A 57671-nucleotide genomic window follows, 5' to 3' on the forward strand; every position below is an offset into this window, starting at 1 on the left:
AACGACTCGTAAATTTACGACGGTAATATTTTTCACGCTTAATGAGCGCCCAAAACCCTTCCATAGGGCCATTATCAATACAACGAGCGACACGGGACATGCTTTGTATCATACCCGCCTCTCTCAAACGCGCACAGAATTGCTTGCTTGTATATTGAAATCCGCGATCACTGTGAAACAACGGATGAGCATCCGGTTCATTTTGTATGGCCGCATCAAAAGTCTGGAGGACTACCGGCATATCGTTTCAATCACTAATTATGTAGGCGACAATTCGACGGTCATAAAGATCCAAAATGGCACTCAAATATACTTTCTTAATTTCCGGTCCTTCGTAATACTTGAATTCGGTCACATCGGTCAACCATTTTTCATTTGGTGCATCTGCACGAAAGTTCCGGTTGAGGTGATTTTCGGCGATATGATACGGATTTTGTGCACCTTTGGTGATGCTATTTGCACGATGCTTGATTCGGGATTGGATTTGTTGGCTACGACAGATCCGAAGGGCGCGGTTGTCACTGATGATAATGCCATGGTTACCTTCTAACTCGTCGCGTATCCGACGATAACCCATATCGTCATGTTCTTCATAGATCTGTTTTGCCACTTCAGCGATTTGGTTGTTGCGAATCTCCCTTGGACTATGCGGTTGCTTAAGCCAGCGGTAATAGGCGGAGCGTGTCACATGTAAGATTTCGCACATCGCTTGCACCGGATAACCTTTTTCTGTATGGAGTTGCTTGATGGTTTCGTACTCAGCTTGTTTTCTTATTTCCGCCAACGATTCCTCCTTTCTAATTCTTGGAATTTTTTTGTTACATCAAGTTCCATTTGTAGACGTTGGTTTTCGCGTTTTAAACGTGCTAATTCGTCTTGTAGTAATTCCTCGGGAGTCCGGCTGGGCATTGTCCCTTTTCTGCGCCCACGGCGGTCTTCCAACCCTGCTTCTCCCAATTCTTCATATCTCTTTACCCATTGATAGATGTTTTGATAGGAGACTTGGTGTTTTAAAGCCATAGCACCATAATCTTTCCCATTTTCTAAACAGTCCAACACGATTTTTAAACGCTCATCTGCGGTTGTCATCCGACCTTTGCTCATAGTACTTCCTCCACTTTTCGTTTTGAAGTCTTTATGAGTATTATAAACCTTTAACCAGTTCTGCAGTTGCTTCTTGTTCCGCAAACCATATTTTTTAGCGATTTCAATCAGGCTGCCTAGGCCGTTCAGATAGTCCGTGACAGCTGCCAACTTCAACTCCTTGGAGTAATGATTGTTCTTCTTTGCCGGTAGAAGGGCCGATGGGCCACCCGTTTCATAAAGTGTAATCCATCTCTGGATTGTCGATTTCGATACGGTTAGTTCTCTTGCAGCCTCAGAAATACTGATTTCATTATTAAGGCATCTCTCAACGATTCTACATCTCTCTTCCACAGAATATTTCATTTGACGTTTAGACATAACAAAAAACCCCCTATATAAGACTTGAATTAATTCATTGTCCTATATAGAGGGAGCATATCAGAACGGTTGTCTCTCAGTTTTTTATTTTTAACATATTATCCAATACTATCAGCCGTCAGGGCATGCTATGCCGCATGCGCAGCGAATCCGCATAATCATTTATTTTTCTCAGGCGATGGTTGATGCCTGATTTTGAAATGGCACCGCTCGGAATCATCTCCCCCAATTCCTTCAGGGTCACATCGGGGTTTTCCAACCGGATGATTGCGATTTCCCTCAGTTTGTCAGGCAATTTAGCCAATCCGACCACGGAATCGATGAACTCAATGTTCATAATCTGCCTCGAAGCCGCATCGATGGTCTTGTTCATATTGGCATTTTCGCAGTTCACCAATCGGTTGACCGAGTTGCGCATGTCACGGATGATGCGGACATCTTCAAACTTCATCATGGCATTGTGTGCGCCGATCAAAGCCAGGAAATCCGCGATCTTTTCCGCTTCCTTCAGATAGGTTATGAATCCATTGCGGCGATCGATCGTCCGCGCATTCAGATCGAAATGATTCATCATGTCGCAGATGTCTTGATTGTGATCTTCGTAATTGGAATAGATTTCCAGATGATAGCGACTGGTTTCCGGGCTGTTCACCGAACCGCCCGCCAAGAAAGCGCCCCTCAGATAGGATCTTTCCTTCTGATCATTCGTCTTGATGTCTTCGGAAACTTGCGTCGTGAATGACAGCCCGTCGAAGATACTCAGATCCATCAAGAGTTCCTTCACGCCTTGCTTCAGGCGCACAATGTAGACGTTGTTTTTCTTCAGCTTCATCTTTCTGCGCACCAATAGTTCACTTTCGAATGAATAATGGTCTTTCAGGAGCACATACATCCTTCTGGCGATGGCCGCATTTTCCGTCTGGACGTTCAAGACGAATGCTTGATTGTAGATGCTGACGGAGCCGCTCATCCGGATCAAAGCGGTCAATTCGGCTTTGGCATGTTCACGATGTACCTCCAATGTTGTCAGCTCTTTCTTTACTTCCGCTGCAAAGGACATATTTTTTCTCCTTTCCTCTTACTTCTTTCTACTAGAAAAAAGGATGATTAGATTGTTTTGATGCTGGAAATCAAATTCAACAATTCAGAAACGACTTTCTTGCCGTCATGGTAGACCCCGCCGTTTTTCAGATCCACGAAGTCGGCCGAAATGACGCGGCAATTTTCAGCCCGCAAGCCTTTGAAGTCATGTCTGACTTGATGCAAATATTCTGCGTCAGCCTGCTGATTCAAATATTCCTCCGGCACTTTTTCCGTATTCACCAAAACGGTGTCGATGAATTTTTCTTTTAGATGGTGGTGCAGGACGCGGACATGATCCGCATCGGAGAAATTCTCCGTCTCGCCCAGCTGCGTCATGATATTGCAGATGTAGACCTTCTCGGCCTTCGTTTCGATGACCGCCCTCCCCAAATCGGAGATCATCAGATTCGGCAAAATGCTTGTATAGAGGCTTCCCGGTCCGATGACCACCATATCGGCCTCCATGATGCTGTCGATCACATTGCGTGATGCTACGGCTTCTCTTGATTCATCAAAGGGTTTGACATACACGCGCTCGATTTTTTTGCGTGCGCCGGCAATCTGGGATTCCCCTTTGACGATGGAGCCGTCCCAAAATTCCGCATACAGCGTCAACGGTTCTTCTGCAGCCGCATAAATTTTCCCTTTTACACCCATCAATACGGACAATAGGCGGATAGCGTCAAAAATGCTCCCCTTCATTTCCGTCAAGGCGGCAATGATCAGATTGCCGATGGCATGGCCGGAAAAGAAAGAATCCTTTGAATCGAAGCGGTATTGGAAAATATCCTCTTGCAGCTTCGGCAAATCGGAAAGGGCGATCAGGCAATTGCGGATATCGCCGGGAGGCACAATGTTGACGTAGTCCCGGATGATGCCGCTGCTGCCTCCGTCATCCGCCACCGTAACGATGGCGGTGACGTCTGCATTGCAATCTTTTAATCCCTTCAGAATGACCGGCAGGCCGGTCCCACCGCCGAGTACGACGATTTTTTTTGTTCTGCTTGTATTTTGGCTCATGAACGGTTCACCGTCTCTTTGCGCTTGTTTCTATCGCGATGGCTTGTGTTCACCTGATAGCCGTCGCTCGATAATTGCAGGCCGGTCCGTTCCGCCAAGGCGACGGACCGGTGTTGCCCCCCAGTGCAGCCGATGGCGATCGTGACGCTGGTTTTGCCTTCTTTTTTGTATCCCGGAATGATGTATTCCAACAGATCGATGAATTTCTTGTAAAAAAGTTCCGTTTCTGGCTGCTTCATGACATAGTCATATACCGGCTTATCCAGTCCGGTCAATGGCCGTAATTCATCCACGTAATGCGGATTCGGCAGGAAGCGGACATCCATGACGATGTCGGCATCGATCGGCAGCCCATATTTGAATCCGAAAGAAATCACCTCTATATGGAAGACATCCTTATTATCGACTTTAAAGGCATCCAAAATGCGCTCCCTTAATTGTCGCGGCGTGGTTTCGCTAGTATCGATGATCAGCTGTGAGCGCGTACGGATGTCATTCAGCAATTCGCGTTCTTTTTGGATGCCTTCCAGGACGGTCCCGCCCGATTGCGTCAATGGATGGCTTCTTCTCGTCTCCTTGTACCTTGATACGAGCACATCATCCTTTGAATCCAAGAAGAGTACCCTGGTTGTGATGAAAGAAGTATTGTCCAAACTATCGACAGCAGACATTATTTCTTCAAAGAATGCGCGGGAACGCAAATCGATCACCAAACAGATACGGCTTATTTTTCCAGATTCTTTTACAAGCTCCCAAAATTTAGGCAATAAGCTTGGCGGCATGTTATCGATGCAAAAATAGCCCAAATCCTCAAAAGTCTGTAAAGCTACCGTTTTCCCGGCCCCGCTCATCCCTGTAATTACTACTAATTCAAGAGTGTCTGCCATTACAATTCCTCCAGTCGATCCTTGTTTGTCATTATTATAACATACCGGGTGTATCATGCGCTTGTTTTATAGAACTTTATCTATTTTTTAATTTTTATTTGTGACAATTCTGCAAAAATGGAAGCCATTCGTCACATTTTTTTTGTTTTGTGTTTGAAGATGCGCGCGGCTGCGACCGCGTTTTGCCAGCCCTCGTAGAGATCGTCCCGTTTTTCTGCATCCATCCGCGGAAGGAATTCGCGGTCGGGTTCCCAATTTTTCACGATGTCATCGGTGTCTTTCCAGAAGCCGACAGCCAAGCCCGCTAGATAGGCTGCCCCCAACGCCGTTGTTTCCATAATTTTTGAACGGGTCAGGGTCGTGTCCAATAGGTCACTTTGGAATTGCATCAGGAAATCGTTATGGGCGGCTCCCCCGTCTACGCGCATGTTCCGGATGAGCAAGCCGGAATCTTTTTGCATCGTGTCGACAACATCCTTCGTTTGATAAGCCAACGACTCAAGCGTTGCCCGAATCAGATGCGCCTTCGTGGTTCCCCTCGTCAAGCCGAAGAACGCACCGCGGACGTCCTGATCCCAATAGGGGGCGCCCAAGCCGACAAAGGCCGGAACCATGTAGACATTCTCGTTGGAATCCAACAGCTCCGCATATTCTTCCGATTCGGCTGCAGTCCGGATCAGCTGGGCCTCATCGCGCAGCCATTGCAACGCCGAACCGGCGACGAAGATGCTGCCCTCCAGCGCATAGTTCACCTTTCCGTTCAGGCCATAAGCGATTGTCGTCAGCAAACCGTTCTTTGATTTTACCGGAGTAGTCCCCGTATTCATGACGATGAATGCTCCTGTTCCATAGGTATTCTTCACCATCCCCTGCTCGAAGCCGGTCTGGCCGAAGAGCGCCGCCTGCTGATCGCCGGCGATGCCCGCAATCGGGATGCGCGATCCATAGAAATCGTTCTCCTCGGTGTACCCATATACTTCCGATGAAGAACGGACTTCCGGCAGCATCGAAGCCGGGATATCCAGCAAAGCCAATATTTCTTCGTCCCACTTCAGGTCATAGATATTGAACAGCATGGTCCGGCTGGCATTGGAAACATCGGTCACATGGACCTTTTTCCCGGTCAGCTTCCAGACGAGCCACGTATCGATGGTCCCGAACAACAGCTCGCCTCTTTCGGCTCTTTCCTTTATTCCTGTGACATTATCCAAAATCCATTTGATTTTTGTCGCCGAAAAATAGGCGTCGATGATCAATCCGGTCTTCTCTTGGATGAAACGGTTGTGACCGGCTGCGATTAGCTCATCCGCTAACGCTGAAGTCTGGCGGGATTGCCAGACGATCGCATTATAGACCGGCAAGCCAGTATCTTTATCCCAAATGACCGTCGTTTCGCGTTGATTGGTGATGCCGATGCTCGCAATCTCTGCCGGTTGGATGGCTCCTCTGATCAACGCATCCGCAATTGCGGACTGCACAGTGATCCAGATTTCACTAGGATCATGCTCCACCCAACCCGGTTCAGGATAGTACTGCGTGATTTCCCTCTGCGAAGAAGAAATGATTTTTCCTTTTTTGTCCCAAATGATGGCGCGCGTGCTCGTCGTGCCTTGGTCTATTGATAAAATATACGCTTTTCCCATTCTATTCCCTCCAAAATTCTGTCTATGACGATCCGCTGCATTGGTTTGAAACACCCCGAAAGAAAATGTTCACCTTTACGGATAGAACGCTTTCTTCTTGTTTATTCATCGTATCATTCTTTGCATTCACGGACCATGCTTTTGATTGCAAACAGCATCATTTTTCGTCTTATTCCCGCCGGTATATCAAAATATTGAACCACGCACATATCAACATCAAACTAATTTGGAATAGCGAATTTTGGGAAATAAAAATAAAGCAAAATAACCATTAACCCCTAAGGATTAGGCGCCTTTTTTTTCGACTTTTTTTCACAATCTTCCCGTTTTTTATTTGCAGATTATTGGTATTGCTGGATAATGTAACATAACGGCTTTGTGAAATCAAAATAAATTTAGAGGTGAAACCATGATAGAATTTAAAAAATTGACCAAGAAATTCCCAGGCGGCAAAATAGCTGTCGATTCCCTCACACTTACCTTTGAAGATGGAGAATTTATCGTATTCATCGGAACAAGCGGAAGCGGGAAAACGACTTCCATGCGGATGATCAACCGTATGATCGAACCGACATCCGGCGAAATACGAATAAACGGCAAAAATATCAAAGATCTGAATGCTGTTGAACTTCGTCGTAAAATCGGCTATGTCATCCAACAAATTGGCCTGATGCCGCATATGACCATTTTTGAAAACATCGTTATGGTACCAAAATTACTGAAATGGCCGGTTGACAAACAAAAGAAAATAGCCGAAGAACTGATCCAAAAAGTAGATTTGCCATTAGAATTCTTGGAACGCTATCCATCCGAACTTTCCGGAGGGCAACAACAGCGGATCGGCGTCATCCGTGCCTTGGCCGCCGATCAGGACATCATCTTAATGGATGAACCTTTTGGAGCTCTGGATCCGATCACGCGCGATTCCCTACAGGAGTTAGTGAAGGATCTGCAACGTGAACTCGGCAAGACCGTTGTTTTCGTAACACACGATATGGACGAAGCCTTGAAATTGGCTGACCGCATCGTCATTATGCAGGAAGGGAAAGTTGTGCAATTCGATACGCCTGATAACATCTTGATGAATCCGGCAAATGAATTTGTCGAGACTTTCATTGGAGAAGATCGTTTAAGCCAAGCAAGGACCCATTTCAGAACGGTGGAACAGATTATGCTTCGAAAGCCCGTCTCCGTTTCTCCCGAACAAAACTTGTCTGACGCCATCAAATTGATGCGCATCCATCGCGTCGACAGTTTGTTTGTCACAGATGCCGCAGGAACTTTGCAAGGGATGCTTACCCTCGAAGCCATCGAGCAAAACCGCCGTCGACCGGTACCGGTTGGCGAAGTCATGACGAAAGTTTCCTTTGTTCGTGAAGGTACGCTCGTAAGGGATGCCCTACAACGGATACTGAAACTGGGCTATAAAAATATCCCAGTCGTCGATGAGAAGAACCATCTGATTGGTTTAATTACCCGCACTTCCATCGTGGATATGGTTTATGACACAATCTGGGGAGACGTAGAAGCAGAAATTCCGGCTGAGGACGTCATCGAAACGACGGCTGACATCGAAATGGATAGGGGGTGATATGATGATGGATTTCTTGACAACAAACGGCTCTGAATTGCTGTTTAAAATAGGCGAGCATTTTTATATTTCCATCCTGGCTTTAACACTAGGCGTGCTTGTCGCTGTACCCTTGGGAATAATTTTGACACGTTTCAAACGCCATTCTGGCCCCATCATCAGCTTCGTCTCCATTCTGCAGACGATCCCCTCTTTGGCTTTGCTTGCATTGATGATTCCTCTTTTCGGAATCGGCAAACTTCCCGCAATCATCGCTTTGTTCATTTACTCCCTTCTGCCGATTCTCCGGAATACCTTCATCGGCGTTTCCAATGTGGCTGACACTATTGTGGACTCCGCAAAAGGAATGGGGATGACGGAAAATCAGATAATCATAAAAGTGAAGGTGCCATTGGCGGCTCCTGTCATCATGTCCGGAATCCGTTTAGCCGGTGTCTATGTCATCGCCTGGGCGACGCTTGCCTCTTATATTGGAGCCGGCGGTCTAGGAGATTATATTTTCAATGGACTGAATGTCTACGATCAGGAAATGATCTTCTGGGGAACCATACCGGTAACCTTATTGGCTTTATTGGCCGACTTCCTTTTAGGGAAGCTGGAAAAAGTCCTTTCTCCTCAGACAACGACTGCAAAAGGAGGAGAATGATGAAGAATCGTTTAACAAAATGGCTCTTGCTTCCGATAGCGACAATTCTGTTGGCCGCCTGCTCACTACCCGGGCTCGGCACATCCGTAAACAGCGATGGTATCGTCATTACCGGTGGAACTACCACCGAAATGCAATTACTGAGTTATATGGTCAAAGGGATGGTGGGCCACTACCTGCCGGACGCTCCAGTCGACATGGTCAATAATCTGGGGTCCTCGACTTTGAATCATCAAGCCTTGATGGGTGGCGATGCAAATGTATCGGCAGTCCGTTATACAGGCACTTCCCTGACCGGGGAATTGGCCATGGACCCGCTTACTGATCCTGATGCAGCCTATGATGCCGTCGTGAAAGGGTTTGATGAACAATTCGACCAAATTTGGTTCCCGTCCTACGGCTTTGCGAATACCTATGCGTTTTTGGTGACGCGCGCATTTGCGGAAGAGAACAATCTTCAGACGATAAGCGATTTATCCAACCTCGCTCCGACTTTGAATGCCGGCATCGATAATTCTTGGATGAAACGTGAAGGTGATGGCTATGAAGCCTTCAAAACAACCTACGGCTTTGATTTCCAACACGTCTACCCGATGCAGATCGGTCTCGTCTATGATGCGCTGCAAGCCGGCGAGATGAACATCGTATTAGGCTACTCAACCGACGGACGGATTGCCAGTTATGATCTAGTCGTCTTGGAGGATGATCTTCATTTATTCCCGCCTTACGATGCCAGTCCTGTTGCAACCAAAAAAATTCTGGAAGCTTACCCTGAATTGGAAACCATTCTGCTGAAACTGGAAAATACGGTGACCGATGAAATGATGCAAGCAATGAACTACGAAGTGGATAACGACTTAGTGGAAGCACAGACGGTTGCCCAAAACTTTCTGGCAGAGAACAACTTTTTTGAAGATAAACAGGTCACACCCTTGAAGGAGCGAAAATGATGAATTTAAGTGACATGAATGTACTGCAACAGTTGCTTTACTACTATAGGGAAAACGGCAACTACGTATTCGAACAATTCACGCGCCATTTCCTCATTTCCATCTATGGCGTCCTGTTCGCAGCAATCGTGGCCATCCCTATCGGCTTTTGGATTGCCCGCAACAAACGTTTGGCCGACTGGATCATCGGGATTGCGAACGTCATCCAGACCATCCCTTCATTGGCTTTGTTGTCCATCTTGATGCTGGCTCTTGGGCTCGGCTCGGATACGGTCATCGCGACCGTCTTCCTCTATTCCCTATTGCCGATCATCAAGAACACCTATACGGGTGTGCGCAATATCGATGCCTCTCTTTTGGATACCGGAAAAGGAATGGGCATGACCCGTATGCAGTTGACCTATATGGTCGAATTACCGCTTTCCCTATCGGTGATTATGGCCGGCTTGCGGAATGCTCTGGTTATTGCCATCGGAATTACCGCCATCGGCACCTTCATTGGTGCCGGCGGTCTAGGAGACATCATTTCCCGCGGCGTCAATGCCACCAATGGGACAGCCATCATTTTGGCGGGAGCGATCCCCACTGCATTGATGGCCGTCATAGCCGACTGGATGCTTGGCTTATTTGAAAAAAGATTGGATCCATCTCGTAAAACAAAAAAATCGCTTTGATCCTTGAAGCATCTACAGGACAGCGCTAGGATGGGGATAAGTTAATCCTAACCCGGCGCTGTTCCTTTGCACCTACGGATAATTCCTTTTAATGGTTTTCCATTTGTGATAGAATATACTGGACTCTAGACAGTTAGAGTAACAGCGAGAGATACTTAAGGAGTGGTATAAATGTGTGGTTTTGTTGGATATGTCCATGGATCGACTGCATGGAACCATCAGACTGTAATTGAAGGTATGATGAATAGAATCATCCACCGCGGACCAGACAGCGGCGGCGTGTATTCTGATGATAAGGTAACTTTAGGCTTCCGTCGTTTAAGTATCATTGATTTATCCGATAATGGAAAACAACCGATGTACAGCGAAGACGGAAATTTGATATTAGTATTTAATGGCGAAATCTTCAACTTCCAAGAGCTGCGTGAAGATTTGAAACAGAAAGGCTATCATTTCCATTCAAAAACGGACAGTGAAGTATTGATCTACGGCTACAAAGAATATGGCTATGACTTCGTTAAACAACTGCGCGGCATGTTTGCTTTTGCGATTTGGGATAAATTAAACGATACCATGTTCATTGCCCGTGATGGCTTCGGCATCAAACCGTTGTATTACACAACCAACACAACCGACGGCAGTCTGTTGTTCGGTTCCGAAATCAAGGCTTTCTTGTCCCATCCGGCATTCATCAAAGAAGTGAACCATGATGCATTGCGCCCGTATTTGACGTTGCAATACTCTTCCATGGACGAAACGTTCTTCAAGGGTGTCTATAAGTTGAAACCGGCTCACTATATGGTTTTAAAAGGGAACGATATCCATACCGTTGAGTATTGGGACAAAAAATTCCATGCGGAAAACGGCACGTTGGAAAGCTATGTGGAAGAAGTCAAGGCAGTCATGGCTGACTCCGTCCGCGCCCATAAAATCAGTGATGTGAAGACCGGCGCCTTCCTATCCGGAGGCGTCGACTCAAGTCTGGTTACAGCTTTGATGAAACCGGAAAAATCTTTCTCGGTCGGCTTCTCCGAATACGAAAAAATGTTCAATGAAACGAACCAGGCAGCGGACCTTTCCAAAATACTGGGCATCGAAAATGTGCGCAAATATATTTCACCGGAAGAGGCATTCAAGGCGCTTCCTACCATCCAATACCACATGGATGAACCGCAATCGAACCCTTCTTCTGTGCCATTGTATTTCTTGGCCGAATTGGCTAAAAAAGATGTGACGGTTGTCCTGTCGGGTGAAGGTGCGGATGAAATCTTCGGCGGCTATTCTTGGTACGAACCTTCCAAGAAAATGGATTCCTACGAAAAAATCCCTTACGGATTGAGAAGGGGCGTCAGCAAACTGGCGCACAAACTTCCGAAGAATACCTTGACGAACTTCTTGGTCAAAGGCGGCCAAAAAGTGGAAGAGCGTTTCATCGGACAAGCCATCGTCTGGGATGAGGAAGAGGCTGTGGATATTCTGAAACCGGAATACAAAAACGGCCCTACCATCCGTTCCATCACGAAACCGATCTACGCACAAGTGAAGGATGCCGATGACGTGACGAAGATGCAATATCTTGATTTGAATCTTTGGATGCCTGGCGATATCCTGTTGAAAGCCGACAAGATGAGCATGGCCCATTCATTGGAACTGCGCGTTCCTTTCTTGGACAAAGAAGTGATGGAATTGGCAAAACGTATTCCATCAGACTACCGTGTCAACGAAATCGATACGAAATATGTATTGCGGAGAGCAGCCGCTGACGTATTGCCGGAAGAATGGGCAAAACGTCCGAAACTGGGCTTCCCTACCCCAATCCGTCACTGGTTGCGTGAAGAAGGCTTCTATAACGAAGTCAGAAAAGCCTTCTCTTCCGACTACGCTGCCGAATTCTTCGATACGAAGAAACTGGTGCAAATCTTGGATGACAACTATACGAAGAAACTGGATTACGGCCGTCAAATCTGGACAGCCTATATCTTCCTGGTATGGTACAAACGCTTCTTCATCGATGAAACAGCTTTGGATGCGACAGCATTCGTAGCCTAACGAGCCATCTTAATGAGCCCCCGATACAATCGGGCGGCTCATTTTTTGCATCAGAATAAAAAGCCCTTTTCTGGGGTCGCTTATTGCTTTCTTATCCTTGCATGGAAGTGTTATCATGGAGTTACAAAAATGATGAAAGAAGGTATAATATATGGCTAGAGTTTTAGTTATTCGCGCGCATCCTTTTGACAGCACGGTTTCACGCTCCATGAAAGTATTGGATGCTTTCCTGGAGGAATACAAAGCGGTTAATCCTTACGACAGAATCAAGGATATGAATCTTTATGAAGTCGCCATCCCGGAAATCGATCGCGATCTGTTGACGGCTTGGAAAGAATTGTCGAAAGGAACTCTTTTCGATCAACTTACCTCCCGTCAGCAAGAAAAAGTGACCCTTTTCAACCACTATACGGATGATTTTTTGTCAATGGATAAAATTATCATCGCTAATCCGTTATGGAACATGCATGTTCCGGCCCGCCTGAAGACTTGGATCGACACGGTCACCGTAGCCGGCCAAACCTTCCGCTATACCGAATCTGGAGCAGTCGGTCTGGTCCCCGACAAGAAGCTGTTGCATATCCAGGCGAACGGCGGTGTTTTTGAAGGACGCGATCCGGCAAGCCAGTACATCAAGGGCATCTTCACCTTCTTAGGTATTGAAGATATCTCGCAATTATTTGTCGAGGGCATGGATACCTATCCTGACCGGGCGGATGAAATCGTTGCGGCCGCCATCGAAAAAGCAAAGGAATTAGCGAAAACATTCTGATAGCTTAAGCGAAAGGAATCTTTGAACGCGAAAAGGCAGCGCACAACCGTGATGATGGTTGTGTGCTGCCTTTTTCTTATTAAGTAATCGCGTGCCAAAAAGCTGACTCGGCGTGCGTTTACAAATCGCTACAATTGTCAGGAACGACAAGCTTCGTGTTCGGGTCTAACGTTCCGAGTCAAAACGCTTTTCGTCAGACCTTTTTGGATTATTCTGCCGTCAAAGTACGGATGCTTTTTTCGAAGGCTGCCACTTTTTCATCGACAGCGTCCTGGGAATCGGCTTTTGCACCGATGTAGAACTTGATCTTCGGTTCGGTTCCACTTGGACGGATAGCAATCCAACTGCCATCTATCAGGAAGTATTTCAACACGTCGGAGCTTGGCATATCGATGTTTTCCGTAGAGCCATCTTTGAATGTCTTCGTAGAGTTACCGAAGTCTTCGGTGATGTCAACAGCAATTCCAGCAAAATCTGCCGGCGTTTCTGTTCTGAATTTTGCCATCAAGGCTTTGATTTTTTCCGCACCAGTGATGCCGGACATCGTAACCGAGATGGTTTGTTCCTTATAGAAGCCATGTGTCTCGAAAAGTTCCACTAAGCCATCATATAGCGTTTGCCCTTTTTTCTTATAATAGGCAGCCACTTCGGCGATCAACACCAAAGCTTGGATGGCATCTTTGTCGCGGACGAAAGGCTTAGCCAAATAGCCGTAGCTTTCTTCGAAGCCGAAAAGGAATTCCTTGCTGTGGTCTTCTTCATATTGTTTGATTTTTTCAGCGATAAATTTGAATCCGGTCAACACATCCACCATATCCACACCGTAAGATTTCGCGATGGCAGTAGGCAACTCGCTGGATACGATCGATTTCAACGCTGTTCCGTTGGCTGGTAATGTTCCCGCTTCTTTTTTCGCATGCAACAGGTAATCCAGCATCAAGGAAGCGATTTGATTCCCGGTCAAGACGACATATTCGCCTTTCGCTTTTCTGACGGCTGCCCCCAGACGGTCGGCATCCGGATCGGTTGCAACCAAAATGTCCGCATCCAATTCTGTACCAAGTTTGATGGCATATTCGAATGCACCAGGTTCTTCAGGGTTTGGCGATTTTACGGTCGAGAAATTCGGATCGGCTACAGCTTGCTCCGGAACGACATAGATGCCTTCAAATCCGGCATTTTTCAAAGCGCGTTCTCCCAACATTTGGCCAGTACCATGCAGCGGTGTGAAAACCAATTTCATTTCCTTGCTCATTTCATGGACAAGCGCAGCATCAACGGTAACGGTTTTGACATTTTCCAAATAAGGAGTATCAATATCTTCACCAAGGATGGTAATCAAGCCTTTTGCTTTCAATTCTGATTCATCCCCGACTGCAATCGTCAAAGGGTTTTCGATTGCTCTTACGTATTCGGTCAGAGCGTCTGCATCGGCAGGAGGCATCTGGCCGCCATCTTCTCCGTATACTTTGTAGCCGTTGTAAGAAGCCGGGTTGTGGCTGGCTGTAATCATGATGCCGGTCAAGGCATTCAAATGTCTGACAGCAAAAGATAATTCCGGTGTTGGACGAAGGCTTTCAAAGACAAATGCAGGGATGCCATGAGCACCCAATGTTTTTGCCGCTTCCATCGCAAATTCAGGCGATTGGTGTCTTGAATCGTAAGCGATTGCAACTCCGCGTTTCTTTTCTTCTTCGCCTTTTGCTTCCATTAGGCGAGCCAATCCTTCCGTCGCTTGTCGAACGGTGTAGATGTTCATGCGGTTGATGCCGACTCCCAAAACGCCGCGCATACCCGCAGTCCCGAATTCAAGCGGTGCGAAAAATGCATCTTTCAGAGCATCTTCCTTTCCCTCCAGCGCTTGTAATTCCTCTTTTAATTTAGGTTCTAATAAGGCAAAATTGTTCCATTGTTCAATGGTTTCTTTATAAGACATTCTCATCTTCCCTTCCTCATTATTTTAATCATATTATAACATTCTTTATCATCAATTGAGTAGAAAATTAAAAGATACACAAAGAATTCAAATATAATAATACAGCCATTCTTTTTATGGGCCTGCAGGGACAATAAAAACTGCAGCGCCCTTTATCGGATTCTGCAGTTTGGATATTTTTTCAGCTATTATTCAATTGTTTCTGAAATTTTTTCGGTTGCTTGTGCTATTTCTTGCCTATCTTTCAACTCTTCGATATACGCGAAAGCTCGGTTGCCGGCTTCTCCACCGTCGCCGACTGCTGTAATGATTTGACGAAGCGCCTTCTTGCGCACATCCCCGATGGCATATATACCTGGTACGCTTGTTTCCATATGTTCGTTCGTAATGATCCAACCCTCTTCATCAGTAATGCCGAGGTCCAAGAACGCTTCCGATTGGGGAAGGATACCCACATAGATGAAGACGCCATCGATCGGTTTTTCCGTCAACTCATTCGTCTTCACGTTTTTGATGACGACCTTGTTTACCCTTTCCCCGTCGCCCTTGATTTCTTCCACGACGGAATCCCAGGTGATGTCTATTTTTTCATTCTTGAAAGCACGCTCCTGGATGATTTTTTGAGCGCGCAGCTTATCGCGGCGGTGCACGATGTTCACGTCGGCAAATTGGGTCAAGAAGATGCCTTCTTCAACCCCCGAGTCCCCTCCGCCTACAACGACCAGCTTCTTTTCCTTGAAGAACGCGCCGTCGCAGACTGCGCAATAAGAAACGCCGCGGCCATTGTATTCCGCTTCCCCGGGAACATCCAATTTGCGGTGCTTCGAACCAGTCGCAATGATGACGGTGCGCGTTTTGTATGATTTTTTGCCCGCCTCAACGATGCGGTAATCCCCATCAATGACGATCCGTTTTACACTGCCATACTTGTGCTCGGCACCGAATTGCATCGCACTTTCATACATCCTTTCGGAAAGTTCCGGGCCAAGAATCGATTTGAAGCCGGGATAATTTTCTACCTCAGCGGTGTTGTTCATTTCTCCCCCGGGTATGCCGTGTTCCAGCAATAATGTCGCTAAGTTCGAACGGGATGCATACAACGCGGCGGTCATGCCGCCGGGGCCAGCTCCGATAATGATGACGTCATATATTTTTTCTTGTTGTTCCATATTTTTTACTCCCTTTGTCTTTTTCATATTCCCTCCGGCGCATAACCGGAAATGATTTCTTCCTTAGTTTACATTCGAAAGGCCCCTAGGTCCACCTTTCTGCTCAACAAAGGAAAGGAGGGGGATGTAAATCATGCAGTATGATTTACATCTCCCCCCTTTATTAAACATCTAGCAAAGTATAAATTGTATTGATATAAGAAACGCATCATGGCAGGTGTTTCACAGAATCCGAATCTGTTTGACGCCATCACATAATGTCTAGCGGTCCAAGCCTGCCTCTCGGAATAAAGATGAAGGGTCCTCTTGGCTCTGCGAGCCAAGACATACTGTTCGACTAACCTACTGACGCGGGAAGTCTCACAGCAATTGCGCTCTACGATGCTCATTTGCATGGGACTTTTAGGGATTCATCCCTTAGAGCCCCAGTATAAGGTGACCGGAGGGAAAGTTGCAGGGCCAGATTTCCTAAATTTCTGTCGATGCAGGGCGGGCTTGTCCCGCTTTTCTTTATTTTGCTGCGTCTTCTGCTGAAAGTTTCTCTGATAATTCAATCAGATAAGCCTTCAGTTTGTCTTTGATTTCAGGATGTTCCAATCCGTAGGCGATGCTTGTCGTCAAGAACCCGAATTTATCCCCTACATCATAGCGTTTGCCTTCGAAGCGTTTAGCGAATACGCGTTGCGTATGGTTCAATGTATCAATGGCATCCGTCAATTGGATTTCGCCGCCGGCACCAGGATTTTGCTTTTCCAAAATGTCAAAAATTTCCGGTGTCAGCAGGTAGCGGCCAATGATCGCCAAATTGCTCGGAGCATCTTCCGGTTTTGGTTTTTCGACAAATTTGCGCACGTTGAACAAGCCAGGCTCCAGTTCCTGATCGGGATCGATGATGCCGTATTTTGAGGTTTCTTCGTGAGGGACTTCCATCACGGCGATGTTGGAAGCATGGGTTCTCTCATAGGCATCCATCAATTGTTTTGTTAGAGGCACTTTATCCACCATCAAATCGTCTCCAAGCATGACCACAAAAGGTTCATCCCCAACAAAAGCTTTCGCTTGCAATACAGCATGACCTAAGCCCAACGGATAGGATTGGCGGACAAAATGGATACGCAGGCCGGTCGTTTCTTGAACCAGTTCAAGCAATTCCGTTTTCCCTTTTTCACGCAAGTTTGCTTCCAATTCAATATTCGAGTCAAAATGATCTTCGATGGGACGCTTGCTTTTCCCTGTTACGATCAATATATCTTCAATACCGGATGCGATCGCTTCCTCGACGATGAATTGGATGGTCGGTTTATCGACGATCGGCAACATCTCTTTCGCCATCGCTTTCGTAGCCGGTAAAAAACGTGTCCCAAAACCGGCAGCTGGAATAACTGCTTTTCTTACTTTTTTCATATCTCCTTGTTCCCCTTTTCCATAGTTTCTGAAGAGAGTTCCGCTTTTCCTTCGCGGAGCATCAGGTCTTCGATTACTTGTTTGACATCTGCTTTTTCATATAACACTTTATAGATGGCTTCCGTGATCGGCATTTCAATGCCTTTTTCCTGGGCCAATTCATAGGCCGCCTTTGTCGTTGCGACCCCTTCGACGACCATCCCCATATTGTTCAGTACTTCATCCAAATCATGCCCTTTACCGATCAAGTCACCGGCACGCCAGTTCCGTGAGTGCACGCTGGTCCCCGTCACAATCAGATCGCCGACTCCGCTTAAGCCAAAAAAGGTCAACGGATCTGCCCCAAAGGCAACGCCTAAGCGGCTTATTTCGGCCAATCCGCGTGTCATCAACGCTGCTTTCGCATTGTCTCCATAACCAAGGCCATGGAGCGCTCCGGCCCCCACTGCGATGATGTTCTTCAAGGCAGCGCCTAATTCGACGCCGATGATGTCTGTATTTCTGTAGACTCTGAAATAATTATTCATGAATAGCTTTTGGACATAGCCAGCCGCCACTTGATTTTCGGATGCCGCCGTGATCGTCGTTATATCCTTCTTGGCCACTTCTTCCGCATGACTCGGTCCCGATAAGACAACCAGACTGTCGTATTTCTCAGCCGGAATCTCCTCCTGGATGATCACCGAAATCCGTTTATGCGAATCCTGTTCCAAACCTTTGCTGGCATGGACCAGATGCGGCTTGTTCTTGCCGTCCAAAAGGAGCGCCACTTGTTTGGCAACGGCACGGATAGCTTTTGTCGGCAATACGAATACGATTGCTCCTGCCCCTTCCAGAGCCTTCTCAAGGTCTGTAAAGGCGATTATGGACTCGCTTAACACGACATCCGGCAAATAATGATGATTCGTATGTTTTTCATTTATTTCTTTTTGCTGTTCTGGGTCGTTTCCCCATAGTCGCACTTCATGCCCATTTTCATCCAGCACCATGGACAAGGCTGTCCCCCATGAACCGGCACCTAAAACGGCTACTATTTCCTTCATTCTTATCTTCCTTCCCATTAACCTCTTCTGTTGGAAAGAATAAACTCTTCCAATTCTTTTGGATTTCCCACAATTTTTGATGGATTGTAGGGCTTGATGAACGCTGTCGTTTTTTCGGACCAACCGACAAATACGCTGGCGACACCCGCGTTGTTGCCGGCAAGTATATCATGGTGATTATCCCCAACCATGACCGATGTTTCTTTATCTGCCTTCAAAAGGTCCATCGCCAATAGCAGTGATTCCGGATTCGGTTTTGGATGGATAAAATCTCCTGATCCAATGATCGTATCGAAGTACTCGGTAATCCCTAAAAGGTCCACGCCCTGTTTCAATACATCTTTCCGTTTTGTAGAGACGACGCCCATGCTGATGCCTTCCTGATGCAGTTTCTTGAGAAGCTCCTTGATCCCCGGGAAAATGCTGATCATCTCATCATGTTTTTCAAGCATCACTTCGCGGTAACGCGCAATCAATTCATCTTTTCGATTAAAATCCAATGTGCCGTATATCTCTTCCAAGCTGGGCCCATTAAATTGAGGCATATCGCTTTTTTGAAAGCGTCCCGGAAAATTCTCCTGCATCACGACAAAATGGGACTCGCTGATGAGTTGGTTGGAATCTGCGATTGTCCCGTCGAAATCAAACAAAACCGTTTTAAAAGTCATTATTTCACCGTTTTCCCTTTCCCGATTTCTGGATAGTATGGATCTGGAGGATAGTTATTCCTGCGGCGATAAGCCCAGATAATCCCGGCACCGAAGAATAAAAACAAGGACAGGAACTGCGAAACCCTGATTGGTCCGAACAGATAGAGACTGTCCGTCCTCATCCCTTCGATAAAGAAGCGGCCGAAGGAATACCACATGACATAAGTCAGTGCCACCTCGCCCATCCTGAGCGTCTTTTCCTTCCTGCGCAAGAACAGGATCAGGATGAAGCCCAGCAATGACCACAACGATTCATAAAGAAAGGTCGGGTGGTAATAGATACCGTCTATGTTCATTTGATTGATGATGAACGCCGGCAAATGCAGTCCTTCCAAAAAGGCACGGCTCACTTCTCCGCCGTGTGCTTCTTGATTCATGAAATTCCCCCATCTTCCGATGGATTGCGCTATCAGGACTGCCGGCGCTAAAATATCCAATGTCAATGCAAAGGATATGCCTTTTCTTTTTGTGTAGAAATAAATCGTTAAAATCCCGGCAATCAAAGACCCGTAGACGGCAATCCCGCCATTCCAGATTTGGATGATTTCGCCCGGATTTGCCAGATAGTACTGCCATTCAAAAAGAACGTAATAGATTCTGGCTCCGATGATGCCGATCGGCAACACCCAGAACATCATATCCACAATAAAATCCCCATCCAGGCCTTTTCTGGCCGCTTCCTGGCTTGCCAACGTCATGGCAATCAAGATGCCTACAGCGATGATGACGCCATACCATCGGATTTCCAATCCACCGAATGACAAAGCAATCGGATTCAGTGCGGCGACTAGATTATTCATTTTTCACGTTCCTTCCTTTGTGCTTATTCTTCTTTTAGTTTATTCTCTTCTATCAATGCTTCCAAGTTTTTTTCGAATGTTTCCGCTGCGTTATATCCCATATTTTTAGCACGGAAATTCATCGCGGCCACTTCAATGATGATGGCTAAATTACGCCCCGTTTTTACAGGGATGGTAATTCTTGGGACGTCCACTTCCAAGATATTCATGAGTTCCTCGGTGCTGCCGAGGCGATCGAATTTCTTTTCTTTGCTCCACATTTCCAGATTCACAATCAGGTTGACTTCGTTTGTCTGTTTGACCGCTCCCGCACCGAACAAGGTCATCACATCGATGATTCCGATACCGCGTATTTCGATCAGATGGCGTAATATGCTTGGCGCTTCGCCGATCAGAGTGTTCTCATCGTGTTGGTATAGGTCGACACGGTCATCCGCAACCAAACGATGGCCTTTCTGGATTAATTCAAGGGCGGTTTCAGACTTACCGACCCCACTGTCACCGGTGATCATGACGCCCATGCCGAATACATCCACCAAGACACCGTGCATGGAAACCCGTTCCGCCAATTTCCCCTCCAGGAAATTGGTGATATTGCTGGATACGCGTGTTGTTCTGGATTGCGCCGACAGGATTGGAATCCCCGCCTCTTGCGCTGCTTTCACCAATTCCGCAGGGGCCTCCAGACGCCGTCCGATGACAAAACAAGGTGTTTCTTTTTGGCATAGACGTCTCATGATGACGAGACGTTCTTCGGAGGTCATCCTTTCGGTAAAGGTAAGTTCCGTCATCCCCAACAATTGGATACGGGTAGACGGATAGTAAGTGAAGAATCCGGTCAATTCCAGACCGGGTCTTGAAATTTCGGCAGTTGTTATTTTTTTATCTAAAAATTCTTTCCCGCTAATTATAATAAAGCCTGAACTATCGACTAAATCCTTGACAGTAACTGTATTTGCCATACTTATCCCTCGTCATCTCTGTAGTATAGTGCTGCATTTCCTCGAAGATACGTTCTTTTTCCCACCAAAAAAGATATAACAATAAAGCCCTTGGTGGTTCATTATTTTCCTATTTATCATAACATTTTATGCCCCTATACGAAAGGGCAAAAAAATGGAGCTGAAACACTCGTTCCAGCTCCATCCGTGCAGATGATTCCTGCGATACAATCAATTGTAAGTGTTTTCTCTGTTCAAGAAATAATGCACCAGCGACATGATCAATGCTACCACAAAGGCGGTGCCAAAATTGGCAAATTGGAATCCGGATCCCACCAACCAGGAAGTCAGGTATAGCATGAATCCGTTGATCACCAAGCTGAACAGGCCGAAGGTGAGCAACGTAATCGGAAATGACAGGAAACTTAAAATCGGTTTGATCAAAAAATTGACGATTGCCAGTACGAAGCTGGCCATCAAGGCCGTCCAAAAATTGCGGACGTAGAATTCGGGAGCCATCAAGTAGGCGAGTGCCAAAAATACCAAAGAGTTAATGATGGTTTTTTTCAAAAATCCCATTAAAAATCACTCCAGTCATCCTCTTCTTTTTTTTCAACCGGTTTCGCTTCTTTCATCGTTCTGGAAGAATGGGTTTTACTCCGGGAAGTATCGCTGTCCGAGCCGCTGAATCCTTGGCTGCTTCCGTTCTTGGCATCTGGTTCAGGCAATATAATCGCCAGAATGATGTACAGTATGACTGGTGAACCGACCCCCGCAAAGACCAATATCAAGAAAATCACACGCACAATGGTTGAGTCGACGCCAAGGTATTCCGCGATACCCCCAAGCACACCACTAACTTGTCTGTCTGTAGCCGATTTTGTTAATTTTTTCATTTGATTTCACTCCTTGTTTCCAATTATTGTCTATTATTTTTCGTTATTTTTTAAAAAAATATTACCTGTCGTTGTCTTTAATTCTACCATAACGGGCGATTCTTCGTCCAACCGCCTGAATTGCAGGAACTTATTGGTGTGTTCATTCTTCTGTTTTATGATTTCAATGTTTTCTATCCGATTTTTGATCTGCCCCAGTGAGCTGCTGGCAGTCCCTTCAATGCTTTTTGAAGCAGGGATGGATAATTTCACGTCCCCATTTACCGAAACTGCTTGGATCCGTTTCGCGTTCACAGCCGGATAGGTCAGTTTCACATCCCCATTCACAACCGAAACCGTCGCGCTGACAACGTCACTCTTGAGGGCAACATTTCCGTTGATTATTTTGGACATCACATCGACGATCGTGCTGTCCACCACATCCAAATTCCCGTTGACCCCATCCGTCTCCAACATGATGGCTTTGATATTTGTGAAGGTCATGCTGCCATTGGTCGATTTCACATAGAAATCCTTTCCTTCGATATCCTTTACGGTCACGTTACCGTTCAACAGTTTCAGTGCGACGTAGTCATATTCTCTTTTCGGCAGGGAAACGATGATATCGCATTTGATGCGTTTGTTGGGCACATGGAATTCCAATCTTTCGGTATCGACAACGATGGTGCTTCTTGCTTCGAAAGCTTCGATACCGGTTGCTTCCTCCGTTTTGCCGTAGATCTTCACATCCGCTGCGATGGAAATGGTATCTTTGTCCCAGCTTTGCAGAACAACGTTCCCGTTCGCCAATTGGAAATCCAGGATAGTAGCGGTGTTTTCTTCAAAAACAAATTCATGTTGAAACTTGTTTGTGATGATGCCCGGGATTTTCACATTGAAATCCAGTTCCTTCCAATCCACGTTTTCCATTACGGTCTGTACGGTGTCTGTCAGGAATTTGCTGAATTGCGATCCAACTTTATTGAGCTTATCGCTGAAATTGTTGGCCGATTCCTTCCATTCTTCCTTGTTGCCTAATTTCTCGCTGAAGGATTTTACGTTGGTTTCCAAATGTTCTTTCTTCAAGGTGCGCATTTTTTGTTCCATTTCAACTTTTTCGGCTTCCAAGGCTGCAGCTTGCGAACGCAACCCTGTCAATTCTTCGTCCAGACGAGTCATCGTGATTTCTTGTTCCGGTGTCACGGCTCCCAATTCATCGACGGTCGCCAACGCTTGTCTTTTTTCTTCCTTTTCCTTGATTTGTTTCTTCAGGAGTTGTAGCGCTTCTCCTTTCGCATCGACTTGTGAGGAGAAGAAGGAAATTTCGCTTGCCAATTGTTCCAGAATTTTTTCCAGATTCACGCGATCTTTTTTCTCCGAATCCGTTGTTCCAGATTCTTCAGCTTCGTTTTTTACTTGTGTATTATCGGTAAAATCATTTGTCTTATTCATCTTAACGGCGTCTTTACCTTCTTTTTTGGCTGAATTTTCCAAAAGTACCAAGGCCTCTTCGGTGGTGATGATGCCTTCTCTTACCAACGCTAAAATGCGATCTCTTTCGTTCATGTTTTTTTCCTCCTCGATGGGGGTTACCCATTCTATATTGGACTGGCTAAGGGCAGTTGGCTAATAAAATTAATCGTTTGCTTATGTTTCTATTATGCCCAATCGAGGAAGGATTGTCATAGGTCTAAAGGTGGATTTTTGTGTCATCAGAAATACTGAGAGAATCCGTGCCTTTGCCAAAAAAGACCATAAAGAAAAGGAACTCCCCTGCTCTGTATGGTCTAAGACGATTGGCTGATGTAATGTTTTTTTGCAGTGCGGCAGTGAGTTTCACCGCACTCTTTTTTAGTCGCGTTCTGAATTGCAGAACGCAACTCATCGTATCCTGCAGGATTCAGCTCATCCTTTTTAAACGTGTTCTGAAACTCAACCACCACTAGCGTTTCGCAAATCACGGATGTGAACAAAAGAGGTTCACTTCCGTGATTTTCTCCAACGTACGGGTGGCTAAACGAATTTCATCGCACTCTTTTCTTGTCTCGTTCGAGTATTTTTTTTAGGAAGTGGCCGGTATAGCTTTCTTCTACTTCCGCCACTTCTTCGGGGGTGCCGGTGGTAAGGACTGTTCCTCCGCCTGCACCGCCCTCCGGCCCCATATCGATTATGTAATCGGCCGTCTTGATGACGTCGAGGTTATGTTCGATGACGAGGACGGTATTTCCGGCCTCCACCAAACGATCCAACACTTCCAACAGTTTGGCAATGTCATGTGTGTGCAACCCGGTTGTCGGTTCATCCATGATATAGAACGTCTTCCCGCTGGAAACCCGCTGCAGTTCGCTGGCCAGTTTCATCCGTTGCGCTTCGCCTCCGGATAAGGTAGTTGCCGATTGCCCCAATGTCACATATCCCAAACCGACATCCACAATCGTCTGCATCTTCCGTCGGATTTTAGGGAGGGCTTCGAAATAGGTCAAGGCCTCCTCAATCGTCATTTCCAACACTTGGGCGATATTTTTACCTTTGTATTTGACTTCCAACGTTTCCGAATTATAGCGTGTGCCATGGCAAACTTCGCAGGGCACATACACGTCAGGAAGGAAATGCATTTCGATTTTCAGGATGCCGTCGCCGCGGCACGCCTCGCAGCGGCCGCCTTTTACGTTGAAACTGAACCGGCCTTTCTTATAGCCGCGTATTTTCGCCTCATTCGTATTCGCGAACAGATCACGGATATCATCGAATACGCTCGTATACGTAGCCGGGTTGCTCCTTGGCGTACGGCCAATCGGGCTTTGATCGATATCGATCACTTTCTCCAAGCCTTCAAAACCTTTGATGGACTTGAATTTACCCGGTTTTTCCTTCGTGCGGGTCAGCTCTTTGGCTAGGGCTGTCCTCAATACGCTATTGACGAGCGAGCTTTTCCCGGACCCCGATACTCCCGTCACTGCGATAAAGCGGCCCAAAGGGAAGGAGGCATCAACGTTTTTCAGATTATTTTCGGTTGCGCCTTTGATGACGACGGCACCTTTGTCTTCCGAACGTCTTTGTACCGGGACAGGAATGAACATTTCTCCGGATAGATATTTCCCGGTCAAGGAGTTCGTGTCTTTCATCACTTCCTCCGGCGTACCGGCAGATACGATTTCCCCACCGGCTTCGCCTGCTCCCGGACCGATGTCGATCAGGTAATCCGCCTCCATCATGGTGTCTTCGTCATGCTCGACGACAATCAATGTATTTCCCAGATCGCGCATGTGTTTGAGCGACTCGATTAAGCGGTTATTGTCCCGTTGGTGCAGACCGACGGATGGTTCATCAAGAATATACAGCACGCCGGATAGGTTTGAACCGATCTGCGTCGCCAAACGGATCCGTTGGGCCTCACCGCCAGAAAGGGTCCCTGCGGTCCGGCTCAAGGTCAAGTAGTCCAACCCGACGTTTCTCAGGAAGGATAGGCGGGATAGCACCTCTTTCAAAATGGGAGCCGCGATTGCATTCTCCTGTTCCGAAAGGTTCAACTCTTGGAAAAATGCAAAGGTCTTATCGATGGAAAATTCCGCCACTTCCCCGATGCTTTTCTTATCCACCTTCACACAGAGCGCCTGTTCATTCAGACGGAGTCCATGGCAGGTTTGGCAAGGCAATTCGGCCATATATTGGCGCATCGCTTCCCGCGTGAAATCGCTGGAAGTTTCATTGTAGCGGCGGTTGATGTTCGTGATGACCCCTTCAAAAGGGATATCCACATCGCGGATACCACCGAAATCATTTTGATAATGGAAATGGAATAGCTCACTATCCGTTCCATGGAGTATCTTATTCTGCACGGTTGCATCCAGTTGCTCGAAAGGCTTATCCATATCGATCCCACTTTGTTCACAGAACTGGCGCAGCATTTCCGGATAATAATTTGAACTGATGGGATTCCAGGGTGTCAGCACCCCCTCGTTCAATGTCAGTCGTTTATCGGGAATGACCAAGTCCATATCGACTTCCAGTTTCATCCCCAAACCATCACAGTCCGGGCAAGCGCCATACGGGGCATTGAAAGAAAAGAGGCGCGGCTCTATTTCCCCAATCGTAAATCCGCAATAGGGGCAGGCATAGTGCTCGCTGAATAGCATCTCATCGCCATCAATGACGTCGATGATGGCATATCCCTCCGCCAAATGTAGGGCTGCTTCGACAGAGTCGAACAAACGGGAACGGATCCCTTCCTTCATGACGAGGCGGTCAATGACGATGTCGATAGTGTGTTTTTTGTTTTTTTCCAACTCGAATTCTTCGGATATGTCAAACAATTCCCCGTCGACGCGGACGCGGACATACCCTTGTTTCTTGATGTCCTCAAAGACCTTTTTATGCTGCCCTTTTTTGCCTTTGATGATGGGAGCCAATATCTGCAACTTCGTGCGTTCCGGCAACTCCAAAATTTGGTTCACCATCTGCTCTGGTGATTGGCTGCTGATCAGCGTTCCATCGTTCGGACAGATGGGATGGCCAACACGCGCATACAATAGCCGCAAAAAGTCATTTATTTCCGTAACCGTCCCGACTGTCGAACGCGGATTGCGGCTGGTCGTTTTTTGATCAATCGCGATTGCCGGGCTCAGCCCATCTATGCTATCGACGTCCGGTTTGTCCATTTGCCCTAAAAATTGGCGGGCATAAGCAGATAGACTTTCCACATAGCGTCTTTGCCCTTCAGCATACAGCGTATCGAAAGCCAATGAACTTTTCCCTGATCCGGAAAGTCCGGTCATGACAACCAATTTATCCCTCGGAATCGTAACATCTATATTTTTAAGATTGTGTGAGCGGGCCCCACGCACAATAATTTGGTCTTTTGCCATATTCTATCCCTCTTCACCTTATTCTTTGGATTCTTTTTATTAAACCTTTCCTCTTACAGTATAGCATAGACACGCGCGAAAAGAACGTCCGTTCCCATCTCGTTTCTTGCTTCTATTTCTTAATCTGGCTCGCCATTCCCCTCTTCAAAGCCATGGCGGGCATGTTCAACCGCCAAGTGCAGAATGTCATAGACGTGGCTGTCATCTTGGCTGTATAAAATATTTTTTCCGATTCTCCTGCTTTTGACGAGCTTCGCTTCCCGCAGTTTTCTGAGTTGATGCGACACGGCTGATTGCTCCAACTGCAATTCATCGGCAATGGCATTCACATTCAATTCTCTATTTTCCAGCATATGCAGAATCAGGAATCTTGTGGGATCGCCGATCAATTTAAATATTTGGGTAGTAGCCAATATGATGTCTCGTTCTTCTGATTCTTTCCCCACACTTGCACCCACTTTACTAAAATTATTGCCCGTAACCGAATCCTTTGCGGAACCTCAGGATTATTCTATCAAATTATCCAAGATTCCGGAAAGCTAAACACTCAAAAATAAAAAGGAGGCCTGCCACCGGTTAACTGCCGGTGACGGACCCCCTCATCAGGTATATTCTTTATTAGTTCAATTCCTCTATTTTACCCGTTTGCAGATACAAAATACGTTCGCAAATGTTCGTTACATAGTCTCCGATTCTTTCCAAGTATCCAGCAACCAGAATATAGTCGGCTCCGCCAAATACGACGGCAGGGTCGCTCGCCATTTCTTTCAGGCAGAAACGGTTGATTTGAACGAAATATTCGTCCACGATACTGTCTTTTGTTGCAATGGTTTTTGCAAGTTCCACATCCCCGCGGACATAGGCATCAATGGATTGTTCTACCATCTGTTTCACAACTTCAGCCATCTCGCCGATCTGAACTTCGACTTCAGGAATTCGTTTGCTGTGCTCTTCTTTTACACGAATGACGGAACGCGCAATGCTCACCGCGTGGTCGCCCATTCTTTCCAAATCAGAACTAGCTTTCATAACCGTGATGATGGAACGTAAATCCGCTGAAACAGGTTGTTGCAAAGCTATCAATTGAAAACAGAACAATTCAAGTTCCACTTCCATCGCGTTAATGTCCTTGTCATTCTCTTTCACTTCAGTAGCCAATGCTTTATCATGATTGATAAAAGCTTTAACTGCTTTTAGAATTGCTTCATTTACTTTGAAACCCATTTTTGTAAATTGAGCATTCATTTGAGTTAATTCATCGTCAAATATTCTTCTCACGTTATTCACCTCTTTTTAATAATTCATTCAACATAAGTATAACATATATATGCTTTTTAACCGAATCTACCGGATACATAATCTTCTGTTCTCTTATCTTTTGGATTGGAGAAGATTTCTTTTGTATCACCCATTTCGATGATTTCCCCAGTCAAGAAGAAGGCCGTTTTGTCAGATACACGTGCGGCTTGTTGCATATTGTGCGTAACCATGACGATGGTGTAATCCTTTTTCAACTCTTGCACCAAGTCTTCAATCTTCGCAGTCGAGATCGGATCCAGAGCGGAAGTCGGTTCGTCCATCAACAGGACTTCGGGTTCAACCGCCAACGCACGTGCGATGCAGATACGCTGTTGTTGTCCACCGGAAATGCTCAATGCGCTCTTGTTAAGATTTCCTTTGACTTCGTCCCAGATAGCCGCGCCTTTTAAGCTTTTTTCAACGATTTCATCCAATGTTTTTTTATCTTTGATGCCGTGTGTTCTTGGACCGTAAGCGATGTTATCGTAAATGCTCATCGGGAATGGGTTCGGTTGTTGGAAAACCATCCCTACGCGTTTACGGAGCATATTGACGTCGAAGTCATCCGCATAGAAATTTTCTCCATCCAATAGGAGTTCTCCTTCGATGCGGCAGCCCGCTACCAAGTCGTTCATACGGTTCAAGCTTTTCAGAAAAGTCGATTTCCCGCAACCGGATGGTCCGATAAAAGCAGTGATTTCATTTTTCTGTATTTCCATGTTTATATTTTTTAGTGCCTGAAAATCTGTATACCATAAATTCATGTCTTTGATGCTTATTTTACTCATCTTTATTTTGCCCCCTTGGTCAAACGGTTACTTAATAGTGTGGATAGGCTATTGATGATCAATACAACGATAATCAATACAACCCCTGTTGCATAGGACTCATTTACGTGCATCCCTTCACTGGACAGTACAAACATATGCAATGCCAATGTACGACCGGACTGCATGAAGTTATGCGGTAAGTTTGTGGATGTCCCCAAAGTATACATCAAAGCGGCCGTTTCACCGACAATGCGCCCTACTCCCAGAATCAATCCCGATAGGATACCAGGCATTGCGACAGGTAAGACAACTCTGAAAATGGTTCTTAGTTTGCCTGCACCCAAAGCCAAACTCCCCTCCCGAAGGGCATCCTTTACAGAAAGTAAAGCTTCTTCTGTCGAACGGATGATAACCGGCAATACCATGATGACGGAAGTCAATATCCCTGATAGCAACGAATATTGGAATCCTAAGAAAACAACAAAGAATAACATCCCGAACAAACCGTATACGATGGATGGGATCCCGGATAATGTATCTGTTGCAATCCGGATAATATCGACGAATTTATTGTTCTTGTCGGCATATTCTACAAGGTAAAAGGCAGTAAAGACGCCTATGGGAGCAGCAATGACGAGCGATGACAACACCAAGGCCAGCGTGGTGATGATGGACGGCATCATCGAAACGTTCGTTGTCGTGTAATTCCAAGAAAACATCGCTAAATTCAAATTTGGGATACCGTTCAGCAAAATGAAGCCAATGATGAAAAATAACGAGCCGAAAGTCAGTAAAGAAAAGAAATAGACAAAGAATTTTATCAATTTAGATTCCATCTATAGTCCCCTCCTTTTCACAACTGTAAAGATGCCATTGATAATTAAGATGAAGATGAATAATACAACAGCAGTGGCAATCAATGCCTCTCTGTGTTGTCCGGCAGCGTATGCCATTTCCAAGACAATATTGGTTGTCATGGTACGAACCCCCTGCGTAATGCTGGACGGAATGCGCGGTTGATTACCCGCAATCAAGATAACCGCCATCGTTTCACCGATTGCGCGTCCAATTCCAAGAATAATGGAAGAAAGGATACCTGATTTAGCTGCAGGCACGACTACGCGCATGACGGACCGTTCATGGGTAGCACCCAAAGCGACACTACCTTCATAGTAGCTTTTCGGGACGGCATGGATGGATGCTTCAGACATGCCGATAATGGTCGGCAAGATCATGATGCCCAATAGAATAGATGCTGTCAGGATGTTCATACCCGTTCCGCCTACAAGCTGTCTCATGATAGGAACGATGAGCCTTAACGCGAAGAAACCATAGACAATGGATGGGATGGCTGCCATCATGTTAATGGCAGGTTTTAAAAATTTATACAGACCCGGCGGGCAGAATTTTGCCATGAATACGGATGTGAAGACGCCCGTAGGAACCCCCAGGATGATGGCTCCCGCAGTGATGATAAGGGACCCCAAAATCATCGGTAAAATCCCGAATGATGGTGTGCCACTGGACGGTGCCCATTTCGTTCCAAACAGGAAATTGCCGATACCATAATCGAGCATGAATGGTATGCCGCCTTCAAAAATGAAATAACAGATTACTATGATGGAAATGACCGATACAAGAGCAGATGCGAAGAAAAGCCACTTCATGAAGCTTTCCAAAAAATACTTCTTTTTCATATTTTCCCCTTCCTTTTTTTAATCAGAGACTGATCGAAGGTCGTTCTTCTTAATTATAATACATTTCAGTATCTTTTATATCATTAATGAAAAAAAAAGGCCAGAATATTCTGGCCTTCGATGGAGAGTTATTAAAGAATTTTAATAATCAATTATTGAACATCTTCCCACTTAGTTGTTTCACCAGTAAAGATTGCTTTCACTTGCTCCATAGTTAAACCTGCAAGTTTGTTTGATTTGTTGACAACCACTGCGATTCCATCAACAGCGATTGCATCTGATTTCAATGCAGCCGCTTCTTCCGGCTTCAATTCACGAGAAGACATACCGATATCGGCCGTTCCTTCCATAGCGGCAGTCATACCCGCAGAAGAACCGTTTGAAGTGATGTCGATTGTAACGCCAGGATTTAAAGCTTTGTATTGTTCAGCAAGAACTTCCATTAAAGGTGAAACCGAAGTTGAGCCTACAATGGCGATTTTCCCGCTCATTTTACCGTCGCCTGCATAAGCGGCTCCGTCCAATTTCGCTTCAACGTAGCCTTTGTCAACGGCAGTTTTTTGCCCTTCAGCGGAATGGATATATGCCACAAAGTCAGCAGCTGCTGCACTCAAGTCGCCTTTCCAAGCGATATTGAAATTACGTGCGATCGGGTAAGAACCATCTTGTACCGTTTTGCTTGTTGGCACTACACCATCGACGGCAACAGCGTGAACAGTGTCATTCAATGAACCCAATGAAACATAGCCGATTGCATTTGCATCTCCAGCAACTGTCGAAAGAACGCCTTCCGTACCGTTTTGGATGATAGCTTCTGAATAAGTGTTATCCACTGCTGTGCCGTTTGCATCTTTAGTTGCAATACCGGTGATTTCAGTGAAGGCGCCTCTTGTACCGGAACCATCTTCACGGGAAACGACATTGATCGTGCCTGCTGTAGCTGCTGTCCCGGTTGCGGATGAATCTGTTGTCGAGCCGCTGTCACATGCCACCAATATTGCGCCTACGCCTAAAGATAAAACTAATTTTGCCAAGTTCTTCATTTTCATTTGAAAGTACCATCCTTTTTATTTAAATAGTTTTTTATTTCTCTTGTTCATATACCCATTCTATCGTGGCAATGTTAATTTTCATCACTTTTTTCTGTAAATTTTGTGTTGAGATTTCCGCTCTTTCCCCCGGTCATTCTGGGCGCAAAAAGGAAAGCGTTCCCTTTAAGGTTTTATCGCGCTTTCCTATGTTCGACCAAACGATCGATTGTAAATTTTATGTAAACCCATGCTTTTGAAAGGGGGATTTGCCATCTAAAACGCGCGATCTACTGCCTATTTTTCCGTAACAGCAACTTACATTTCTTTTTTGTACGGCAGCCTGACCGTGAAGGTGCTGCCGATCCCCAATTTGCTCTCGACAGCGATGGAGCCGTTCAAACTTTTAACCAAGTAACGGACAATCGACAACCCCAAGCCGGTCCCTCCGGAATTGCGGCTGCGTGCTTTATCCACTCTGTAGAATCTCTCGAAAATTCTTGAGAGATCCTCTTCTGGAATACCGATGCCTGAATCCTTGACTTTAATGATGACCTCATCCTGCGTCTGCTCCAAAAGAACGTCCACACTGCCATCCTGATCGGTGTAATTTACGGCATTATAGATCAGGTTGGATAAGATTTGTTCAAATCGACTTTTGTCCCCGTTAAAAATGACTTCTTTTTCAGCAGACAATTGCAGCTTGATTCTTTTCTCGCTTGCCGCCTGTTGCACCACCTGGAAACACGATTCAGCTATCTGGTTGATATTGATCCTTTCGATATGCATCGGCACTTGTTTTTGCTCGATCCGAGAAAGTTCCAGAATATCATTGACAAGTACATCCAAGCGGTTTGCCTCTTTGAAAATGATTTCCAAGAATTGTTTTAAAATGAGCGGATTATCCATCGCCCCATCCAATAAGGTTTCAGCGAAACCTTTCAAAGCCGTGACAGGCGTCCGCAATTCGTGCGAGGCATTCGTCACGAAATCCGAGCGCACTTTCTCCAGCCTTCTGATTTCGGTAATATCATAGAGGAGCACAATCGATTTGTTGCCTTTTTCGCCCATTTTACCCGGAATCGAAACGGTGTTCACATCCAAAATCCTTTCCTGTGGATAATACAGATAGATTTCATCATTCAAGTGTTTTTTCAGCCCATAGGTTTGATCGATCAATTGCACCAGCCCATAGCTCTTGAATAATTCCAAATAGGAATGGCCGATCAAATCTCCTTCCATACCCAAAATGGTTTGCACGGCTGGATTCAACATTTGAATCCGGCGTTCCTCATCAAGCAGGACAACCCCGATAACCAATTTATCCATCAATAGGCTCAGCCTTTCATTCGATTCATAGATGGTTTGGGTTTTCGCCTGCAAGCTGTCGGAAAGAGAATTGACCGCTTCGCCCAACTCCGATATTTCCGGATAATCGAAACCGTGGTATCTTTCTTCATAATTTTCTTCCGTCAATTGTTCCACAAGCGCAGAAATATTTTTTAACGGTCTTGATAGTTTATTGGTTAGATAAAGGGCGATGAAACTCGCCAAAACGATGGCAAAAAACGAAGATACGAAAATGGATTTCAGGATATCCGATCGCAAGGCATCCAATTCGGCAATGTTATGCGTCAATCGGAAGATGCCGATGAATTTCCCCTCCGCATTGCTCAATGGTATCGCTACACGATAGACATTGTTTCCCTTTCTGTCTTTCGTCAGACCGCTCCTGCCGATCTCATTCCCGCTCAAGACAGCCTTTACCTCTTTTACATCTTGCTGATTTTCGGCGGAATCATTGCCCGGACTGGAAGAATAAACGAGCTTTCCTTTCTCGTTTAAAAAAGCTATCTGGTCGTTCTTGCCCAGTAATTTCTGGATCTTTTCGGTCCCGTTGACTGCCGTCATGACCGTATCGGAATCCTGGATGACCACTTCGTTCACAAGCACCGCAATGTCCTTCGCACGGTTGTCGATTGCATTGGTAAGCACATCCGTCGTGGCCGTATCCACCAAATAGCTTGTATAAAAAACTACCCCTGTCCCCAGGAGTAGAAACAGGCCGATGAAAAGGGCTAAAAATTGATTTGTAAATTTCCGCATTATTTCGGTACCTCGAATTTATAGCCAAAACCTCTTACGGTCTTGATGTATACAGGGTTCTTTGTGTCATCCTCGATTTTTTCACGGAGATGGCTGATATGGACATCCACAATCCTCGTCTCGCCCGCATAGTCAAAATTCCAGATGGCATTCAAAAGCTGTTCGCGGCTCAAGATGCGGTTCACACGTTTCGTCATGTACAGCAGCAATTCAAATTCCTTCGGCGTAATCTCGATGGATTCGCCGCGCAGCCGCACTTCGTACAGTGCGGGAATAATCGTGATATCGCCCACTTCAATCGTTTCTTCTGAGCCGTTTTCCACCGTTTCCGGTTGCTTTGCCGGCGCCGTTTCTTCGACTGCAGCACTCTGTTTGGTGCGCCTCAGGATCGCCTTCATTCTGGCCAAGACTTCACGGGGGCTGAATGGTTTGGTCATATAATCGTCCGCGCCTAATTCCAGACCGATGACTTTTTCAAACTCGTCATCCTTTGCCGTCAAAATCATGATCGGCGTCTCTATCTTTTCTTGTCTCAGTCGTTTGCACACATCGATGCCGTCCATCGATGGCAACATTAAATCCAGAATAATAAAATCAAATGGATTCGAAATGGCAAGTTCATAGCCTTCCAGACCGTCACTGGCTGTATAAACTTCATAGCCGTCCTTTTCCAAATTAAAAGCCAGTAACGTCAAAATAGATGGCTCATCATCCACAAGCAAAACCTTTTTCATTTTTCCTCCTCCACCCAGTTGGGCGTACTGTCAAATTTCATTTTTGAAATACTTTCAATTTCTTTGCTCATTCACCTCTACATGATACCAGAAAGGAAATGATTTTTGACACATCTTCTTTTTTAGCATACTAGAAATCCCCCAAAACGGCAATTCTGATTCTCTCATAACATGCACTCCCTTACCCGGAAAAAAGCCCTGATCAAGCGTCCCATCAGCCTTATCGCCTGCCCAAAAGCAAAAAAAGATTCAAACGCACCGGATAGGCTTGTCTGAATCTTTTGGCTGTTCTGTTCATTTCATTCGCATATCTAAAATTTACACTTTCAGGAAACGACGCATCGAGAATACGGAACCGAATGAACCGATGACAATCCCAATACCCATCATCAATAAGGTGATGTAAATCAAGAATGGATTCGGATTCAAAAGGCCGAAGTTTGTCCCTGCCAAGTAAGCACCACTCACATCAAAAATGAAGTTGTACAGAAATACTAAGAAGACGGTAGGAATGACTGCGCCGATAAAGCCTATCAAAGCTCCTTCAATAAGGAACGGCCCCCGGATATAGGCATTTTTTGCACCAACCAGCCGCATGATTTCAATCTCGGTACTGCGGGAAAAGATGGTGATGCGGATTGTATTGGAAATCAGGAATACAGCCACCAATAACAAGCCGAGGATGATCACCAAACCGATGGTACGGATTGTTGCGATTGTTGCGAATAATTTATCTGCGGTTGCGCCGCCATATTCAACTTTCGCAACATATTCCAGTTGCGAGGCTGCTTCCGCCACCGCTTTTGTACTTTCGGGCTTATTCGTATTCAGTACGAACGCATCATAAAGTGGGTTTGCATCGCCGCCGAACAGGTTGAACTCGTCCCCGTAGCTGCCGACAATCTTGTTTAATTCTTCATCCCGGCTGGAGAAAGTGATGGATTCCACATCAGGAATCGCCGCCAACGCCGCTTTCAACGCATCTTGATTTGTCTGATCCGTGCCCAAGTCGATGTACACTTTTACGCTCACATCATTTTCAATATCGGATGCCAGCTTATTTACGTTTAAGAGTATACCGGTAAAAGAGCCTACCAATAGCAGCGTCAAAGCAACCGCACTGACGGAGGCTATGGACATCCAGCCATTACGGACCAGGCTCTTCAGAGCATCCCTTAAGTGTCTTCCAAATGTTCTAAATTTCATATCCATATTCTCCTTCTTGTTGATCTCGGATAATACGGCCATTTTCGATTGCCAATACACGGTGTTTGATGTCATTCACGATTGTGCTGTTGTGTGTCGCCATCAAAACAGTTGTGCCTTGGTTGTTTATCTCTTCGAGGATGTGCATGATTTCCATGGATGTGTCCGGATCCAGGTTACCGGTCGGTTCATCCGCAATCAGAACACCCGGCATATTCGCAATAGCGCGCGCAATCGCGATACGCTGTTGTTCACCACCTGACAATTCATTAGGGAACATCCGTACTTTATGTTTCAAGCCAACTAAATCAAGTACTTCCAACACGCGTTTTTGGATCACTTTTGGACTTTTTTCGACAACTTCCATCGCATACGCGATGTTTTCATATACGGTTAATCTTGGTAAAAGTTTGAAATCTTGGAAGACTACCCCTACAAAACGTCGTAACAAGGGTACGTCTTTTTCTTTCATCGTCGTTAAGTTATATTTCCCCACTTGGACTGTTCCTGAAGTCGGCTTTACTTCACGATACATCATTTTGATGAAGGTGGATTTCCCTGCCCCACTGGGTCCAACTATATATACGAATTCGCCTTGATCTATCTTCACGCTCAGATTATTGACCGCCGTAATGCCATTGCTATATTTCTTGGAGACATTCAGCATTTCAATCATTTTATCACCTGTCTTTTCTTTTTTTTCCCATGCAATTTCCCGGTATCATTTGCCGGGCGCACAGGAATGCTTCCCTATTATAGCACGCAAAGAAATAATGTCTGTTTTAGTTTCTTTACAAATCTATTTCAAAAAGCATGGTTTCTGTTACGAGAAGCTGAGAAAAAAGCTTGTTGATGAGGAGATTGGCCATGAAACTTGCACTTCCAAAAATATTGCAGCTGGCATTCCGCTGGACTTTTGCAAACGATCCGGATCCCTTAAGCTTCTTCCTGATCCATTGTTTTTTTCAGATAAGCATCGATGAAGGCATCCAAATCGCCATCCATCACCGCTTGCACATTGCCTGTTTCATAACCGCTTCTATGATCTTTCACCATCGAATAGGGATGGAAGACGTAGGAACGGATTTGGGAACCCCAACCGATTTCTTTTTGCTCCCCGCGGATAGCCGCCAATTCCTTTTCGCGTTCTTCTTCCTGGCGTTGGAATAGCTTAGCTTTCAACATCCCCATCGCTGTATCCCTGTTTTGGAATTGGGAACGTTGTGCTTGGCTGGCTACGACAATCCCTGTCGGAATATGGGTGATCCGAATTGCTGAAGAAGTTTTGTTGATATGCTGTCCGCCGGCACCGCTTGCGCGATAAGTATCCACCCGCAGATCATCCGGATTCACTTCTATTTCGGCATCATCGGCCGCTATTTCAGGCATGACATCGACTGAACAGAAGGAGGTGTGCCTTCTTCCGGCTGAATCGAACGGTGAAATACGGACAAGACGGTGCACGCCACGTTCAGAACGCAAATAGCCGTATGCATTCAAGCCCTTAATCAAAATCGTGACACTCTTGATCCCGGCTTCATCGCCGCTTTGGTAATCCAATGTTTCGACGTCAAAGCCTTTTTTGTCGGCCCACCGTGTATACATCCGGAATAACATACTGCCCCAGTCCTGGGATTCCGTACCGCCTGCCCCTGGATGGATTTCCAAGATGGCATTTGATTTATCATGCGGTCCGTTCAATAACATCGTCAATTCATATTTTTCCAGCGCTTCCGTGAATTCCGCTGTTTTTTCAGCCAATTCGTCCACGTATTCTGGGTCGTCATCCTCTTTGACCATTTCATACATCACTTCTAGGTCTTCGTATTTTGCTTCCAACTCTTTGAAAGTATGGTAAACGGCTTTTAATTGGTTGGCTTGGTTGATGATTTCTTGAGCCGCTTCTGTATTACTCCAGAATTCGGGGTCCAGCATACGGTCATCAAATTCTGCGATGTCTGTTTCTAGGCCATCTAAGTCAAAGAGACCTCCTGAAGCTAGCTATTTTTGTTTGCGATTCTTCCAATAATGATTTTACTTCACTTAATTCCATGTATGTTCCTCCTGATGATTACCAGAATGAAAGATGGGCCAGGATAAAAACAAGATTCTGTTTTAATCCTAACCCTCCATCAACTGGTCTATGTTTTTATTAATGACATTTGCGCTGTTCTACATTGCGGAAATGCTATTTTTTATCTTCCGCATCTGCTTCTTTTGCTTTTGCAGCTTTCTTAACCGGTTTTACGGCTTGTGCTTGGCGTTGTTTCTGCATTTCCATCATTTGACGCATTTTTAAAGAGGCAATTTGTGCCCTTCTTGCTTGTTCCAGCAGCTCTGCTTGAGAGGCCTCTGTTTCACGGGTAGGACGGATATTCGATCCTTGGCCCACTGATTCGCGTTGCAGGTTTTGGCGGATTTCCGATTTCATGACAATGCGCGTTACCTCATAATCGATTGTCGCGATCATTTCTTGGAAACGATCGTAGCCTTCCGTTTGATATTCGGTCAACGGATTGTTCTGTGCATAAGAGCGCAAGCCGATCCCTTGACGGAGTTCATCCATGTTATCGATGTGGTCCGTCCATTTGCTGTCGACGACGCGTAGGATGACTACTTTCTCAAATTCCAGCATTTGCTCCGGATTCAATTGGGACTCTTTCGTTTGGTATACCGCGATGGCGCGTTCATTCAGGTACTCTTCGATCTCATGGGCCGATTTATCTTCCAAGTCAGCCAATGCGATGCTATCCGGATGCACGAGTGCAGCCCCGGCAAAGTCGCGGATGCCTTGAAGGTTCCAGTTCGCCTTTTCCCCAAGCGTATGTGTTTCCACTACACGGGCAATGCTGCGTTTGATCATTGCTGTCGTGACATATTTCAATGATTTGGTTTCATTGATGATATCCAGACGTTGGCCGTAGATGATTTCACGTTGTTCACGCATAACCTCATCGTACTCCAATACGTTTTTACGTGTATCGTAGTTGTTTCCTTCTACACGTTTTTGTGCGGATTCCACTTGTTTTGAAAGCATTTTGCTTTGGATGACCACATCTTCTGCTTCATCATCCAAATTCAGCCTGCTCCAAACCTGTTGAATGCGTTCTGAACCGAATCTTCTCATCAAATCGTCTTCAAGCGACAGATAGAATTGCGTTTCCCCTGGATCTCCTTGACGACCGGCACGTCCCCGCAACTGATTGTCGATACGGCGGGATTCGTGACGCTCTGTACCGATGACACATAATCCGCCTACTTCTTTTACGCCTTTGCCGAGCTTGATATCTGTCCCACGACCGGCCATGTTGGTTGCGATCGTAACCGCACCCGGTTGTCCAGCGCCGATGATGATTTCAGCTTCCTTGAAGTGGTTTTTCGCATTCAATACTTGATGCGGAATATTTTCTTGATGCAATAATTGCGACAACAGTTCCGATGTTTCTACGGCTACTGTACCGACAAGGATCGGTTGTCCTTTTTCATGGCGGACTTTGATGTCTTGCACAACCGCTTTGAATTTGCTCTTCAACGATGGATACAACAAATCCGGATAATCGTTACGCACGATTGGTCTGTTCGTCGGAATCTGAATGACATTCATGTTATAGATTTCCCTGAATTCTTCCTCTTCCGTTTTGGCAGTACCCGTCATCCCGGATAATTTTGCATACATCCGGAAATAGTTTTGGAAGGTGATGGTTGCCATTGTTTTCGATTCATTTTCGATTTCGACGTTCTCTTTTGCTTCGATGGCTTGGTGCAGACCGTCAGAGTAACGGCGGCCTTCCATGATTCTACCCGTGAATTGATCGACGATTTTAACTTTACCGTCATCCACAACATAGTCGATGTCCAATAACATGATGTAGTTTGCACGCAAAGCTTGATCCACATGATGCACCAAGCGTGTGTTGTCGACATCATAAAGATTCTCCAAATGGAAAGTCTTTTCTGCTTTCTCGATCCCCTCATCCGTCAGTGAAATGGATTTGGATGTCAAATCGATCGTGTAGTCTTCTTCCTCTTTCAAGCTCTTGACGAAGAAGTCGGCACGGTTATAGAGCGCGGTCGATTTTTCGGCTTGCCCGGAGATGATCAGCGGTGTACGGGCTTCATCGACCAAAATGGAATCCACTTCATCGACAACAGCAAAATTCAATGGGCGCTGCGCCATTTGATTTTTGTATACAACCATGTTGTCGCGTAAATAGTCAAAACCTAGCTCGTTGTTCGTGCTGTAGGTGATGTCACAAGTATAGGCATCACGTTTTTCTTCAGATGTTTTTCCATTCAGGTTCAGTCCGACGGTCAATCCTAGGAAACGGTATAATTCACCCATCTCAACTGCATCACGGCTTGCCAAGTATTCATTGACGGTGACAACGTGTACGCCCTCGCCAGAGAGTGCATTCAAATAAACCGGCATGGTCGCCGTAAGGGTTTTACCTTCCCCTGTTTTCATTTCGGCAATATTCCCTTTATGCAGCGTGATACCGCCCATGATCTGCACTTTATACGGATATAATCCCAATACGCGTTTGGCCCCTTCGCGGACTACCGCAAAAGCTTCTGGCAATAGGTCATCCAAGGATTCGCCTTTTTGGTAGCGTTCCTTCAGAGCGTTTGTTAAATCACGTAATTCTTCGTCATCCAAAGCTTCCATACGATCTGCGTAGGAGATGACTTTATCTGCAGTCTTTTCTAAAGATCGCAATTCTTTTTTATCATTCTCGATGAGTTTCTTTAAAAAGTTGGCCATTCTATATCTCCTCTTACTGTCTGATTAACTTTATTTATATTTGGCACCTGGGCCGGAACAAAAAACCGGCGCTTTGCCTCATCCTCTTTTTTAAACGTTCTTGTCTGTAACCTGCTGACTGCTTCCTTAACTAAGGCAAGGGGAATCTCACTTGTCCGTACGCCTAAAAAATTGGTTCCGTTGACGCCAAGGACTCACGGCTGAAACTGTGTTGATGATGCCATCATCTCAATTATTTTTTGTGTGTCAAACGAGGCTAAAACCTAATATGAAAAGAATGCGCCTTATATTCCATGCCCAAAACGAGGAACTTTTCGGCGTTTTTTCATTAATTCTTATATCTTTACCATTCTATCATTACTTTGCAGCATTTTAAACTATTTTATAAATTATGAGTTGATCCGTGGCCTGTTCAGAAAGTTCAAACCAATTTTCCATCAAAAATGATATCCAATCAAAAAAACGGGTCCCGGACTGAAGTCCCGGACCCATTAGCTATTCAAAACCTATTTGTTAAGCCGCGTTCCCAATTGCTGGGTCGGCGTGCCTTTTCTCGGCTTAATCTGTTTCAATAAGACCGAACTTGCCGTCTTTACGGCGGTACACGATGCTCGTGCCGTTCGTTTCTGAATCTTCAAAAATGAAGAAGTTATGTCCAAGCATATTCATCTGCAATACAGCTTCTTCGCTATCCATAGGTTTAAGAGACAAACGTTTGGTACGAACGATTTCAAGTTGGTTTTCATCGTCCTCCAATTTCTCTTCCACCGGTTGCGGCCCATTGCCTAAATCAAATCCTTTTTCTCTTGATTTACGGTGAATTTTGGTTTTATATTTGCGGACTTGACGTTCTAATTTATCCACAACTAAATCAATGCTCCCATATAAATCACTTGAGGTTTCCTCTGCTCTTAAAACAAGGAATGGTAGAGGAATCGTAACTTCCACCGTCGCTGATTTTTCAGCTGGGAAAGGATATACCGTCAAATTTACATGTGCTGTGGTTTCAGGCGGCACATTTGTGAAGTATTTATCCAATCTGCCCAGTTTTTTTTCAACATAGTTGCGAATCGGTTCGGTTACCTCAATATTTTCTCCTCGGACATTATACTTAAACATAGCACTCTCTCCTTTCGTCTGATTCATCATCAGATAAAGACAACCCTATGCCTATGGACCACTCATAGGAGGTTTCTTTAACTATATTATAATGTAAGCGCGTTAATATTACAATGTATTTCAATCGGATTATCTAGCAATCGAAAAAGATTCCACCGATGCAAAACCATACTTGTACAGGAGCGCTTTGGCGTGGTGTAGCGTTCTTCCAGTGGTATATACGTCGTCAAAAAGAATGATTTTCTTCTTCAAATAATCTTCATAATCCTGCCTTAAATCGAAAGGTTGTTGGGATGCCATCCGTTCTTGTCTGTTTTTCTCGGATTGTTTGCCTCCTTGATGGCTGTTTCCCATAAGCATTTGACTCGGTATCCCCGCCTGTTTCAGCATCTCCTCGCACTGATTGAATCCTCTTTCTGCAAAACTGGTTTGGGATATCGGCAGCGGAACGAAGAGTGCGCCTTTATTTTTTTGCTGATACTGCTGCAGTTCCGTTCGAAAAGCCCCGGTCAAACGATGATCCCCTTGAAACTTATAACGATGCAGCCAATCTTTCACCGCCCCCTCATAGGCATAAAAAGCGGTATGCCTGATGGCCAATTGCGGATAAAGCCGCTCCCAATTCCGGCAATCCTCGCAATAATCCCCTGTTTCCTGTCTGCGCATGCAGCCTGGGCAAGTGGTCGTTCCCGACAGGGCGGGCAGCTTCCGTAGGCATTCCTGACAGGCCAGTGCGGGCAGCCTCTCCCGGAATTGGAATAATTCCCGCAACGTCAAACTTTCAGTGATCCAGCGATCACAAAACAGGCATTGGCCCATGCAGCAACCCTCTCTTCCGCGCCTCACTGTTCATCTCTTTTATTTGCCGGACCGCGCCCTTCAGCGCTTTCGTTTTCCCGTAGTGTCCATATACAACCAACCCGGTCGGGAAATCTTTGTGGCGCCCGGCCCTTCCGGCTATCTGGACTAAAGAGGATTCGGTGAATACTCTGTCTTCTGTCCCCAAAACAAAGACATCGATATCCCGGAAGGTAACCCCTCTTTCCAAAATTGTCGTCGTCATCAGAAAATCATATTCCTCGGAACGCATTCTTTTGACTTTCTCTTCACGTTCCGGATCGGCTGCTGAAACGGAAGTGAATTTCTTTTCAGGGAACAGTTCCCGCATCCAGATTTCCAACGACTCCATCAAGCGGATGTGGGGCAAAAACAGCAGAAATCTTCTTCCGCTCTCTAATTGCCTGCGGATCAGCAGCATGAATTTGGTTCTGCTGTTCTTTTTCGCGATCGCTTTCCGCCAATCACCGACCCACAAACATTTCGGTTCAGGTAAAGGGTATTTGTGGTAGCGCGCGGGCAGGATGGTTGCCGTCAATTCCCTGTTTTTGATTTCCTTTTGCATCTCCCGTGAAGGCGTGGCCGTCAAATAGATCAATGCGCTCTCTTTTTTCCGTGACTTCTGCGCGCCAAATTGCAAAGCGTCATCGTTATGGTAAGGAAAAGAATCGATTTCATCGATGATCAATAGATCGAATGCTTCCCTGAATCGCAGCAATTGATGCGTTGTGGCGATCACAAGCGGCGTGTAACGGTAGCTTTCTTCAGCCCCGCCATACAATAGCGCCAGCGGAACCAGCGGGAATGCTTGGCGGATCCTCGGCGCCAATTCCAGGCAAACATCCACCCGGGGCGATGCGATGCAGACGCGGCCATTCTGTTTCAGGCAATCAGCAATGCCCGCGAAAATCATTTCCGTCTTGCCCGAACCGGCAACCGCCCAGATCAAGCGGGTCTGTTTTCCCTTTACAGTGGCGATGATTTCTTTTGATGCTCGCTCCTGTTCAGGGGACAATTGCCCCTGCCATTCCAAAACGGGTCCCGGAATGGTTTCGAATCGGTTTGCTTCGGGCAGGTGATAAAGTTCTGTGCAGGCCTTTATTTTCCCCATATTCAGGCAATCCGCACAATAAAAACATTTCCCGCCGCAAAAGCAAGGCGCGCTCACAAGGCTCTTTTTATTACTTGTCCCGCAGCGCGAACAGACCGGTGTCCCTTTCACCAGGCTGAAACCGGCTTTCTTTTCGGCCCGTTCCAGGATGCTGGCGTCCACATTCCGCAACTCTTCTTTGGTCAGTTCTCTGCCGAATAATAATTCTTGATCATCCATACTCCCCACTTCCCCTTTTGTTGCTTGCCCTACACCTGTTAGCTACGCAAATAGGCCCGGGAAATTTCCCGGACCTTCCTGAAAGAAGAACAAAAAGAGGGGGTTGTCTCGAACTGAGACAGCCCCCTCGCTTTATTTTATTTATGGCCACGAAGGGACTTGAACCCTCACATCGAAACCGATACCAGATTCTGAGTCTGGCGCGTCTGCCTATTCCGCCACATGGCCAGTAAGATTGAAACGATATTTACATAATACGCCTTTTTTCAGCAGTTGTACAGTCCAAAATGGCTAAAAATACCGTAAAAATATTTTCAGCCTCTGAACGGAAATTGCTTCAAGGGAATATAGGCTAAACGCCCCTCCACCTGTTTGCTCTCGAATAGCGTAAGCTGCGAGACTTTCATTCGAACAGGATCGGCGGGGGCAAACGCCCCCGGTTCGCCCCATTCTTTGGACAACACAATGCCCCGCCCTAAGGAAAGATGCGGGATGAAGGCGACTTCGTCAGCCATCTTTATATTTTCCGACAGCAAGGCAGCGTTCACGCGCTTATATAACAGCTGCAGCTTTTCATTCGCTTCGATCCCCACCCAAACGACCGCTTTATTTTTTTTGGGGAATGCCCCCAACTGACTGGTCTTGATCATGAATGGTGCCTGTTCGGCTGTGGAAGCCGCAAGTATGTCCTCGATCTTATCCAATTGCTCTCCAGTAACAGCCCCGATGAAGCGGAGCGTCAGATGGAAATTTTCCTCAGCGGTGAACTTTCCACTTTCGCAGCCTTTTTTTACTTCCGCTTGGATGGTCTTCAGATGGTTCTTCATTTTTTCAGATAGTTCGATGCCGATAAAAACTCTCATATGCCGTTCTCCTTTCTGTTATCAGTGTACAGGAAAAGGCAGAACGTAAAAAGTCCTGCCTTCCCAATAATGTATCTAATGCCTGCTGATCATATCCATGAAATGCCGCACCGGTTCTTCCGCCTTCGCTCATTCCCGCGGATTTCTTTCCGGTGGGCTTAGCGGGACCGTTTCGCGTTCCTGGCGGCAATCGCTCTTGCTGCGACTTCGCTGTCCAGAAGGTATCTCATCGTTCCCTTGTCGTTATAGTCCGATTCGTGGCCACGTCCCAGGATGATGACCGTATCTTCCGGCTCAGCCATCGCGATCGCATGCAGTATCGCTTCTTCACGGTTTTCGATATATTCGTAGTTATCTTTTTCAATGCCCGCAATCATCATTTCAATGATTTGTTCCTGCGGCTCTTTGCCGGTATCGTCCGTGGTCAGGACAACATGATCGGATAATTCCGTCCCGATGCGCGCCATGATCGGACGTTTCTCATGCTCGCGTTCGCCGGCTCCGCCGAACACGGAGATAAGCCTTCCCTTGGTGAATTCCCGGACAACGCTCAACACTTTTTCCATCGCATCCGGCGAGTGCGCAAAATCAACGTAAACGCCGATGTCTTGAGCCCCTGGAACGATCTCCAGTCTCCCTGCAACGCCTTCAAGGTTGGCGACCGCCTTCGTCGCATCTTCCAGAGCGATGCCGGTAGCGTAGACAGCAGCCAAAGCGGCCAACGTATTCGAAACATTGTACAGGCCGACCAAATTCGTCACGACGGGGTAGCTTTCCCCATTCACGATCAGGTCGAAATGCGTCTGGGTTTGGCTATAGGAAATGTTCGCCGCAAAAAAGTCGGCCGTCTCATCTTCGACGCTGTAGGAAATCACCTCGGCAGCCGTAGCGATGCGGTAACTATGGATCGTCTCGTCATCGGCATTCAAAACAGCCGTTTTGGTGCGGCCATTTTTTCTGCCGTTGCCCAATTGGGAGAAGATCAATTTTTTGGATTCCGCATAAGCTTCCATGGTGTGATGGAATTCCATATGTTCATGCGTCAAGTTCGTCATGATCGCCACATCCACATCCAGCCCCCACGCGCGCCCCATTTCCAAAGCGATGGAAGACAGTTCCAACGTGAAGTATTCCGTTTCCATGTCCACCATTTGACGCAGCGATTGTTGCATCGTGATGCTGTCTGGGGTAGTGTTTTTTGTTTTAATGACCTCGTCGCCGACATGCATTTCAATGGTTCCCATCAAGCCGGTTTTGTGATGCAACCCCTTCAGGATGGCTTCGACAAGATACGTCACCGTCGTTTTTCCGTTTGTCCCCGTAACGCCGATGACTTGCATCGCTTCGCTGGGGTAGTCATAAAAACGGTTTGCCAGCAGACTCATCGCTTTCCCCGTATCCGAAACATAGACGACCGGCACATCGCCGGCTATCGCTTGGATGTCCTTGCGTGCGACGATCAGGCTTGCACCGTTTGCCGCTGCTTTCTCTACGTAGCGATGGCCGTCCACTTGGGTGCCTTCTATGCAGATGAAGAGATCACCCGGCTGGATGGCGCGGGAATCCTGGCTGATGGCATTGATAGTTAAGTCGGCCGTTAAGGTTCCGACAATTTTTTTCATTTTGATTACATCGATTAAATCTGTAGCTTTCACGCAGATCACCTTTCTATCGGCCTCTTGCGGCCATTTTCCATCTATTCTTACATACAATACCACAAATGGAAATGATGGGGAAGCAATTTTCAGCCCCTCCGGCACACCGGAATAGCTCGAATCTGTGATAGAATAAATCAGGAATCTTTTCAGGGGAGGAATGGATATGTTAACCAGTTATAAAACAATCGCACATGATGGAAATACGGAAATCGTCATAAAAGGATCGTGCTTCATCTGCACCTTGAAACGCGTCTATTCAGAAGACGAAGCGAAGGAATTCATCCAAGCAATAAAAAAGGATCATTGGAAGGCGACGCATAATTGTTCTGCCTATCTAATCGGTGACCAAAATGAAATCCAACGGGCACACGATGATGGTGAGCCTTCCGGCACAGCCGGTGTGCCCATGCTGGAAGTATTGAAGAAGAACGGCCTCCACTATGTAGCGGCCGTTGTGACCCGCTATTTCGGCGGTACTAAATTGGGTGCGGGCGGACTGATCCGCGCCTACAGCAAATCGGTTTCCACTGCACTGAACGAAATCGGGCTTGTGGAACGCTCCCTTCAGAGAAAAGTCGGAAGCATCGTTTCTTACGCAGCCTCAGGAAAGCTGGAAAACTACCTGCAGCAATCGAAATACACGTTGGTGGATACACAATATACCGATCAAGTGTGCTTCGTCTGCGGCATTCCCGAGGAAGAAGTCGCTGCCTTCCAAGGGGAAATCACCAACATCATGAACGGCCGTGTCGTCTTTGAAGTCGGTGAACAGGGCTACGTCGAAAAACGGCTTGCACGAACGGATGCAGACGATGCCACACTGGATGACGAAGATTTCGAATGAAATAAAAACTGCCCGATTGCGCCCTTTCTTAGGACAATCGAGCAGTTTATTTTTCTTTTTTCCCTTTTTCGCGCATCAGGCGATACAAGGCTCTGCGTAATTTGGAATTCCGGCTGTCCAATAGATTGAAGGATGCAATGAACAGGAAGACCCCGAAAATGACGCCGATCGTCAGCACAATCGTACCTAGGAAGCTGGATATCGGGTACAGCAATGCCGTCATAGAAAAGATGATCGCCAAAGCATAGATGACCAATACGGTTTGCCTGTGGGTGAACCCCAGACGCAACAAACGATGGTGCAGATGGCTTTTATCTTTCGAACTAATGGACCGCCTGTGCATGGTTCTGCGCAAAACGGCAGCAATCGTATCCGTCAACGGCACCCCTAAAATCGCAACCGGAATCAATAACGAAACGAAGGTGGCATGCTTCAGTCCGTACAGGGAAAGCAACGAAATCATATAGCCGATGAACAAGGAACCCGTATCCCCCAAGAAAATCGATGCGGGATAAAAATTAAATGGCAAAAAGCCCAGCAAACTCGCCACCAAAAGGAAAATCATAACGACGACTGCAATACTCATCGTTTCAGTGAACAAATAGCTGACCAGCCCCATCGTCGCCAAGGAGATGATCGATGTCCCCGCCGCCAGGCCGTCCAGCCCATCTGTCAGATTGACTGCATTCGTAATGAGCGCAATCCACAGCATCATCACCAGATAGCCGCCTAATTGATGGAACGCGATGGTCCCTAAGATATCCACCGTGAAGCTGTCCACTTTGATTTCAGTGAAGAAGTAGACAATATTTGAGGCCAACAGGATTCCAGCCATCTTTTGCCGCGGCTTCAGTTCATACCGGTCATCCACGATGCCGGTCAACAGAATGACCAACGAACTCAAAAAGATAACGAGGACATCCGGCATTCGATTGCCGAGCGGGATGCCGATGAAGTACATTCCCCAATACGTCAAAAAGATGGCGATACCGCCCATTGTAGGTGTTTCTTTGGTATGCACTTTAGCTTTTGATGGCTTATCGGTCCAATGGAAGCGACAAGCCAACTTGCGGAACGAATAGGTCAGCGCAGCACTGACTAAAATGGTTGCAAAAAACAAAAAAACAAAACGCACGAAGAAGCTCACCGATGTCCCCCCTTTCTTCCTCTACTCCTCTAATCATATGGGATTATAGCGGTTCTTGCAAATAATTTCTGGGGGACTGCAAAACCCTTTGGCTATTTTCCTATTTCGAAGAAGCCCTTTTCCAGACTTATTTGCTGTCCCGCTGTGAGGTCATATTGAATCATATCATAGTCCGCAAGAACGACCTGAGCCTCATCGGAAAGATCCGAACGGGAAGAAACATATGCACCGTCTTCCGCTTTTACGTACATCGTTTTTTCAAAGGCGGGTATTTCTTTTTGTAGCTCCTGAAGCAAGGCCTCGAAAGGCGTCACCTGTGTTTGCGTCATTTTCAAAACTTCCGAAAAGAAATAAATCGGACTGATGACGCCTAAGTCTTTCTGTTCGCTCCCGAAATTACTGAAAATCAATAGGGGCGTTTCATGCATCGTTTGAATCGTATTTTCGGAAAATACGGTTTCTCCGAATACGCTCGGCCAGTGGTCGCCCCAAAAGACGACTACGGTCGGCTCCTCCCATCCTTTCAATTTCTCGACCAACTCCGCCAATGCTTGGTCGCTGTAGGAAAGGTCCTGCAAATAATTGCGGATGGCATTATCCTCCACGCCCGTTTCCTGATAGGAATAAAGATCGGTATATTTATTGATATAGGGGGTATGATTTTGCATCGTCACCAGATGGATAAAATCCTTTCCGGAGCTGTTTTCCATCGTCCGGATAACTTCCGAATAGGCGGACTGATCGGAAATATAGGGATTTGTATCGATTTTTTCGGCATTCACCATCGTTTCGTCATAGTTGAATTCATCAAAACCCAGTGTCTGATAGTTTTCTTTCCGCTTATACATCGTGGTATTGAAAGGATGGATGGCGGTGGAATGGTAACCGGCTTCCTCCAGGCGGGATACGACCGAGGGGAATGCGTCATTGGACGACAAAAACTGGGTATACGGGGTAGTGATGTTCGACGCGAACGGTTCCATCGAAAGACCGGTCAAGGCCTCGAACTCGATATTTGCAGTCCCTCCGCCATAGCCTTGCGACAGCATTGCGCCACTGTAGGAAGTGCCCTTCAGCGCCCTGGTGAAGGGGATCGGATCCAACTTCAAATCGATCCCTTTCAATTCCAACGGATCCGCAAAGCTCTCATTCATGATGTAGATGATGTTCGCTTGCGGCTGCTTCTGCGTCCTTGCTGCATTTATTTCGTTAGCGATCGCCTGATACTTTTCCTTCAATCCACTGATTTCCGCGTCGGAGTATCCTTCCGGCATCTCCATCGGCGCCGCCGAAAAATTATAGAGGAATCCCGCCACAAAACCATTATTGTAATAGTTCATTTGCTGGCTATAGGGGATCCAATAGGCGGTGCGGTCATAGGCTTTCTTCAAGAGGTTCCCCTCTTGCTGGAATTGCCCGATATAGAACAGCGCCAAGGAGGATACGCCAAACAGCGCGAAACGGGTTTTCCAGTCCAGTTTTTCGGAAGCCCTCATTTTGTTTTCCCTCAAAAGGTAGAGGAAGATGCCCGCGCAAACCAAAATGGCTAAGATAAGGAGCGTCTGCGTCCTTGCGGTCAGCATTCCCAGCAGAAACCTGGCTTCCTTCACCATCTCCAAATCACTGGGATATACAGGTTCATTCCGTTGCTTCATCTTTTCGTAGGTAGCGAATCCTACCGCCCCTCCGGCAAACAGCAGGATGGCGTTCGTCACCCGGATGTTTCCCGACAAGGCCCATAGCCATAAGCCTGCGGCCAGCAGAACACCGGTACTGACCAGGAATTTCACCGTGTGCCATGCGAAAACAAAATTGATGACCAACGCTGGATCCAACCCATTTTGGCACCATTGCAAATACAGATGGACAGCCAAAATCGTCGCCAGCAGGCTAAAAAATTGTAAGAGCAGAATTTTTTTTCTGCTCTTACCACCTTTATATGTATTCACTTTCCTATCTTGTAAATCTTTTTTATTTTCCAATAGACTTGCCTCGCCATCTGAATGGATTGATGCTATTTCCAAAAATCATCATATACGGTTATCGGTAAATGACGTTTGTGTTCTGTTTTGCTGTACCAATTTTCTATCGTTTCAGCATCTTTGTCCGGAATGTCTTTCCCTTCCAGATAGTCATCGATCATTTCATACGTGACGCCAAGCGCTACTTCATCCGGCAAAGCTGGTCTGTGCTCCTCCAAATCGGCGGTCGGTACCTTTTCGTAGAGGTAAGCCGGAGCTCCCAATTCTTGCAGCAGTTGACGTCCTTGCCGCTTGTTCAATCGCCAAATCGGCAATAAATCAGCCGCTCCATCGCCGAATTTGGTGTAGAAACCGGTCACCGATTCGGCTGCATGGTCGGTCCCCAGAACCGCTCCGCTCCTATCGCCGGCAATAGCGAACTGCGCTATCATCCTTTGTCGGGCTTTGATGTTTCCTTTGTTGAAATCCGTGATGGTCAAACCGCATTCTTCCAGAGCATAAAGGGAAGCATCTACACTTTCCTTGATATTGACAACCAGGGATTGATCCGGCGCAATGAAGGCCAGTGCCGCTTGGGCATCCGATTCGTCGAACTGTATGCCGTATGGCAGGCGGACCGCAAGAAATTGGTAGCTGTCGTCGCCTGTCTCATCACGGACTTCTTGGATGGCGATCTGCGCCAACTTGCCGGTAAGCGTGGAGTCTTGTCCTCCGCTTATCCCCAGAACGAACGTCTTCAAGAAGGGATGCGCAGCTAAATAATCTTTCATGAAATCGATGCTTAAACGAATTTCCTCTTTTGCATCTATGATAGGTTTTACCTTTAAGGCTTCAATAATCTCTTTTTGTAAAGGACGCATTTACTTCACTCCCAGGTTGAATTTTATTTATTATTTTTTTCCTTTTTCCATCAATACAGCTTCTGTTTTAATCTGTTCCTTAATCAGCTTGATTGTATTCATCTTGTGGTCATAGGTCTTTTGCGACAGATCGACCGGATAGTCTTCCGGATTCAGGATGCGCTTATATTCATCCCACAGCCCATTCATTTGATCTTCGGAGAACGCCTTGATATCGGCTAGAACCGGCAATTCATAAACCAATTTACCGTCCACGATGATGTCCTGCAGAACCGGCCGTGCATCGAAATCGCTGATCGTCTTGTTGATGTAGGTGAAGACCGGGTGGAACATGAACAGTTCTTTTTCTTGATCCGGACGTTCCTCCCATAAGGCAATATAATCCCCTTCCGATTTGCCATCCCGTTTGCGGGTAATGCGCCATATTTGTTTTTTGCCTGGCGTAGAGACTTTCTCAGCGTTGCTGGAGATTTTCATCGTATCGACCATCTTGCCGGTTTCATCTTCGATCGAAACCAATTTATAGACGGCACCCAAAGCCGGTTGGTCATATGCGGTAATCAGTTTCGTACCGACACCCCAGACGTCTATTTTTGCCCCTTGCATTTTCAAGTTCAGGATGGTCAATTCATCCAAGTCATTGGATGCATATATTTTGGCTTCCGTAAAGCCGGCTTCATCCAATTGTTGGCGCACCTTCTTGGAAATGTAGGCCATATCCCCGCTGTCGATGCGGACGCCAAGGAAATTGATTTTATCACCCATTTCTTTCGCCACCTTGATGGCATTAGGAACGCCGGATTTCAAGGTATCATAGGTGTCCACCAGAAATACGCAGTCTTTGTGCGAGCGCGCATACGCCATGAAGGCATCATAATCGTTTCGGTATACCTGCACCATGGAATGGGCATGCGTCCCGGAAGCCGGGATGCCGAACATTTTCGCTGCCCGCACATTGCTTGTCGCATTGAATCCGGCGATGTAGGCAGCGCGCGTCCCCCAAATGGCAGCATCCATCTCCTGCGCCCGTCTGGAGCCGAATTCCATCAACGGATCCCCATCACAGACATAACGCAAGCGTGCCGCTTTTGTGGCGATCAACGTTTGGAAATTGACGATATTCAGCAGCGCCGTTTCGATCAATTGGCATTCCGCCAAAGGTCCTTCCACTTGGACAATCGGCTCATTCGCAAAGACCAAGTCGCCTTCCACCGCGGAACGGATGGTACCGCTAAACCGGAAATTTTTCAAGTATTCCAAAAAGCCTTCGTCATACCCTACTTTTTCCCGTAAATAATCAATATCTGTATCCGAGAACTTCAAGTTTTGAATGTAGTTAACTAAACGTTCCAGTCCCGCATAAACGGCATAGCCATTCTTGAATGGATATTTGCGGAAATAAAGTTCAAAAATAGCGCGTTTTTCAGTGATTCCTTCATCCCAATACGTTTTCATCATATTAATTTGGTATAAATCGGTGTGTAAAGCAAAACTATCATCTTTGTACTCAAAATTCATCTTTTTCACTCATTTCGTATTTGATCATATGCTTTCCATTTCATGCCCAAACAGACAGATGGAATAGCTTTATTTATCTATTGTATCGCAATTCTATGCATATTTCTTTCTTTTTTTACCGGAACATCATCATAACTATTATACTGATCCCGCAATCAGCTTGGCAAAGCTTTACGGCAATCTCATGTAAACAAAAAACCTTCATTGCAGAGACAGTGATCGTCTACAATGAAGGTTTTTAAATGGGCTGTCAATAAATCACTTTGATGCCACGGGCTTCAATTTCTTGTTCGGAATGAACCGTTCTTTCGCTTTCGTCAACACCGCGCGAAGAAACTTTATCGAACAGGATTTTGACGGTCTGCAGCATGATTTTCAAGTCCAACACCAGCGAATACTTTTTGATGTAGATCAAATCGAAATTCAGTTTGCTGTTGAAATCGGAGGCATACTTACCATAGACTTGTGCATAGCCGGTAATCCCGGCGCGGACATTATGGCGCAAATAGTAATGAGGATTCAATTCCTTGAACTGATCCACGAAGAAAGGACGTTCTGGACGCGGACCGACCAAGGACATATCCCCGCTCAAGACATTGAACAGTTGCGGCAGTTCATCGATCCGCAACGAGCGCAAATACTTGCCTACGGGCGTCACACGGACATCGTTGCTGGTTGCGAGCACCGGCCCTGATTCTTTTTCAGCAGTCACGCCCATGCTGCGGAATTTCAGGATTTCAAATTCCTTGCCGTCTTTCGTGATGCGTGTCTGTTTATAGAAAATAGGACCCTCCGAACTTTGTTTTACCAATATAGCCGCAATGGCCATGATCGGCGAAGTGACAACAATCCCTAAAACGGCGACGATGACATCGATGGTCCGTTTCATCAAACCGTCCTCTTGCGGAATGCGGAATGCCGACACTTCGATGATGCTCTCATCTTCAATGTTCATCATATTGGGGTTGACCATGATCAGGTTCTCGAAACTGGTGTTCAGGAACATCTTCTTTTCTTTGCTCGTCAGCAAGTCATAAATTTTCAGCTTCTCCGACTCTTCAATCTGGCTGGCAAGATAGACGATGTCAATTTCGTCCAAATGTCGGGACACATTCTCGTAGTAATCCGAAAGCACGACATGGGTCACGACATGGCGGATGCTTTTTGTATTGGTGAAATTATCCACCGCCGCAAATACGTCCTTCTCCATCCCCAAAATCAATACGCGTTTGCTGCCGCTCATCCGTTGGTAGATTTTGAAGACAACCGCTCGCCACAGGAACAAAATGATCGTTCCGACGAAGAAATTGATCAGTATAACCGAACGCGGGAAGGTCAACCATCTGCCGGCAAACGTCAAAACCATGATAACCAACGATAAAACAAATTGTCCGATAACGGTAATGAATAAGAAATCACTGATGGATTTATTATAGAAAATATACGTACCGACCAAAATATTGACGACAAGGAAGGCCAGGGAGACATAGATGATGCTACCTTGGAAAGCCTCGAAGTTTACTATAGGTATATTTTTACCGAATTTTAAATAAAAAGATAGCAGCAATGATCCGATGAATAAAAACACATCAACGATGCCGATGATGATTTTACGAGCTTTATTCCATTCACCTGTTTGATTCACGCTTATCCTCCTCCTTTATATAACTTTCTTTGAATGCATTCATTTTAACACAGTTTATAACTTTAGCCTATCACAGATATAGGAGCAAAAGAATCACGATTGCCCCTATTTCGTCGAACGGAATCCTCATCTTTCACGCTTATCCCCCCGTTCTTTTCTATGCCGCCAAGTATCGGCAATGCCTTATTTAGTTTTTTGCGTATTTCCCCACAAAAAAAACCGCAGAAATCATCATGTTATCTGATTTCTGCGGTTTTTCAAGGTTGACAGCTTTACAACTGCCATTCGATTTCTTTATTTCAGTAAGTCGCCTAAAGCTTCATGCGTTGCTTGATTTGGCGCTTGTTCTTTCATCACGCGGATGGAAGTTGGCAATCCGAACAGACGGATGAATCCAGCTGCATCTGTATGGTTGTAGACATCATCGCTTTCAAATGTCGCAAAGCTTTCACTGTATAGTGATTTCGCGCTGACGACACCAGCATCGATGATATTTCCTTTGTACAGTTTCATTTTCACGAAACCTTCAACGTTCTTTTGCGTTTCGTCCACAAAAGCAGCCAAAGCTTTGCGTAAAGGTGTGTACCATAGGCCATTGTAGACAAGCTCTGCATATTTAGATGATAACGTTTGTTTGTATTGGAATGTATCTTTGTCTAAGCAAAGTTGTTCCAATTTATCATGAGCATGATACAAAACGGTTCCAGCAGGTGTTTCATAAACGCCTCTGGATTTCATGCCGACCAGACGGTTTTCAACGATGTCGATGATGCCGACGCCGTTAGCGCCTGCGATGACATTCAATTTTTCGATCAATGCGATGCCGTCCAACACTTCACCGTTCAAACTTACAGGTTTCCCTTGTTTGAATTCCAACGTCACATAGGTCGCTTCGTCCGGTGCTTTTTCTGGCGTTACGCACATTTCCAGGATTTTATCATAATTAGGCTCATTGGCAGTCAACTCCAAATCCAAGCCTTCATGTGATAAATGCCATAAGTTTTTATCTTTTGAATAGTTCGTTTCAAGCGTAATCGGAAGCGGAACATTGTGTGCTGCAGCATATGCAAATTCATCTTCTCTGGAAGTCAGTTCCCATTCTCTCCAAGGAGCGATGATGGTAATATTCGGATCGAATTCTCTGATGCCGACTTCGAAGCGAACTTGGTCATTTCCTTTTCCGGTTGCACCATGAACGATGGCATCCGCATTTTCCAAATGTGCAATTTCAACCATTCTTCTTGCGATGATCGGGCGGGCGAATGAAGTCCCCAATAAATATTGTCCTTCGTATTTAGCACCTGCCTGCAGTGTTGGCCAAATGAAATCTTCTACGAATTCTTTTTTCAAGTCTGCGACATACAGTTTCGATGCGCCACAGTTGATCGCTTTTTCTTCCAATCGACTATAGTCATCACCTTGTCCTACGTCTCCTACTACAGCGATTACTTCACAGTTGTTGTAATTTTCTTTTAACCAAGGGATGATTACGGATGTATCCAACCCGCCTGAATAAGCCAAAACCACTTTTTTAATTGATTCCTTTGCTACCATGCCTTTTTACCTCCTTTATAGATTCTCATATTATTGTAACAATACATTTATGAGATTGTTTTTTATTAACTCATTTTATTTTAACAATATGCATTATAGCATATCTTTCATGAAAATCATCCCATTTTTTAATATTTTAGGACGGGAAGTCCTCCATCTCTTCTGGCGGGGAATGAATCGTTCTTTTCCTTTCCCAACCAACAGAAAACGGGCAGGGATTTTACTCCGCCCGTTTTCTATTATGCAACTATTCTGTTATTTCACCTGTTCGATAGGTTTCTTCCAGAAGCCCAGAGTCAATGCGGAGATGACCGTTCCGATCAACAGTGCCAACAAGAACATCAAAGGATGGTTAGCCAGCGTGATGACGAATATTCCGCCATGTGGAGCTGGAATCGAAACATGCCAAAGTTGCGTCAAGCCACCTGCCACTGCTGAACCTAAGATAGAAGAAGCGATGACGCGCATCGGATCCGCTGCCGCAAAAGGAATCGCACCTTCCGTGATGAACGATAGACCCAAAAGGATGTTGGAAAGACCTGATTTTTGTTCAATATCTGAGAATTTATTTTTGAATAATAATGTTGCAATCCCAATTGCCAAAGGAGGAATCATCCCGCCGGCCATTACTGCTGCCATCAATTTTCCATCTCCGGTATCCGTGAAGACCCCGATTGAGAAGGCATAGGCTGCCTTGTTGAAAGGACCACCCATATCGATTGCCATCATGCCGCCTAATACCGCACCCAGCAACACTGCATTACCGGTTCCAAGATTTTCCAAGACACCAATCATTGCCGTATTGATGGTCGAGAAGATAGGTCCTACGATGAAGTACATCAATAGGCCGGTAATCAACAAGCCGAATACTGGATACAAAAGGATCGTCTTCAATCCATCCAAAGCTCTTGGCAAGCCTTTGAAAGCTTTTTTCAAGTAAACCATAATGTAACCGGCCATGAAACCAGCCACCAAACCACCCAAGAAACCGGCATTTGCGGATACAGCCAAGAATCCACCAGCCATACCTGGAAGCAACCCGGGACGATCAGCAATACTCATTGCAATATAACCAGCCAGAATCGGAATCAGGAATTGGAATGCAGCGCCACCGATTGCCATGAAGGATAAGAATAAGGGACTATCCGCTCCAAAAGAACTTTCAAACAGGAACGAAATCGCAATCAAAATCCCGCCGCCGACTACGAACGGTAACATATGAGAAATCCCGTTCATCAGGTCTTTATAGACTCCGCCGATGATGGAAGGTTTTTCATCGCTTCCGCTTACCGCAAAGGAGTCCCCTTCGACATTCAAGATTGGTGCTTCTTGTTTAATCGCTTTTGTGATCAATTCTTCGGCTTTATTGATGCCGTCGCTTACTGGTCTCTGCAACACGTGTTTTCCGTTGAAACGAGCCAATTCGACTTTTTTGTCCGCTGCGATGATGACTCCATCAGCACGACGGATTTCTTCAGCCGTCAAAGCATTTTTAACGCCGTCGGATCCGTTTGTTTCCACGCGGATATCCACACCCATTTTTTCAGCCATTAGTTTCAAGGAATCTTCCGCCATGTAGGTATGCGCAATCCCCGTAGGGCAGGCTGTTACCGCAATGACAAAGGGACGTTTTGTTTCTGTCGGCGCAACCGGCGCAGCTTTTGCAGCCATTTCCGCTTTTTCTTTTGCTTCCCTTGCCGCTTCAGCAGCAGCAAACAATGCTTGTACTTCTTCCGGAGTTTTTGCTTTTTTCAATGAAGCAAGCAAATCGGGATTGATCAATAGACGCGATAGCGATGCCAGCACTTCCAAATGGACGTTGTTCGCGCCATCCGGAGCGGCAATCATGAAGAATAGATGTGCCGGTTGACCGTCCAATGAGGCGTAGTCCACGCCGGCTTCACTCTTCGCAAAGACAACGGCCGCTTTATTGACTGCCTTGTTTTTCGCATGCGGCATTGCAATCCCATCACCTAACCCGGTTGATGTTTGTGCCTCTCTTTTCATGATTCCTTCTTTATAAACAGCTGTATCATTGATGATGCCATTTGCCGATAGGCTTGCAATCATTTCATCGATAACGCCCTCTTTTGTCGTACCTTTCAAATCCATAACCATTAATTCTTTTAATAAAATATCATTGATCTTCATTGTATGGGGTCTCCTCCCTAAAGCTGACTGATAGTGACT

At 46.0% G+C, this 57671-nt stretch carries 49 protein-coding genes and 1 tRNA gene (1 of these 50 running past the window's edge); 7 read left to right on the top strand and 43 right to left on the bottom strand.

What is annotated here, in order from left to right:
* Positions 1-247 precede the first annotated feature (247 nt).
* The 6 genes from BM101_RS09645 to glpK form a co-directional block, all read right to left on the bottom strand.
* Positions 248-784, bottom strand: coding sequence for an IS3 family transposase (locus BM101_RS09645; protein WP_093399848.1), 537 nt, complete (start codon positions 782-784; stop codon positions 248-250).
* Positions 772-1464, bottom strand: coding sequence for a helix-turn-helix domain-containing protein (locus tag BM101_RS09650; RefSeq protein WP_093399850.1), 693 nt, complete (start codon positions 1462-1464; stop codon positions 772-774). The genes BM101_RS09645 and BM101_RS09650 overlap by 13 nt, the downstream gene beginning before the upstream one ends.
* 118 nt (positions 1465-1582) lie before the next feature.
* Positions 1583-2524, bottom strand: coding sequence for a DNA-binding protein WhiA (gene whiA / locus BM101_RS09655; protein WP_087032878.1), 942 nt, complete (start codon positions 2522-2524; stop codon positions 1583-1585).
* 47 nt (positions 2525-2571) lie between these two features.
* Positions 2572-3567 (bottom strand): gluconeogenesis factor YvcK family protein, encoded by a 996-nt coding sequence (locus tag BM101_RS09660; RefSeq protein WP_087032876.1) that lies wholly within the window; start codon positions 3565-3567, stop codon positions 2572-2574.
* On the bottom strand, positions 3564-4454 hold the full coding sequence (gene rapZ / locus BM101_RS09665; RefSeq protein WP_087032874.1) for an RNase adapter RapZ: 891 nt from the start codon (positions 4452-4454) through the stop codon (positions 3564-3566). The genes BM101_RS09660 and rapZ overlap by 4 nt, the downstream gene beginning before the upstream one ends.
* A 131-nt stretch (positions 4455-4585) precedes the next feature.
* Complete coding sequence (glpK, locus tag BM101_RS09670; protein WP_087032873.1) at positions 4586-6097, bottom strand: glycerol kinase GlpK; 1512 nt, start codon at positions 6095-6097, stop codon at positions 4586-4588.
* Positions 6098-6506: 409 nt separating this feature from the next.
* On the opposite strand from glpK, the gene BM101_RS09675 reads away from it, so the two are divergent.
* The 6 genes from BM101_RS09675 (at position 6507) to BM101_RS09700 (ending at position 12779) form a co-directional block, all read left to right on the top strand.
* Entirely contained in the window at positions 6507-7688 is a 1182-nt protein-coding gene (locus tag BM101_RS09675; RefSeq protein ID WP_087032871.1) for a betaine/proline/choline family ABC transporter ATP-binding protein, read from the top strand.
* 4 nt (positions 7689-7692) lie between these two features.
* Positions 7693-8334 (top strand): ABC transporter permease, encoded by a 642-nt coding sequence (locus BM101_RS09680; RefSeq protein ID WP_087032870.1) that lies wholly within the window; start codon positions 7693-7695, stop codon positions 8332-8334.
* Entirely contained in the window at positions 8334-9284 is a 951-nt protein-coding gene (locus BM101_RS09685) for an osmoprotectant ABC transporter substrate-binding protein (RefSeq protein ID WP_087032868.1), read from the top strand. Before BM101_RS09680 ends, BM101_RS09685 begins: the two co-directional genes overlap by 1 nt.
* A complete protein-coding gene (locus tag BM101_RS09690) occupies positions 9281-9958 on the top strand; it encodes an ABC transporter permease (protein WP_281251098.1) in 678 nt (225 codons plus the stop codon). The genes BM101_RS09685 and BM101_RS09690 overlap by 4 nt, the downstream gene beginning before the upstream one ends.
* Positions 9959-10129: 171 nt before the next feature.
* Positions 10130-12007 carry an asparagine synthase (glutamine-hydrolyzing) gene (gene asnB / locus BM101_RS09695; RefSeq protein ID WP_087032865.1) on the top strand — a complete coding sequence of 626 codons (1878 nt, stop codon included), beginning with the start codon at positions 10130-10132 and terminating at the stop codon, positions 12005-12007.
* Between the two features lie 151 nt (positions 12008-12158).
* Positions 12159-12779, top strand: a complete 621-nt coding sequence (locus BM101_RS09700; protein ID WP_087032864.1) for an NAD(P)H-dependent oxidoreductase — start codon at positions 12159-12161, stop codon at positions 12777-12779.
* 208 nt (positions 12780-12987) lie between these two features.
* Here the strand turns inward: BM101_RS09700 and BM101_RS09705 are convergent, their stop codons facing one another.
* From BM101_RS09705 to BM101_RS09845, 29 genes are all read right to left on the bottom strand, one after another.
* Positions 12988-14715 carry a phospho-sugar mutase gene (locus BM101_RS09705; protein ID WP_087032862.1) on the bottom strand — a complete coding sequence of 576 codons (1728 nt, stop codon included), beginning with the start codon at positions 14713-14715 and terminating at the stop codon, positions 12988-12990.
* Positions 14716-14903: 188 nt separating this feature from the next.
* On the bottom strand, positions 14904-15884 hold the full coding sequence (gene trxB / locus BM101_RS09710; protein ID WP_087033057.1) for a thioredoxin-disulfide reductase: 981 nt from the start codon (positions 15882-15884) through the stop codon (positions 14904-14906).
* Positions 15885-16394: 510 nt separating this feature from the next.
* A complete protein-coding gene (gene galU, locus BM101_RS09715) occupies positions 16395-17288 on the bottom strand; it encodes a UTP--glucose-1-phosphate uridylyltransferase GalU (RefSeq protein WP_087032860.1) in 894 nt (297 codons plus the stop codon).
* Positions 17285-18331: an NAD(P)H-dependent glycerol-3-phosphate dehydrogenase gene (locus BM101_RS09720; protein ID WP_087032858.1), complete on the bottom strand. Its 1047-nt coding sequence runs from the start codon at positions 18329-18331 to the stop codon at positions 17285-17287. The genes galU and BM101_RS09720 overlap by 4 nt, the downstream gene beginning before the upstream one ends.
* A gap of 17 nt (positions 18332-18348) precedes the next feature.
* Entirely contained in the window at positions 18349-18999 is a 651-nt protein-coding gene (locus tag BM101_RS09725) for an HAD-IA family hydrolase (protein WP_087032856.1), read from the bottom strand.
* The gene (gene lgt / locus BM101_RS09730; protein ID WP_087032854.1) at positions 18999-19841 is read right to left on the bottom strand and encodes a prolipoprotein diacylglyceryl transferase; all 843 of its coding nucleotides are present in this window, start codon (positions 19839-19841) and stop codon (positions 18999-19001) included. Before lgt ends, BM101_RS09725 begins: the two co-directional genes overlap by 1 nt.
* A gap of 23 nt (positions 19842-19864) precedes the next feature.
* Positions 19865-20803, bottom strand: coding sequence for an HPr(Ser) kinase/phosphatase (gene hprK / locus BM101_RS09735; protein WP_087032852.1), 939 nt, complete (start codon positions 20801-20803; stop codon positions 19865-19867).
* Between the two features lie 210 nt (positions 20804-21013).
* A complete protein-coding gene (locus BM101_RS09740) occupies positions 21014-21361 on the bottom strand; it encodes a phage holin family protein (RefSeq protein ID WP_087032850.1) in 348 nt (115 codons plus the stop codon).
* The gene (locus BM101_RS09745; protein ID WP_087032848.1) at positions 21361-21678 is read right to left on the bottom strand and encodes a PspC domain-containing protein; all 318 of its coding nucleotides are present in this window, start codon (positions 21676-21678) and stop codon (positions 21361-21363) included. Before BM101_RS09745 ends, BM101_RS09740 begins: the two co-directional genes overlap by 1 nt.
* Before the next feature lie 33 nt (positions 21679-21711).
* Entirely contained in the window at positions 21712-23223 is a 1512-nt protein-coding gene (gene liaX, locus BM101_RS09750; protein WP_087032846.1) for a daptomycin-sensing surface protein LiaX, read from the bottom strand.
* 458 nt (positions 23224-23681) lie between these two features.
* A complete protein-coding gene (uvrA, locus tag BM101_RS09755; RefSeq protein WP_087032843.1) occupies positions 23682-26522 on the bottom strand; it encodes an excinuclease ABC subunit UvrA in 2841 nt (946 codons plus the stop codon).
* 119 nt (positions 26523-26641) lie between these two features.
* Complete coding sequence (locus BM101_RS09760; RefSeq protein ID WP_087032841.1) at positions 26642-26968, bottom strand: ArsR/SmtB family transcription factor; 327 nt, start codon at positions 26966-26968, stop codon at positions 26642-26644.
* 172 nt (positions 26969-27140) lie between these two features.
* Complete coding sequence (gene phoU / locus BM101_RS09765) at positions 27141-27800, bottom strand: phosphate signaling complex protein PhoU (protein ID WP_087032839.1); 660 nt, start codon at positions 27798-27800, stop codon at positions 27141-27143.
* A gap of 56 nt (positions 27801-27856) precedes the next feature.
* Complete coding sequence (gene pstB / locus BM101_RS09770; protein ID WP_087032837.1) at positions 27857-28609, bottom strand: phosphate ABC transporter ATP-binding protein PstB; 753 nt, start codon at positions 28607-28609, stop codon at positions 27857-27859.
* Between the two features lie 2 nt (positions 28610-28611).
* Positions 28612-29427, bottom strand: a complete 816-nt coding sequence (gene pstA / locus BM101_RS09775; RefSeq protein ID WP_087032835.1) for a phosphate ABC transporter permease PstA — start codon at positions 29425-29427, stop codon at positions 28612-28614.
* Complete coding sequence (gene pstC, locus BM101_RS09780) at positions 29428-30288, bottom strand: phosphate ABC transporter permease subunit PstC (RefSeq protein ID WP_087032833.1); 861 nt, start codon at positions 30286-30288, stop codon at positions 29428-29430.
* Between the two features lie 152 nt (positions 30289-30440).
* Positions 30441-31337, bottom strand: a complete 897-nt coding sequence (locus BM101_RS09785) for a substrate-binding domain-containing protein (protein ID WP_087032831.1) — start codon at positions 31335-31337, stop codon at positions 30441-30443.
* 297 nt (positions 31338-31634) lie between these two features.
* Entirely contained in the window at positions 31635-33422 is a 1788-nt protein-coding gene (pnpS, locus tag BM101_RS09790) for a two-component system histidine kinase PnpS (RefSeq protein ID WP_143084453.1), read from the bottom strand.
* The gene (locus tag BM101_RS09795) at positions 33422-34156 is read right to left on the bottom strand and encodes a response regulator transcription factor (protein WP_087032829.1); all 735 of its coding nucleotides are present in this window, start codon (positions 34154-34156) and stop codon (positions 33422-33424) included. The genes pnpS and BM101_RS09795 overlap by 1 nt, the downstream gene beginning before the upstream one ends.
* 318 nt (positions 34157-34474) lie before the next feature.
* Complete coding sequence (ftsX, locus tag BM101_RS09800) at positions 34475-35362, bottom strand: permease-like cell division protein FtsX (RefSeq protein WP_087032827.1); 888 nt, start codon at positions 35360-35362, stop codon at positions 34475-34477.
* The gene (ftsE, locus tag BM101_RS09805) at positions 35352-36038 is read right to left on the bottom strand and encodes a cell division ATP-binding protein FtsE (protein ID WP_087032825.1); all 687 of its coding nucleotides are present in this window, start codon (positions 36036-36038) and stop codon (positions 35352-35354) included. The genes ftsX and ftsE overlap by 11 nt, the downstream gene beginning before the upstream one ends.
* A 260-nt stretch (positions 36039-36298) precedes the next feature.
* Positions 36299-37415, bottom strand: a protein-coding gene (gene prfB, locus BM101_RS09810) for a peptide chain release factor 2 (RefSeq protein WP_143084454.1) whose coding sequence is annotated in 2 segments (ribosomal slippage) — positions 36299-37342 and positions 37344-37415 — 1116 coding nt in all. Because the reading frame shifts where the segments join, the coding sequence is not laid out codon by codon here.
* A 135-nt stretch (positions 37416-37550) separates the two neighbouring features.
* Complete coding sequence (secA, locus tag BM101_RS09815; RefSeq protein ID WP_087032821.1) at positions 37551-40124, bottom strand: preprotein translocase subunit SecA; 2574 nt, start codon at positions 40122-40124, stop codon at positions 37551-37553.
* 558 nt (positions 40125-40682) lie between these two features.
* Positions 40683-41243, bottom strand: a complete 561-nt coding sequence (hpf, locus tag BM101_RS09820) for a ribosome hibernation-promoting factor, HPF/YfiA family (RefSeq protein WP_087032819.1) — start codon at positions 41241-41243, stop codon at positions 40683-40685.
* A 129-nt stretch (positions 41244-41372) separates the two neighbouring features.
* Positions 41373-42062 (bottom strand): ComF family protein, encoded by a 690-nt coding sequence (locus BM101_RS09825; RefSeq protein WP_087032817.1) that lies wholly within the window; start codon positions 42060-42062, stop codon positions 41373-41375.
* A complete protein-coding gene (locus BM101_RS09830) occupies positions 42040-43410 on the bottom strand; it encodes a DEAD/DEAH box helicase (RefSeq protein WP_087032815.1) in 1371 nt (456 codons plus the stop codon). Before BM101_RS09830 ends, BM101_RS09825 begins: the two co-directional genes overlap by 23 nt.
* A gap of 144 nt (positions 43411-43554) precedes the next feature.
* Positions 43555-43638: transfer RNA gene (locus BM101_RS09835), tRNA-Leu, on the bottom strand.
* An 86-nt stretch (positions 43639-43724) separates the two neighbouring features.
* Positions 43725-44273: an RNA 2',3'-cyclic phosphodiesterase gene (gene thpR, locus BM101_RS09840; RefSeq protein ID WP_087032813.1), complete on the bottom strand. Its 549-nt coding sequence runs from the start codon at positions 44271-44273 to the stop codon at positions 43725-43727.
* A gap of 158 nt (positions 44274-44431) precedes the next feature.
* Positions 44432-45928 carry a UDP-N-acetylmuramoyl-L-alanyl-D-glutamate--2,6-diaminopimelate ligase gene (locus BM101_RS09845; protein WP_177194472.1) on the bottom strand — a complete coding sequence of 499 codons (1497 nt, stop codon included), beginning with the start codon at positions 45926-45928 and terminating at the stop codon, positions 44432-44434.
* 166 nt (positions 45929-46094) lie between these two features.
* Between BM101_RS09845 and BM101_RS09850 the strand changes: the two genes are divergently transcribed.
* Positions 46095-46775 carry a YigZ family protein gene (locus BM101_RS09850; protein WP_177194473.1) on the top strand — a complete coding sequence of 227 codons (681 nt, stop codon included), beginning with the start codon at positions 46095-46097 and terminating at the stop codon, positions 46773-46775.
* Between the two features lie 46 nt (positions 46776-46821).
* Here the strand turns inward: BM101_RS09850 and BM101_RS09855 are convergent, their stop codons facing one another.
* The 8 genes from BM101_RS09855 to pfkB all read right to left on the bottom strand — a co-directional run.
* Positions 46822-47922, bottom strand: a complete 1101-nt coding sequence (locus tag BM101_RS09855) for a glycosyltransferase family 4 protein (RefSeq protein WP_087032808.1) — start codon at positions 47920-47922, stop codon at positions 46822-46824.
* A 92-nt stretch (positions 47923-48014) separates the two neighbouring features.
* Entirely contained in the window at positions 48015-49904 is a 1890-nt protein-coding gene (locus BM101_RS09860) for an LTA synthase family protein (RefSeq protein ID WP_143084455.1), read from the bottom strand.
* 32 nt (positions 49905-49936) lie between these two features.
* Positions 49937-50764: an ammonia-dependent NAD(+) synthetase gene (gene nadE, locus BM101_RS09865; protein WP_087032805.1), complete on the bottom strand. Its 828-nt coding sequence runs from the start codon at positions 50762-50764 to the stop codon at positions 49937-49939.
* Between the two features lie 30 nt (positions 50765-50794).
* Complete coding sequence (locus BM101_RS09870) at positions 50795-52282, bottom strand: nicotinate phosphoribosyltransferase (RefSeq protein WP_087032803.1); 1488 nt, start codon at positions 52280-52282, stop codon at positions 50795-50797.
* A 250-nt stretch (positions 52283-52532) separates the two neighbouring features.
* The gene (locus tag BM101_RS09875) at positions 52533-53927 is read right to left on the bottom strand and encodes a sugar transferase (protein WP_087032801.1); all 1395 of its coding nucleotides are present in this window, start codon (positions 53925-53927) and stop codon (positions 52533-52535) included.
* A gap of 294 nt (positions 53928-54221) precedes the next feature.
* Entirely contained in the window at positions 54222-55481 is a 1260-nt protein-coding gene (locus tag BM101_RS09880) for an argininosuccinate synthase (RefSeq protein ID WP_087032800.1), read from the bottom strand.
* Between the two features lie 255 nt (positions 55482-55736).
* A complete protein-coding gene (locus tag BM101_RS09885; RefSeq protein ID WP_087032798.1) occupies positions 55737-57632 on the bottom strand; it encodes a PTS fructose transporter subunit IIABC in 1896 nt (631 codons plus the stop codon).
* 17 nt (positions 57633-57649) lie between these two features.
* Positions 57650-57671, bottom strand: the final stretch of a protein-coding gene (gene pfkB / locus BM101_RS09890; RefSeq protein ID WP_087032797.1) for a 1-phosphofructokinase. 893 nt of this gene lie beyond the right edge of the window; 22 of the gene's 915 nt are visible here — the last part of the coding sequence; its start codon lies off the right edge, out of view; its stop codon occupies positions 57650-57652.

The sequence above is a fragment of the Trichococcus palustris genome (assembly GCF_900114465.1).
GTDB classification, from domain to species: Bacteria; Bacillota; Bacilli; order Lactobacillales; family Aerococcaceae; genus Trichococcus; species Trichococcus palustris.

What these genes read in the sequence shown, in the direction of transcription:
- BM101_RS09650 (WP_093399850.1), bottom strand. Translation starts at nt 1,464, where the DNA reads ATGTCTAAACGTCAAATGAAATATTCTGTGGAAGAGAGATGTAGAATC.
- whiA (WP_087032878.1), bottom strand. Translation starts at nt 2,524, where the DNA reads ATGTCCTTTGCAGCGGAAGTAAAGAAAGAGCTGACAACATTGGAGGTA.
- BM101_RS09660 (WP_087032876.1), bottom strand. Translation starts at nt 3,567, where the DNA reads ATGAGCCAAAATACAAGCAGAACAAAAAAAATCGTCGTACTCGGCGGT.
- rapZ (WP_087032874.1), bottom strand. Translation starts at nt 4,454, where the DNA reads ATGGCAGACACTCTTGAATTAGTAGTAATTACAGGGATGAGCGGGGCC.
- glpK (WP_087032873.1), bottom strand. Translation starts at nt 6,097, where the DNA reads ATGGGAAAAGCGTATATTTTATCAATAGACCAAGGCACGACGAGCACG.
- BM101_RS09675 (WP_087032871.1), top strand. Translation starts at nt 6,507, where the DNA reads ATGATAGAATTTAAAAAATTGACCAAGAAATTCCCAGGCGGCAAAATA.
- BM101_RS09680 (WP_087032870.1), top strand. Translation starts at nt 7,693, where the DNA reads ATGATGGATTTCTTGACAACAAACGGCTCTGAATTGCTGTTTAAAATA.
- BM101_RS09685 (WP_087032868.1), top strand. Translation starts at nt 8,334, where the DNA reads ATGAAGAATCGTTTAACAAAATGGCTCTTGCTTCCGATAGCGACAATT.
- BM101_RS09690 (WP_281251098.1), top strand. Translation starts at nt 9,281, where the DNA reads ATGATGAATTTAAGTGACATGAATGTACTGCAACAGTTGCTTTACTAC.
- asnB (WP_087032865.1), top strand. Translation starts at nt 10,130, where the DNA reads ATGTGTGGTTTTGTTGGATATGTCCATGGATCGACTGCATGGAACCAT.
- BM101_RS09700 (WP_087032864.1), top strand. Translation starts at nt 12,159, where the DNA reads ATGGCTAGAGTTTTAGTTATTCGCGCGCATCCTTTTGACAGCACGGTT.
- BM101_RS09705 (WP_087032862.1), bottom strand. Translation starts at nt 14,715, where the DNA reads ATGTCTTATAAAGAAACCATTGAACAATGGAACAATTTTGCCTTATTA.
- trxB (WP_087033057.1), bottom strand. Translation starts at nt 15,884, where the DNA reads ATGGAACAACAAGAAAAAATATATGACGTCATCATTATCGGAGCTGGC.
- galU (WP_087032860.1), bottom strand. Translation starts at nt 17,288, where the DNA reads ATGAAAAAAGTAAGAAAAGCAGTTATTCCAGCTGCCGGTTTTGGGACA.
- BM101_RS09720 (WP_087032858.1), bottom strand. Translation starts at nt 18,331, where the DNA reads ATGAAGGAAATAGTAGCCGTTTTAGGTGCCGGTTCATGGGGGACAGCC.
- BM101_RS09725 (WP_087032856.1), bottom strand. Translation starts at nt 18,999, where the DNA reads ATGACTTTTAAAACGGTTTTGTTTGATTTCGACGGGACAATCGCAGAT.
- lgt (WP_087032854.1), bottom strand. Translation starts at nt 19,841, where the DNA reads ATGAATAATCTAGTCGCCGCACTGAATCCGATTGCTTTGTCATTCGGT.
- hprK (WP_087032852.1), bottom strand. Translation starts at nt 20,803, where the DNA reads ATGGCAAATACAGTTACTGTCAAGGATTTAGTCGATAGTTCAGGCTTT.
- BM101_RS09740 (WP_087032850.1), bottom strand. Translation starts at nt 21,361, where the DNA reads ATGGGATTTTTGAAAAAAACCATCATTAACTCTTTGGTATTTTTGGCA.
- BM101_RS09745 (WP_087032848.1), bottom strand. Translation starts at nt 21,678, where the DNA reads ATGAAAAAATTAACAAAATCGGCTACAGACAGACAAGTTAGTGGTGTG.
- liaX (WP_087032846.1), bottom strand. Translation starts at nt 23,223, where the DNA reads ATGAACGAAAGAGATCGCATTTTAGCGTTGGTAAGAGAAGGCATCATC.
- uvrA (WP_087032843.1), bottom strand. Translation starts at nt 26,522, where the DNA reads ATGGCAAAAGACCAAATTATTGTGCGTGGGGCCCGCTCACACAATCTT.
- pstB (WP_087032837.1), bottom strand. Translation starts at nt 28,609, where the DNA reads ATGAGTAAAATAAGCATCAAAGACATGAATTTATGGTATACAGATTTT.
- pstA (WP_087032835.1), bottom strand. Translation starts at nt 29,427, where the DNA reads ATGGAATCTAAATTGATAAAATTCTTTGTCTATTTCTTTTCTTTACTG.
- pstC (WP_087032833.1), bottom strand. Translation starts at nt 30,288, where the DNA reads ATGAAAAAGAAGTATTTTTTGGAAAGCTTCATGAAGTGGCTTTTCTTC.
- BM101_RS09785 (WP_087032831.1), bottom strand. Translation starts at nt 31,337, where the DNA reads ATGAAAATGAAGAACTTGGCAAAATTAGTTTTATCTTTAGGCGTAGGC.
- pnpS (WP_143084453.1), bottom strand. Translation starts at nt 33,422, where the DNA reads ATGCGGAAATTTACAAATCAATTTTTAGCCCTTTTCATCGGCCTGTTT.
- BM101_RS09795 (WP_087032829.1), bottom strand. Translation starts at nt 34,156, where the DNA reads ATGAAAAAGGTTTTGCTTGTGGATGATGAGCCATCTATTTTGACGTTA.
- ftsX (WP_087032827.1), bottom strand. Translation starts at nt 35,362, where the DNA reads ATGAAATTTAGAACATTTGGAAGACACTTAAGGGATGCTCTGAAGAGC.
- ftsE (WP_087032825.1), bottom strand. Translation starts at nt 36,038, where the DNA reads ATGATTGAAATGCTGAATGTCTCCAAGAAATATAGCAATGGCATTACG.
- secA (WP_087032821.1), bottom strand. Translation starts at nt 40,124, where the DNA reads ATGGCCAACTTTTTAAAGAAACTCATCGAGAATGATAAAAAAGAATTG.
- hpf (WP_087032819.1), bottom strand. Translation starts at nt 41,243, where the DNA reads ATGTTTAAGTATAATGTCCGAGGAGAAAATATTGAGGTAACCGAACCG.
- BM101_RS09825 (WP_087032817.1), bottom strand. Translation starts at nt 42,062, where the DNA reads ATGGGCCAATGCCTGTTTTGTGATCGCTGGATCACTGAAAGTTTGACG.
- BM101_RS09830 (WP_087032815.1), bottom strand. Translation starts at nt 43,410, where the DNA reads ATGGATGATCAAGAATTATTATTCGGCAGAGAACTGACCAAAGAAGAG.
- thpR (WP_087032813.1), bottom strand. Translation starts at nt 44,273, where the DNA reads ATGAGAGTTTTTATCGGCATCGAACTATCTGAAAAAATGAAGAACCAT.
- BM101_RS09850 (WP_177194473.1), top strand. Translation starts at nt 46,095, where the DNA reads ATGTTAACCAGTTATAAAACAATCGCACATGATGGAAATACGGAAATC.
- nadE (WP_087032805.1), bottom strand. Translation starts at nt 50,764, where the DNA reads ATGCGTCCTTTACAAAAAGAGATTATTGAAGCCTTAAAGGTAAAACCT.
- BM101_RS09870 (WP_087032803.1), bottom strand. Translation starts at nt 52,282, where the DNA reads ATGAATTTTGAGTACAAAGATGATAGTTTTGCTTTACACACCGATTTA.
- BM101_RS09880 (WP_087032800.1), bottom strand. Translation starts at nt 55,481, where the DNA reads ATGGTAGCAAAGGAATCAATTAAAAAAGTGGTTTTGGCTTATTCAGGC.
- BM101_RS09885 (WP_087032798.1), bottom strand. Translation starts at nt 57,632, where the DNA reads ATGAAGATCAATGATATTTTATTAAAAGAATTAATGGTTATGGATTTG.